Source organism: Nonomuraea sp. NPDC054003, from assembly GCF_055585125.1.
On sequence record NZ_JBVJKR010000001.1, the window covers coordinates 386,776 to 444,446 of the forward strand.

Consider the following 57,671-nt stretch of genomic DNA (forward strand, 5'->3'; position numbering starts at 1 on the left):
TGCCGGCCCGCGGGTGACGCGGCGGGTGACGCGGTGGACATCTCGCCGAGCAGGAACGCGTCGCGTACGTGCACCCCCTGCACGTCGCCGTTCGCCCCGTCGTTCCCCGGGCGGTTCAGCCGGGCGGGGTCGTTCGGGTCGACCGAGCTGGAACAGCCGGTCGCCGCCAGGACCAGTGCGGCGGCGCAGGCGAGCAGCCGCGCTGACATGCCAGTGGACATGATTGGCCGCTACCCGGGCCCTCCTCGGTGAACCGCGCCCCGGCACGATCATGACGGAAACCGGGGACAACCGGGAGCCGCCGCCTACCGCGCCGCCGCCGCCCCGCCGCGAGGTTTCGCGTCACGCCGGGACGGGCACGCGTCGTCTACGCTCGGCTCACGAGCCGGACCGAGGTTGAGGGGGAATCTCCGTGACTGGCGAACTCGCGGGAGTGGCGGGGCTGCTGTACGAGTTCGGGCTGCTCAAACGCTACAAACGCACCGGCTGGCTGGTGGCCGGGGTGCGCGATCCGGAGAGCATCGCCGACCACTCCTTCCGCACCGCCGTCATCGCCGGGATGATCGCCAAGCTGGAGGGCGGCAACCCGGAACGGGCCGCGTTCATGAGTCTCTTCCACGACACGCAGGAGACCCGCATCACCGACATCCCGTACATCGGCAAGCGCTACCTCAAGCCCGCCTCCAACGAGGAGGTCACGGCCGACCAGACGCGCGGCCTGCCCGGCGAGGTGGCGGAGATGGTGAGCGGCGCGGTCCGTGAGTACGAGGAGAAGGACAGCCTGGAGGCGGTGTGCGCGCGTGACGCCGACAAGCTGGAGTGCCTGATCCAGGCGGTCGAGTATCGCGAGCAGGGCAACCAGAACGTGCAGCCGTGGATCGACAGCTCGCTGGCCGCGCTCAGGACCGTCACCGGCAAGCGCCTGGCGGAAGAGGCGCTGCGCACCGGCACGCTGAAGTGGATCACACCGGTGCTCAACGGCGACTGATCACGGCACGCGAAAGGCCCCGGTCCTTGCTCACTGACCGGGGCCCTGTCGCGCTTGATCTCCCAGGATCTCCATGACACTTCATATCACGAAATTTCTCCGTACGAGTCAGAATGCGGGATATGAGGTGAAACTCCCGAAATTAAATCGGTTGTGATCGCGCGCGCCGGTCTGCTGAGCTGTGCGGCGGAACGGCATCCCGTGAGCGAGGAGCAGAAATGCGAGCGACTTTCATGTCCACCCAGCTGAAGACTTCCTTCTACGCACAGGACATGACGCTCCGTGAAAACACTCAACCTCGGGATCCTCGCGCATGTCGACGCCGGTAAGACGAGCCTGACCGAGCGGCTGCTGCACGCCGCCGGGGTCATCGACGAGCTCGGCAGCGTCGACCAGGGCAGCACCCGCACCGACACCCTCGCGCTCGAACGCCGGCGCGGCATCACGATCAGATCCGCCGTCGTCTCCTTCCCCATCGGCGACGTGACGGTCAACCTCATCGACACGCCGGGCCACCCCGACTTCATCGCCGAGGTCGAGCGCGTGCTGGACGTGCTCGACGGCGCCGTTCTGGTGGTCTCCGCCGTCGAGGGGGTGCAGGCCCAGACGCGCGTGCTCATGCGTACGCTGCGGCGGCTCGGCATCCCCGCGCTGATCTTCGTCAACAAGATCGACCGGCGCGGCGCCGCGTACGGTGAGGTGCTGGACGCCGTCAGGGCCCGGCTGGCCCCGTCGGGCGTCGCCATGTCGGCCGTCACCGGCCTCGGCACCCGCGCCGCCGCCGTCACCCCCGCCGCCGACCCGCGCCTGGCCGAGCTGCTCGCCGACCACGACGAGACCCTGCTCGCCGCGTACGTGGACGACCGGCCCATCACGGACCGGCGGCTGCGCCAGGCGCTCACCCGGCAGGCGCGCGACGGTCTGGCGCATCCGGTGTTCTTCGGCTCGGCCATCACCGGGGCGGGCGTGCCCGCGCTCATGGACGGCATCCGCGACCTGCTGCCCGCCGCCGAAGGCGACGCGTCGGGGCCGCCGTCCGGCGCCGTGTTCAAGGTCGAGCGCGGGCCCGCGGGGGAGCGCCTCGCCTACGTCCGCATGTTCTCGGGCACGCTCCGGGTCCGCGACACCGTTCCCGGCCACGGCAAGGTGACGGCGATCGGGGTGTTCGACCGCGGCACCGCCGTCCGCGCGGACGCGGTCGGCGCCGGTCGGATCGGCCTGCTGTCGGGGCTCGGCGGCATCCGCGTCGGCGACTACATCGGCGACTACATCGGCGACCAGTTCGCCGACCAGTTCGCCGATCAGCACGCCGATCAGCACGCCGATCAGCACGCCGACCACGCCGCCGACCACGTCATCGATCACCACGCCGATCGTGTCGCCGATCGTGTCGCCGATCGCGTCGGCATTCGCGTCGGACCGGCTCGCGGCCGTGCGCGCCGCCACTTCGCGCCGCCGTCGCTGGAGACCGTCGTCACGCCCGTCCGGGCCGCCGACCGGGGCGCCCTGCACGCCGCGCTCACCCAGCTCGCCGAGCAGGACCCGCTGATCGGCCTGCGGCAGGACGACGTCCGGCAGGAGACCTACGTCTCCCTGTACGGGGAGGTGCAGAAGGAGGTCATCCAGCAGACGCTGGCCGAGGAGTTCGGGCTGGAGGTGACGTTCGAGGAGACCACCACGATCTGCGTCGAACGCCCGGCCGGCACCGGCGCGGCGGCCGAGTTCATCGCCCAGGGCGGCAACCCGTTCCTCGGCACGGTCGGGCTGCGCGTCGAACCCGGGCCGATCGGGTCGGGGGTGACGTTCCGGCTGGCGGTCGAGCTGGGGTCGATGCCGTACACGTTCATGCGCGCCGTCGAGGAGACGGCGCGGCAGACGCTCCAGCAGGGACTGCACGGCTGGGAGGTGATCGACTGCGCTGTCACCCTCACCCACACCGGCTACTGGGCGCGGCAGAGCCACTCCCACGGCGTGTTCGACAAGAGCATGTCCAGCACCGCCGGCGACTTCCGCAACCTGACGCCGCTGGTGCTGATGGACGCGCTGAAGCAGGCCGGCACCCGCGTGCACGAGCCGCTGCACCGCTTCCACCTGGAGATCCCCGCCGACCTGCTGGGCGGAGTGCTGCCGGTGCTGTCGCGGCTGCGCGCCGTCCCGACGGGCTCGCGGCCGCACGGCGACACGTACCGGATCGAGGGGACGGTGCCGGCGGCGCTGGTGCACGGGCTGGAGCGGGCGCTGCCGTCGCTGACCCGCGGCGAAGGCGTCCTGGAGACCGCCTTCGACCGCTACCAGCGGGTGCCGGGGCCGCCGCCGGCCCGTCGCCGCATCGGCCACGACCCGCGCAACCGGAAGGAGTACCTGCTGCACGTGGTGCGCATGGTCTAGGCGGACCCGGAGCGCGCGGGGGCCGGCGCCGACCGCCACGGCAGCTGGTACGCCCACTGCCACGCGGCCTCGATCGGCCCCCGGCTGAACCGCCGCAGCCAGAGCGTGGACAGGGCCATGAACAGCGCGCAGACGGCCAGCCACGCCACCGGCACCCACCAGGGCCGCAGCCAGTCGAGCCGGGCGGCCAGCCCGAGCCCCCAGCCGTAGCAGAGGGCCGAGGCGACCACGTTCTGGAAGACGTAGCAGCTCAGCGCGGTCCTGCCCACGTTGGACAGGCCGCGGCGCAGCGGCCCCGGCGCGGCGTCCCGGCGCACCAGCGAGGTGATCAGGGCGAGCAGGCCCAGCGCCACCAGGGGCGGCAGCAGGTACCGGTCCACCAGGAACCAGCCGGGGCCGGCGAACGTGGTGACCAGGTTGAGCGGCAGCCCTGCGCCCAGGCCGATCGCCATGAGCCTGCGCCGCAGCGCCGCGCCGCGCTCGGTGCCGTCGAACACGCCCGCCCGCAGCAGCCGGGCCCCCAGCAGGAACAGCACGACGCCCAGCGGCACGATGAACACCGCCTCCGCCCGGTACACCCCGGCCAGCTCGATCCGGGACGCCACCTGGTCCAGGTAGGACCCCTCGGTGAACAGCGAACCCGGCGAGGATCCGGCCAGGGAGGCTCCGCTGTAGAGGAGCGCGGCCGTGGCCAGCCCCACGAACAGCACGAACAGCGACCCGACGGCCGCCATCCAGGCGGTCACCACCCGGTCGCTCCGCCCGATCAGGTACGCGACCACGATCGCGGTCACCCCGTACCCCATGAGCACGTCGTACTCGAAGACCAGCACGTAGTGCAGCAGCCCCTCGGCGAACAGCAGCGCCGCCCGCCACAGGTAGCGCCCCGGCCAGCGCAGCCCGCGCCGCCGGGCCGAGCGGTACTGCAGCTCCAGCCCGACGCCGAACAGCAGGGTCAGCAGCGCCAGGAACTTGCCGTTGGCGAGGAAGCGCAGGAACGACTCCAGCGCCCCCGCCTGCCCCAGCGCCCCCGCCAGATCGGCGGGCCCGCCCGGGCTGGTGAAGATCCAGATGTTCGTGCCCAGCGTGCCCGCGATCGCCGCGCCCCTGAGCACGTCCAGTGCTTCGATCCTGTTGCCTGTCACCTTTCCACGATGCCGTCGCCCAGCGGGGAGAAGGTCCTCACATGGGCTGATCTCGGATACATCGATGGATGTATCCGGGGCAGCCGTCAGGCATGAGACTCGGGAACTGGGACATCCGGCCGGCCGGCGGCGGGCTGGGCTGCCTGATCATGATCATCGTGTCGGTCGTCCTGTCGGTGCTGCTGACGCTGATCCTGAATCTGCTGCTCTAGTGGATATGTCCTAATCTGTGTGCGTGATTCGCTCTGCCACCCCTGCCGACGTGCCCGCCATCCACCAGCTGATCCGTGAGCTGGCCGCATACGAGAAGTCGCTCGACGAGGTCGAGGCCACCGAGGAGCAGCTGCGCCAGGCGCTGTTCGGCCCCGAGCCCAAGGTGTTCGCCCACATGGCCGAGAACGACGACGGCGAGGTGGTCGGCTTCGCCATGTGGTTCCTCAGCTTCTCCACCTGGACCGGCACCCACGGCCTCTACCTGGAGGACATCTTCGTGCGCCCCCAGCATCGGGGCGGCGGCCACGGCAAGGCTCTCATGACCGAGCTGGCCCGGATCTGCCTCGAGCGCGGGTACGGGCGCTTCGAATGGTCCGTGCTCGACTGGAACGAACCAACGATCAACTTCTACAAGTCCATCGGCGCCATCCCCTGCGACGAGTGGATCCGCTACCGGCTCAGCGGCGACGCCCTGGAGCGGTTCGGCAAGTAGCTACCGGCCCTTGGACGGCGAGGCGTACAGGCTGTCGAGGCCGAGCGGGGGCGGGGGCGGCAGCGGCCCGGCGTGGTCGGCCTGGAAGGCCTGGAGCTGGTAGGCGACGAAGCGGCGGGAGGCGGCCGCCGCGGCCCCGGACGACTCGGTGACGATGCCGTTGTTGGCCAGGAGCAGCAGCACGAGGTCGGCCAGGTCGAAGTCGGGACGCAGCCGTCCGGCGGCCTTGGCGCGACGGGTGAGCTCGACGAAGCCCCGCTCGGCGCGGGCGCGTTTGTCCTCGTAGTCCAGGGCCTCGGGGAACGCGGTCAGGAAGGCGGCGGTGAACCCCCGGTCGGCGGCCTGCATGGCGCAGAGCGTCTCGATGACCGTGCGGAAGGCGCGCCACGGGTCGGGGTCCTCCAGGGCGTCGTCGACGGTCGAGGCGCAGGCGGAGAGCTGGTCGGCGAACACCTCCGCGACCAGCGACTCGCGGGTGGGGAAGCGCCGGTAGAGGGTCGCGACGCCGACCCCTGCGCGGCGCGCGATCGCGGCCGTCGGCACGTCGAGACCGCGGGCGGCGAACGCCTCGCGGGCCGCCTGGAGGATGCGGTCGCGGTTGTGCCGCGCGTCGGCGCGCAGCGTTATCCGAGAGGAACGGGCAGGCACTCTTCTCACATTAGCGCCAAGTGGAGCACCCCCTCCGGTTGCGGCCTAGGGTCGGGCCTGACACCCGAGGAGGACCAGTGAGCGAGATGCGCGCCGCCCGTTACGACAGGTACGGGCCCCCGGAAGTGCTGTACGAGGCCACGGTGCCGAAACCGGTCGCCGGGCCGGGCGAGGTGCTGGTGCGGGCGCACGCCAGCAGCGTCAACGGGGGCGAACTTGCGGCCCGCGCCGGGCGGCTCCGCCCGCTGACCGGCCTGATGAGCCGGGGCTTCCCGAAGACCCTCGGCATGGACTTCGCCGGAGAGGTCGCCGCCCTGGGCTCGCCCATGCGCGGCCTCGCGGTGGGCGACCGGGTGTGGGGCGGAGGCCGGGCGATCAGCTCCGCGGCGGCCGAGTACGTCGTCGTCCGCCCGCGCCACCTGGCCCTCGCGCCCGCCGGGACGGACCTGGTCGAGGCCGCCTCCCTGCCCGGCGTGGGCACGACCGCGATCACCGCGCTGCGCGACCGGGCCGGGCTCAGGGCGGGGGAGCGGCTGCTGGTGCGCGGCGCGAGCGGCGGCGTCGGCAGCGTCGCCGTCCAGCTCGGCCGGGCGTACGGCGCGCACGTCACGGGGCTGGCCAGGAAGGGCAACCTCGACTTCGTACGGGACCTCGGCGCCGACGAAGCCGTCGACTACGCGACCACGAGCCCCGGCGACCTCGGCCGGTTCGACGTGATCCTCGACACCGCAGGCACCGCCCTGAGCGCCTACCGCCGGCTCCTCACGCCCGGCGGACGCATGGTGACGATCAGCTTCGACCTCGGCCGCCTCGTCCCGTCCCTGGCCTCCATCCTGGTCTCCACCGTGTACGGCTCGCGACGCGTACGGTTCTTCAGCGGGAACCCCACCCACGAGCTCTTCGCCGACCTGACGCGGCTCGTGGAGAGCGGGGCGATCCGGCCGGTGGTGGACACCGTCCATCCGCTGGCGGACATCGCCGGGGCGCACCGCGCGCTGGAAGCCGGCGGCGTCCGCGGGAAAGTGGTCGTCCGGACCGTGGGCGCGGCCGGCTCCCAGACCTGAACCACGAGCCGGGGATCCAGGGCGGGACGCGAGAAGGCCCGCAGACCTGGCGGGCTGCGGGCCTTCTCGGAAGTCACATGCCGGTGCCCGCGTGCACCCGTTCCGGCTGGCGGCCGGTCTGGCCGTACATCTCCTCCGGCCCCTCACCCAGCTCGCGGTGCGTCTCCTCGATGCGGAGCGCCACGCCCATGGCGAAGAACGTGGGCGCCCACTCGCCGATGAAGATCCCCCAGCGGTCGGCGCGATCCAGATCCGCGCCTTCGTAGTTCTTCGACATCATCCAGCTGGCCAGGGCCAGGCCGACGGAGCCGATTCCTGCCAGATACATGTGATTTGACTTGATGCCCATCTTGTGGAGCATTTTGATCATGATGTCCCCCCTTGCTGTGAATGCTGTTCCCCTGTCCCGAGCGCCGTAACCTCGGCCCGCGCCGAGAGGGTGCGCAGGGCTTCCAGCAGCTCAGGGGGGTCGTCGACGGTGAAATCGGCGTCGAGGGCGAGGATGTGCAGCGCCAGCCGCATCGGGGTCTCGCCGCCCGCGTGCACCACGCACGTACGGTCTCCGGCGCTCTCGACGAGCACCGATTCCGGCAGGTGCGGGGCGATGACGGAGGCCGGGGCATGCACCGTGACCCGCGCCCGGTGCCGCATCAGCGCCGTGTCGACCCCCTTCGGCACCATCGACGCGGGCGGCGCCTCCCGGGGGGTGAAGCGCGGGCCGCCGGGTGTCCGGAGCGCGATCCGGTCGACCCTGAAGGTGCGCCAGTCGTCCCGCTCCACGTCCCAGCCGATCAGGTACCACCGCCGCCCGGTGTGCACCAGCCGGTACGGTTCGACGTCCCGCGTCCGTGCGGACCCGTCGTGCGTCCGGTAGTCGAACCGCAGCCGGTGCCGGTCGCGGCAGGCGGTGGCGACGGCGGTCAGCGTCTCGGCGGGGACGGCCGGCCCGCCTGGCGCCAGGGACACGGTGGCCGCGTGCAGCGCCCGGACCCGGCGGCGCAGCCGGTCGGGCAGCACCTGCTCCAGCTTGGCCAGGGCGCGCAGGGACGTCTCCTCGATGCCCTCCACCGCACCGGCGGTGCGCAGCCCCACCGCGACCGCCACCGCCTCCTCGTCGTCCAGCAGCAGCGGCGGCAGCTCGGCCCCGGCGCCCAGCCGGTAACCCCCGGCCACCCCGGGCGTGGCGTGGACCGGATAGCCGAGGCCGCGCAGCTTGCCGATGTCGTAGCGGACGGTCCGGGGGCTGACCTGGAGGCGTTCGGCCAGCTCGGCGCCGGTCCAGGCGGGCCGGGTCTGCAGGAGCGACAGCAGGCGCAGCAGCCGCGCGGAGGTTTCCAGCATTTACCGATTTTCCCGGAAAAAGCGGCAAAAAGCTTGCCACAATCCCTGGGACGGTACATCTATGACCATCAGGGAGTTCCACCTCGACATCCCCCAGGCCGACCTCGACGACCTGCGCGAGCGGCTGAGCCGGACCCGTTACCCCGTACAGACCCCGGGCGCAGGCAGCGAGCGCGGCGTCACCGTGGCGGAGCTGCGCGAGCTGGCCGGCTACTGGGCCACCGGCTACGACTGGCGGGCGCACGAGGCCGAGCTCAACGCCCACCCGCAGTACGTCACCGAGATCGACGGCCAGGACATCCACTTCCTGCACGTGCGCTCGCCCGAGCCGGACGCCACCCCGCTGATCCTCACCCACGGCTGGCCGGGCTCGGTCGTCGAGTTCCTCGACGTGATCGGGCCGCTGACCGACCCGGAGGCGCACGGCGGCGACCCGGCCGACGCCTTCCACCTGGTCATCCCGTCCGTCCCCGGCTTCGGACTCTCCGCCCCGCTGACCGGCACCGGCTGGACGCTCGGCCGGATCGCCCGCGCCTGGGCCACGCTGATGGCCAGGCTCGGGTACGAGCGGTACGGGGCGCAGGGCGGCGACTGGGGGTCAGGGATCTCCCGCGAGCTGGGGCTGACCGACGCCGAGCACGTGATCGGCGTGCACGTGAACTACCACATGACCTTCCCGTCGGGCGACCTGGGCGAGCTGAGCGAGTCCGACAAGGCGCGGCTCGCCAAGCTGGAGGAGTTCACCGGGGACATGGGCGGCTACATGGCGATCCAGTCGAGCCGGCCGCACACGCTCGGGTTCGGGCTGGCCGACTCGCCGGCGGGGCAGCTCGCCTGGATCGCGGAGAAGTTCCGCGAGTGGACCGACCGGCCGGTGGACCGCGACCGGCTGCTCACCAACGTCAGCCTCTACTGGCTGACGAACACGGCCGACTCGGCGGCGCAGATCTACTGGGAGTTCTCCCACGCCTGGTCCATGCCGCAGCCGTCGCCCACCCCGCTCGGCGTCGCGGTGTTCCCGCACGACATCGTGCTGCCGATCAGGAGCCTGGCCGAGCGGACGGACAAGGTGGTGCACTGGACCGAGTTCGAGACCGGCGGCCACTTCGCCGCGATGGAGGAGCCGGAGCTGCTGGTCCGCGACATCCGGGCCTTCTTCAGGAGCGTTCGTTAACGGCGTGTTTCCGGCGTGACGCTTGTGTATCGCCTGTTGCCCGGGTGAGTCACCCGTAACGAACGCACAGCGCCGATCCGCCTCTGTGCGTAACCCCGGGTTCCTACGTTCGAGTCAGCTCAGAACGTAGGAGGAATGATGGCGCGCTGGATCGCCGAGTGGCATCCCGACGACGCGGCCTTCTGGCGGACCACCGGCCGGAAGGTCGCCCGGCGCAACCTGGTCTTCTCGATCCTGGCCGAGCATCTCGGTTTCACCGTCTGGACGCTGTGGAGCATCGTGGCCGCCCGGATGGGCGCCTACGAGTTCACCACCGACCAGCTGTTCTGGCTGGTCGCGCTGCCGAACCTGATCGGCTCCGTGCTGCGGGTGCCGTACACGTTCGGGCCGGCCAGGTTCGGCGGACGCAACTTCACCGTCGTCAGCGCGCTGCTGCTGGTCGTGCCCGCCGTGCTGCTCGGGGTCGCGGTGAGCAGCCCGGACACCCCGTACTGGATGTTCCTGCTGATCGCGGCCACGGCCGGGGTGGGCGGCGGCAACTTCGCCTCCAGCATGGCCAACATCACCTACTTCTACCCGCGGAGCAAGCAGGGCGTCGCGCTCGGCCTGAACGCCGCCGGCGGCAACATCGGCGTCAGCTCGGTGCAGCTCGTCATGCCGCTGGTGATCGGCGCGTTCGGGCTGGCCGCCGCCGGGTGGTTCTGGCTGCCGTTCGTCGTGGTCGCCGCCGTCTGCGCCTGGTTCTTCATGGACAACCTCACCAGCGCCAAGGCCAGCCCGCGCGAGCAGCTCGCGGTGGCCGGCAAGGCCCAGACGTGGGTGATGTCGTTCCTGTACGTGGGCACGTTCGGCTCGTTCATCGGCTATTCGACCGCCTTCCCGCTGCTCAGCACGAGCCTGTTCCCGGACGCGCCGTGGGCCGCGGTGGCGTTCGCCGGGCCGCTGATCGGGTCGCTGATCCGGCCGGTGGGCGGGTGGCTGGCCGACCGGCTCGGCGGGGCCCCGGTCACGTTGTGGAACTTCGCGGCCATGGGCGGCGGCGTCCTGCTCGTCTGGGCGGCGTCCGGATCGGGCAGCTTCTGGCTGTTCTTCCTCGCCTTCCAGACGCTGTTCCTGACCGCCGGCATCGGCAACGGCTCCACCTACCGGATGATCCCCGCGATCTTCCAGGCCAAGGCGGTGGCCGAGAAGGGCGACGACGAGGCGGCGCTGCTGCACGGCAAGCGGCAGGCGTCCGCGGCCATCGGCATCATCTCCGCCGTCGGCGCGCTCGGCGGTTTCCTCATCAACCGGGCGTTCGGCATGTCGTTCGCGGCCACCGGCAGCCCGGCGGGCGCGTTCCTCGCCTTCGGCCTCTTCTACGCGAGCTGCGCCGCCCTGACCTGGTGGTGCTACCTGCGCACCGTCGGCGTCTCGCGGGTGGCCAGTCTCGCCCACGCGAGGGTCTGACCGGATGGCCGAGCCGGTGAAGACCCACTGCCCGTACTGCGCGCTGCAGTGCGGGATGGCGATCAGCGCCACCGCGTCCGGGATCACGATCACGCCGCGGACCGACGTCCCGGCCAACGCGGCCGGAGCCCTGTGCCAGAAGGGCTGGACCGCCGCCGACCTGCTCACCAACGGCGCCCGCCTGACCAGCCCGCTCCTGCACGGGCGGCCGGTGGAGTGGGACGTGGCGCTCGGCCACGTCGCCGACCGGCTGTCCGCCATCAGGCTCGAACACGGCCCCGACGGCGTGGCCGTGTTCGGTGGGGGCGGGCTCACCAACGAGAAGGCGTACCTGCTGGGCAAGCTCGCCAGGGTCGCACTCGGCACCAGCCAGATCGACTACAACGGCCGCTTCTGCATGTCGTCGGCCGCCGCCGCCTCGATCAGGGCGTTCGGCATGGACCGCGGCATGCCCTTCCCCGTCACCGACCTGGCCGGGGCCGACGTGGTGCTGCTGGCGGGCGCCAACCCGGCCGAGACCATGCCGCCGTTCGTCCGCCACCTGGACGGGCCGCGGCTCATCGTCATCGACCCGCGCCGCACCGCCACGGCCAGGCTCGCCTGGCTGCACCTGCGGCCCGCGCCCGGCACCGACCTGGCGCTCGCGCTCGGCCTGCTGCACCTGGCCGTCGCCGAGGACCTGGTCGACGCCGCGTACGTCGAGGAGCGCACCAGCGGGTTCGACGCCGTACGGACCTCGCTCGCCGCCTGGTGGCCGGAGCGCGTCGAGCGGATCACCGGCGTGCCCGTGCCGCGGATGCGCGAGGCCGTGCGCGCGCTCGCGTACGCGAAGAACGCGTACGTGCTCACCGGGCGCGGCGCCGAGCAGCACGCCCAGGGCACCGACACCGTCACCGCGTTCGTCAACCTGGCGCTCGCGCTCGGCCTGCCCGGACGGCTCGGCTCCGGGTACGGGTGCCTCACCGGGCAGGGCAACGGCCAGGGCGGCAGGGAGCACGGGCAGAAGGCCGACCAGCTCCCCGGCTACCGCAGGATCGACGACCCGGCGGCCCGCGAGCACGTCGCCGGCGTGTGGGGCGTCGATCCCGGCGACCTGCCGGGTCCCGGCCGGTCGGCGTTCGAGCTGCTGGAGGCGCTCGGCACGCCGGCGGGGCCGAAGGCGATGCTGCTGTTCGGCTCCAACCCGGTCGTGTCCGCGCCCGACTCCGCCCGGGTCGCCGAGCGGATCAGGTCGCTGGACCTGCTCGTCGTCTGCGACGTGGTCATGTCGGAGACGGCGGCGCTGGCCGACGTGGTGTTCCCCGTCACCCAGTGGGCCGAGGAGACCGGCACCATGACCAACCTGGAGGGCCGCGTGCTGCTGCGCCGGCAGGCGGTCCGGCCGCCGCCCGGCGTGCGGAGCGACCTGGAGGTCATCGCCGGGCTGGCCCGCAGGCTCGGCCACGACTTCGCCGACGAGCCGGGCAAGGTGTTCGAGGAACTGCGCCGCGCCAGCGCGGGCGGCCCCGCCGACTACTCGGGCATCACGTACGACCGCATCACGGGAGAAGCGGAAGAGCCCCGGGAAACCCACGATGAGGGAGACGTCCCGTACGGAGGAGAGGTCCGGGACCGCGCGGATGATCGGGGCGGCGCGGAAGTCGGGGTTTTCTGGCCGTGTCCCGAGCCGGGGCACCCGGGGACGCCGCGGCCGTTTCTGGAAGCCTTCGCCACCCCGGGCGGGCGGGCCAGGTTCGTGCCGGTCGAGCACCGGGGCCCGGCCGAGGAGATCGACGACGACTACCCCGTCTACCTCACGACGGGCCGCGTGCTCGCGCACTACCAGAGCGGCGCGCAGACCCGCAGGATCGCCGCCCTCGCCGCCGCCGTGCCCGAACCGTACGTGGAGCTCCACCCCGATCTGGCCGGGCGGCTGGACATCGGGGCGGGGGACCTGGTGCGGGTCACCAGCAGGCGCGGCCAGGGACAGGGCGTGGCCAGGATCAGCGACGCGATCAGGAGCGACACCGTGTTCATGCCGTTTCACTGGGAGGGGGCGAACCGGCTGACCAATCCGGCGCTCGACCCCACGTCCCGGATGCCGGAGTTCAAGGTCTGCGCCGTACGGGTGGAGCGGGTCACATGAGGCTCGTCGTCGTCGGCAACGGGATGGCGGGCGCGCGCCTGGTCAGCGAGGTACGGGCGCGCGACCCGCGGATGCCGGTCACCGTGTTCGGGGCCGAGCAGGGCAGGCCCTACAACCGGGTGCTGCTGTCGAACGTGCTCGCCGGGCAGGCCAGGCCCGAGCAGCTCGGCCTGCACGACCTGTCCTGGTACGACACGCACCGGGTGGAGGCGGTGCTCGGGAGCGCCGTGGCCTGGATCGACCGCGAGTCGCGCGCCGTGCACACCGCCGACGGCCGGCGCGCGCCGTACGACCTGCTCGTGCTGGCCACCGGCAGCGAGGCGATCGTGCCGCCCATCCCCGGCGTGGGGCGCGCCATCCCGTTCCGGACGCTCGACGACTGCGACCGCATCGTCAAGGCCGCCGCCGACAGCCGCCGCGCGGTGGTGATCGGCGGCGGGCTGCTCGGCGTCGAGGCCGCCCGCGGGCTGGCCGGGCGCGGGCTGCCCGTGACGCTGCTGCACCTGGCCGGCCACCTGATGGAACGGCAGCTCGACCCCGAGGCAGGCCTGGTGCTGGGCGAGACGCTGGCCGGGCTCGGCGTCGAGATCAGGACCGGCGCCAGCGCCGTCGCCGTCGAGGACGGCGGCGTCCGGCTGGCCGGCGGCGAACTGGTCGAGGGCGACCTGGTGGTGCTCGCCTGCGGCGTCCGCCCGCTCACCGCGCTGGCCGCCGAGGCCGGGCTGGAAGTGCGGCGCGGCATCGTGGTCGACGACGAGCTGCGCACCGACGACCCGTCCATCCTGGCCATCGGCGAGTGCGCCGAGCACGACGGCACCGTGTACGGGCTGGTCGCGCCCGCCTGGGAACAGGCCGCCGTGGCCGCCGACGTGATCACCGGCGGCGCGTCGCGCTATCGCGGCTCCCGGCTGGTCACCCGGCTCAAGGCGAGCAGCGTCGAGCTGGCCGCGATGGGCGAGACGCACCTCACCGACGAGCAGGCCGAGGTGGTGCGCTTCAGCCACCGGGCCCGGGGCACCTACCGCAAGCTCGTCATCCGCGACGACCGGCTCGTCGGCGCGATCCTGCTGGGCGACACCGACGCCGTCGGCACCCTCACCCAGCTCTACGACCGCGGCGGGCCGCTGCCGGGAGACCGGGCCGGGCTGCTGTTCCCCGGGCCGGCGCCGGCGGCGAGGGCCGACAGCCCGACGCTGATGCCCGACGCGGCCAAGGTGTGCCACTGCAACGACGTGACCAAGGGACAGATCAGGGCGTGCTGGGAGGCGGGCGCCAGGGACATGGCCGGCGTGGCCGCCGCCACCAGGGCCACGACCGGCTGCGGCACCTGCCGTGACGCCGTGGCGGGCATCGTCGGCTGGCTGTGCGAACAGGAAGGGGTTCCCGCATGAGGAAGATCGTCGTGGCCGGGTACGGGCCGGCCGCCCACCGGCTCGTGGAGGCCCTGCTGGAGCGGGGCTTCGACGGGACGATCACGGTCATCGGCGAGGAGCCCAGGCCCGCCTACGACCGGGTGGCGCTCACCTCGTACCTGGACGGCGTCTCGGCCGAGGAGCTTTCCTACCCGGTGCCGCCCGGCGTGGTGACCAGGCTGAACAGCCGCGTCACCGGCATCGACCGGCGGGCCCGCCGGGTGACCGTCGAGGGCGGCGAGCCGGAGCCGTACGACGTGCTGGTGCTCGCCACCGGCTCCAGGCCGTTCGTGCCGCCGGTGCCGGGGGCCGGGCACGCGCACGTCTACCGGACCATCGACGACCTGGACGCGATCAGGACGGCGGCCGAGGGGGCCACCGACGGCGTCGTGGTCGGTGGCGGGCTGCTCGGCCTGGAGGCCGCCGACGCGCTGCGCGGGCTCGGGCTGCGCACCCACATCGTGGAGATGAGCCCGTGGCTGATGCCCCGCCAGGTGGACGAGGGCGGCGGCGCGGTGCTCAAGGGCCACATCGAGGCGCTCGGGCTGAGCGTGCACGCGGGCTCCGGCGTACAGGAGATCGTCACCGACGGCCGGGGGAAGGTCACCGGTCTCCGCACGCCGGACGGCACCCTCGTCGAGGCCCAGATCGTGGTCTTCTCCGCCGGGGTCAGGCCGCGCGACGAGCTGGCCAGGGAGTGCGGCCTGGCGGTGGGGGAACGCGGCGGCGTCGTCGTCGACTCCGCCATGCGGACCTCCGACCCGCACATCTACGCCGTCGGCGAGTGCGCCCTGCACGACGGCATGGTGTACGGGCTCGCCGGGCCGTGCTTCACCATGGCCGAGGTCGCCGCCGAGCGGATCACGGGCGGCGGGGCGGCGTTCGGCGGCGCCGACCTGTCCACCAAGCTGAAGCTGCTCGGCGTCGAGGTGGCCCAGTTCGGAGCCATGGAAGGGGCGCTCGACGTCACCTACATGGACCCGGTGGGCGGCGTCTACAAGAAGCTGTTCATCAGCGACGACGCCACCACCCTGCTCGGCGGCATCTGCGTCGGCGACGCCTCCCCGTACGGCACGCTGCGCTCCTACGTCGGCAAGCCGCTGCCCGCACCCCCCGCGGACCTGCTGTTCGCCGGCGGCGGGGTCCAGCTCGACCTGCCCGACGACGCGCAGGTGTGCTCCTGCAACAACGTCAGCGCCGGCGCCGTCCGCGCCGCCATCCACGACCAGGGCTGCGCCGACGTGCCCGGCGTCAAGGCGTGCACCCGCGCCGGCACCACCTGCGGCAGCTGCGTGCCGATGCTCAAGCAGCTGCTGGAGAAGGCCGGCGTGGACACCGGCAAGGGGCTGTGCGAGCACTTCGCCCACTCCAGGGCGGAGCTGTTCGACATCGTACGGGTGCGCGGCATCCGCACGTTCTCCCAGCTCATCGCCGAGCACGGGGAAGGCCGCGGCTGCGACGTGTGCAAGCCCGCCGTGGCCTCCATCCTCGCCTCGCTGCACAACGGGCACGTGCTGGAGGGCGAGAACGCCGCCCTGCAGGACACCAACGACCACTTCCTCGCCAACATCCAGAAGAACGGGACGTACTCGGTCGTGCCGCGCATCCCCGGCGGCGAGATCACCCCCGGCAAGCTCATCGTCATCGGCGAGGTGGCCCGCGACTTCGGCCTCTACACGAAGATCACCGGCGGGCAGCGGATCGACCTGTTCGGCGCCCGCGTCGACCAGCTCCCGGAGATCTGGCGCAGGCTCGTCGACGCCGGGTTCGAGTCCGGCCACGCCTACGGCAAGGCGCTGCGCACGGTGAAGTCGTGCGTCGGCTCGGCCTGGTGCCGGTACGGGGTGCAGGACTCGGTGGGCATGGCCATCGCGCTGGAGCTGCGCTACCGGGGGCTGCGCTCGCCGCACAAGCTCAAGTCGGCCGTCTCCGGCTGCGCCCGCGAGTGCGCCGAGGCCAGGTCCAAGGACTTCGGCGTCATCGCCACCGAGCAGGGCTGGAACCTGTACGTGGGCGGCAACGGCGGCTTCAAGCCCCGCCACGCCGACCTGCTCGCCGCCGACCTGACCGGCGAGGAGCTGATCAGGACCATCGACCGGTTCCTGATGTTCTACATCCGCACCGCCGACCGGCTGCAGCGCACCTCCGCGTGGCTGGAGTCGCTCGACGGCGGGCTCGGCTACCTCCGCTCGGTCATCATGGACGACTCGCTCGGCATCTGCGCCGACCTCGACGCGCACATGGAGCGGCACGTCGCCACCTACGCCGACGAGTGGCGGGCCACGCTGGAGGACCCGGACAAGCTCGGCCGGTTCGTCAGCTTCGTCAACGCACCAGGGGTCCCCGACCCGTCCATCGTCTTCGCGACAGAGCGAGACCAGATCAAACCGGTGGTGATGTCATGAACTGGATCGGCATCTGCGGCTACGACCTCCTGCTGCCCGAGCGCGGCGTGTGCGCGCTGGTGGACGGCGAGCAGGTGGCGCTCTTCCGCACCTACGACGGCACGGTGCACGCGCTGGGCAACCGCGACCCGTTCAGCGGGGCGTACGTGCTCTCACGCGGGATCGTCGGCACCAGGAAGGGCGAGGCGACCGTCGCCTCGCCGCTGCACAAGCAGGTGTTCTCGCTGGTCACGGGGCGCTGCCTGGACGAGCCCGCGGTCGCGGTCCCCGTCTACCGGGCGCGCGTCCGCGACGGCGCGGTGCAGGTGTCCGTCAGTGTTCCGCCGTCCGGCGCCCGCGCTCAGGATCGCGGGCTCGTGTCGGTGGGCGGGTAGACGTGGGCGCCCGGGTGAGTCGCCGGGAGCACGCAGCGTCGGCCGACGTCGACCGCGGCACAGCGCTCGGCCTCCTCACGCAGGGGCAGGGGCTCGGGCTCCGTGCTTAGGTTCGCCTTAATTTGCGGCACTGAAGGGACGCTATAGGCGACGCCTCGCCAAATTGGTATCGAGGTGGCAACGATCGCACCTCTGAACGATCTCGACAAATCGGGTGAACCATTCGTGTGAGTAATCCGCAGCCGGTAAAGGACTCGTCCGGACTGGATCAAGCGCGCATTCCCGGACGACCGGGGCGGGCATCACTGCGGCCATGAGCATGAAATTCCTGCGCAGGGGCGTCCTGCTGGCCATGGTCGTTCCTGCCCTCCTCACCGCCGGCTGCGCCGCGGGCGGCACCGGACAAGCGATGAAGGGCGCGGCGAGCCCCGCCTCGCCGACGGGCACCGAGCCCGGCATGACCGAAAGCCCGATGCCCGGCGAAACGGGCACGGCGACACCGACCGAGACCGGCAAGGGCTCGCCCCGGTCGGTGGTGGAGAAGTTCTACCAGGCGCTCGCCTCGGGCAACGGCGAGCAGGCCGCCAAGATGTTCACCTCGGACGGCGTGGCGGCGGTGCAGGGACACGAGACGGCGGAGGGCACGCAGGCGCTGACCGAGCTCTTCAAGGGTCAGCAGGGCGCCGGCGGCACGCCGAGCATCGAGGAGTCGGAGACCATGGGCAAGAGCGCCTTCGTCTTCGCGTCCTCCGGCCAGGGCGCCGAGGCGACCCGCGGGTTCTTCCTGCTGATGAAGGACAACGACTCCTGGAAGATCGACCGCTACATGAGCAACAGCGCGTCCTGAACGAGGCGTCGGCGCCCGGTACGCCGGGCGCCGTCGCCCGGCTTGTCCGCATACGGTGGGAGCCATGCAGGATCTCTCGCGGTTCCAGCATCCCCGGTTCGCCCGCGCGTACGACCGGATGAGCCGGCGGGCCGAGCCCGTCACGGGCGAGCTGCGCACCCGCCTGCTGGACGGGCTGAGCGGCCGCGTCCTGGAGGTCGGCGCCGGCAACGGGCTCAGCTTCCCCCACTACCCGCGGGGCGTGCGCGAGGTCGTCGCGGTCGAGCCCGACGACGTGCTCCGCGCCGCCGCCGAGCGGGCCGCGGCCACCGCCCCCGTGCCGGTACGCGTCGTGCCCGGCCACGCCGGGGCGCTGCCGTCCGGGCCGGCCGAGTTCGACGCGGTGGTGGTCTCGCTCGTGCTCTGCTCGGTCCCCGACCCGGCAGGCGCGCTCGCCGAGCTGCGCAGGGTGCTCAAGCCCGGCGGCGAGCTGCGCTTCTTCGAGCACGTGCGCTCCGACCGGCCCGTCCGCGGGCTGCTGCAGGACCTGGTCACCCCGGTGTGGTCGCGGGTGGCCGGCGGCTGCCATCCCAACCGCGACACGGCGGCGGCCATCGGCGCCGCGGGCCTGGTCATCGAGGAGCACGACCGGTTCACCCACCGGATCCCCGGCGCGCCCCCGCTCGCCCACATCCTCGGCCGGGCACGCAACCCCTGATCACGTGCCGCCCGGCAGCCGCGGGCTGATGCGGCCCTGGTCGACCAGGGCCAGATAGGCGGCGAACGCGCCGTGCGTCCACATCGCGGCCTGCGACGACGTCAGCGTGACCTCCTCGCCCTCATGCGTGCGGAGCACGTAGCCGTCGGGCGACTCACGCCGCCACTCGGCCAGCATCCCCTCGTGCACGAGCACGTCGAGCATCCCCGTCAGGTATTCGCGTCCGGTGGCGAACACGGCGCGGGCCTCCTCGCATCTCGCCGGATCCCCCGCATGGCCCCTCAATTCTGCGTCGCGCGGGCGGGAAACGCACCGCCCTCGGGAACCTGGGACCGCCGGGCGGTGTATCACGGCCGGAGGTGTGACATGAGAAGGTTGATGGTCATCCTGGCCGCCGCTGCCGCGCTGATCGCGGGCGCGCCCCCGGCCTCGGCGTCCGGCGGGTGGGCGCTCACGTATCTCGATCCGGTGCCGTCCTCGCTGGCTCCCGGCACGTCGTACACGATCGGGTTCTGGGTCCTGCAGCACGGCACCCACCCGTTCGAGGGCGAGCTGGGCCCGACCGCGCTGCGGCTGACCGGCGCCGACGGCCTCGTCCGCGAGTTCCCCGGCAGCCCCTTGCCCGAGCCCGGCCACTACGCGGCCGCCGTCAACGTGCCCGAAGGCGTCCACAAGCTGACCGGCGTGCAGGGGATGTTCCAGCCGTACGAGATCGGGACCCTCACCGTGCCGGGCCGGATCGAGATCAACCCCCTCGACCCGGACCTGGTCAAGGCCCTTCGTGAGCCGACCGTGGACTACTGGGGCGTGATCCGTCCCCCGGGCATCCCCGACCTCGAAGGCGTACCGGACGCCTCCCCAGCCCTTCCCACCGCGGCATCCGCGCCCGCCGCCACAGTTCCCGATTCCGCGCCCACCGCGGAAACGCCCACCGTCGGCGTCCCCCCGTACACACTCCTGCTCGCCGCAGCAGGCGGCGCGCTGCTGGCGGTGGCGGCGCTGCGGTTGCCGCGCCGAGGACGCGAACCGGACCCGCCAGTCGACGACAAGGCGGACACGATCGTCATCTCGGGGTAGGCGCACGCCGCGCTTCAGGGGTGATCACGGGCGTTCCCCGTTCGGACTGCTGGCGGCTGCGGCGGGTGGCGGGTTGCTGGCGGTGGTGGCGCTGCGGTTGCCGCGCCGGGGGACGCGAGCCGGACCCGCGGGTCGGTGACAAGGCGGACACGATCGGGGTAGCGCCCGCCCGCTCTGGAGGTGATGTTCCGCGCACGTCGTCGCTGTCGGCGGCGGGCTGCTCGTGTCGGCCCGCGGTGGCCATGGCCGCGCGCGGGCCGTGCGGGTGTGTGGCGTGGTGCGGGCGGTGTTTCGGCTCGTGGGGTTCGTAACGGGTGTGGCAAAGGGCTCGGACAGGGGGCTGGACGGCGGTGGGTAGATCTTGTCAGGGCGTCGGGGGTCTGAGAGATTGCTCGTACTTTGTCAGCCCCCCGGAGGTCACGCGTGCCACCCTTACGCCCGGCCCTCATCGCCGCCGCCCTCATCGTGGGGACGGCCACCCCCGTCCAGGCGGCAACCGCTCCAGAGATCACCGTCGAGAACGGCCGCACGCAGCCGGTCTTCTCCTACGCCGACGCCATCCGCGAACACGTGTACGTCGAGTCGACCGTCGACAGCGACGCCGACGGCAGGCTCGACCGGGTGCGTGTCGACATCATCAGGCCCAAGGAGTCCGGCCCCGGCCTCCGGGTGCCCGTCATCATCGACGAGAGCCCGTACTACGACAACTCCGGTCGAGGCAACGAAGGCGAGCGGAAGGTCTACGACGACGCCGGCAACGTCGTGAAGTTCCCGCTCTTCTACGACAACTACTTCGTGCCGCGCGGCTACGGCGTGCTCAACGTCGACATGCTCGGCACCACCCGGTCCGACGGCTGCCCCGACATCGGGGGCAAGGCCGACGTGCTGGGCGGCAAGGCCGTCATCGACTGGCTCAACGGCCGCGCCAAGGCCTACCGCGCCGACGGCAGCCCCGCCGTCGCCGACTGGACCACCGGCAAGTCGGCCATGATCGGCAAGTCGTACGACGGCACGCTCGCCAACGCCGTCGCCGCCACCGGCGTGCGCGGCCTGGAGACGATCGTGCCCATCTCCGCGATCAGCTCCTGGTACAAGTACCAGCGCTCCAACGGCGTCATCTACAACTACGACTACGCCTCCTGGCTGGCCAACTACATCGACACCGACCCCGAGCCCAAGTGTCAGGCCGTGCGCGACCGGATGGACGCCGAGGACGGCGACGACACCGGCGACCACAACGCCTTCTGGGCCGAGCGCGACTACATCAACGGCCTGCTCGGCGACGTCTCCAAGGTACGGGCGAGCGTGTTCGTCGCGCACACCGTCAACGACCTCAACGTCAAGCCCGACAACTTCTCCAAGTGGTGGGAGGCGCTGGCCAAGCGCGGCGTGCCCCGCAAGATATGGCTCGGCCAGACCGCCCACGTGGACCCGTTCGACTTCGAGGGCCGCAGAGGGCTCTGGGTCGACACGCTGCACCGGTGGTTCGACCACTGGCTGCACGGCGTGCGCAACGACATCATGCGCGAGCCCCGCGCCGACATCGAGGTCGCTCCCGCCCAGTGGATCACCGAGCGCGACTGGCCGGCGCCCCGCGGCCACAAGCTGACCCTGCGCCCGGCCGCCGACGGCTCGCTCCGCCTCCTGCCCGGCAAGAAGGCGACCGCGAGCTTCACCGACGTACGCATGACCGAGTCCGACATGGTGTCCGACGTCGGCACCGCCAAGCCGGGCCGGATCGCGTACACCACCGGTGAGCTGCCCCTCGACCTGCGCCTGTCCGGCACCCCCGTCGCCGACCTGCGGGTCAAGCTCGACAAGCCGACCGCCAACCTGACCGCGCTGCTCGTCGACTTCGGCGACGACACCCGCGTCGACTGGCGGCGCGGCGGGGGCATCACCACCCTGACCGAGGAGGACTGCTGGGGCGACAGCACCGCCGGGGACGACGCCTGCTACCGCAAGGTCGTCACCAACACCGTCAACCGGCCGGTCGAGATCGTCGCGCGCGGCTGGATCGACGTGCAGAACCGCCTCTCGCTCAGCCGCTCCGCACCGCTGCCCGTGGGCACGTACGGGAGCGTCAAGTGGGAGACCCTGCCGCAGGACTACATCTTCAAGAAGGGACACCGGATCGGTCTGGTGATCGCCGGCACCGACTCGAACTACAGCAACGAGACGGGCACCGGGGCGAACGTCACCGTCGACCTGTCCAAGAGCTCGATCGCGTTCCCGGTGGTGCTCGGGACGCCGCTGGAGAGCGTGCCGCAGGACAGGGCGAGGTTCATCGGACCGCGGGAGGTGACCCTGCCGGAGCCGGAGCGGGAGTTCTCGTTCTTCTGACCTGACCTGCCGCAGTGACCGGGCCTCGGGCGGATCTCCGCCCGAGGCCCTCTTGCTCGTGTGTGCATCTTCGCCTTGGTCATTCACGTGTTCGTGGGCAGTTGCTCCAATAGCCGCCTCCGTTCGCGTCGGGGATGAGGGCGCCTCTGTCATGGGTGACGGTCCACGACACCATGAGCGTGAGGGTTCCGTCCGCCGTGGTCGTGCCTTCGGTGGTCTCGCCGTCACCCTTGGCGGTGCTGGTCCAGTGGACGGTGACGACGCCGGACTCGGTGACGGGCGGGCCCAGGCAGCCGGGGCGGGCGGCCGGGGCGGCGACGGTGAAGGCGTTGCCGGAGACGGCGATGCCGTTCGTGCCGGAGAACGAGGTGACGCGGCAGTCCCCGGTGCACGTCAGCTTGAACGTCCCGGACCGCTTTTCGCCCAGCTTCACGGACGTGGGCGAGATCGCCGCCACGGGCGCCGGGGGAGAGGCATTTCCCTGCCCTTCCGCGTCCACCGGGGCTGCGGTGTCCGCGGGGTCGGCGGGTGAGCCGGTGTCCGCTGGTACCTGGGTACTTCTGGGGTCGGCGGGTGCTTGATCCTGGTCTGTCGTGGCCTGGGGGTCGGCCGGTGCCTGTTCCGTTCCCGTCGTGGCTCCTGGATCCGCCGAGGACTGGCCGGTCGCCGGGTCCAGTGTGGCCGGGGCCTGGCGCTGGCGGCTCTGGATCCCGGCCCAGACCAGGCCCGCCACCAGCATCACCACACCGACGATCAGCGCCGCCCGTACGAGCCACTGCAGCGAGATCCTGGCCTCCGGGTCGTCCTCGTCCGGCCGCTCCCGCCAGAACTCGTCCCACGTCTCCCCGTGGCTCCCGGCAGGACTCTCCACGGGCGGGTTCGCGAACACCAGTTTGTCCCCGTACTGGGTCACCGGCGTCCTGCCGCTCCGCCACCCGGGATCCAGCGTCCGCATCGGCGCGTGCTGCCGCGGCGGGTCATCACTCCGCCTCGGCAACGGCACACTGATCCACCCGTCCACCCCGCCCTCACCCAACCGAGGCGGCGTCTCATCCCCGAACCCGCCAGAACTCCAGGAGCGCGGCTTTTCGGGGCCGAGCCCGTCGGGAGGTGGTGTCTCGTCCCCGAGCTCGCCTGAACCCCAGTTCTTGGTCCCGAGTCCGTCAGGGCTCAAGCGAGGTGGTGTCTCATCCCCGAGTCGGCCAGAACTCCAGGGAGGTGGCTTGTTGGTCCCGAGCCCGTCGGGGCTCAAGCGGAGTGGTGCCTCGTCCCCGAACCCGCCAGAACTCCAGGAGTGCGGCTTCTTGGGGCCGAGCCCGCCAGAGCTCAAATGCCTTTTGTCCCCGGCCCCGTCAGGGCTCAAGCGCGGCGGTGTCTTGCCACCTAGTCCGGGGAGGCTCCGGCGGGGGACTGTGTCGCCTCCGTGCTCGCCATCGCCCGAGCGGGCCCGCGTGCCGGGTTCGGTCGCGTCCCACCGAGGTGGTGTCTCGTTCCCGCGTCGGAGGGCCGTGGGGTCGATTCCGCGTTCGCCCCGGGGAGGCGCGGGGGCGTTCGGCGGAGCTTTCTCGTCACCCGCATTCGGCGCGCTCCCGTCGTCGCGTGTCCCGTCCGTGTCACCGCTCACCTCGGCGGCTTCCGCGTTCTCGTCCGTACCGTCTCGCGGTTCGTCCGGCGGGGCGGCGGAGTCGGCCCGGTCCGGTGACGCGCCGGTGTCGAAGGGGTCTTCCCCGAAGGGCGCCTCGGCGGGACGTTCCTCCTGTGCCGTGCCCCAGTGCGGCGGGGCGGTCTTCTTCTCCGTGGGGACGCGCATCGGGGGGAAGTCGCCGCGTTTGCGGTACGGGATGGTGTCGCCCGAGGAGGAGTCGTGGCCCGCGGGCGGCGTGGGAAGCCCCGTGGTGCCGGTGGGCACCAGGCGCTCGCCCGTCTGGTGGGCCGCCCGCAGCAGAGCCTCGGCCGTGCCCGGCGAAGCGGACGGTCCCCGGCGCGCCCGGGAGCCGGGCTCGTCGGGCTCCGGCGGGCCGCCGCCGGAGGGTTCCTGGCCGGTGGCGGCCGCGCCCGCCACCGGCCAGGAGTTTTCCCTGGTGCCCGTCGTGGGGCCGGGGACCAGGGAGATCAGCGCGGGCGGCGGCTCCATCAGACCGCGCGCCTGCGCCGGGAACCCGTCGGAGCGCCACGCCGCCGGATCGCCGGGCAGCGGGTCACCCCAAGCGGGCTGGTCGCGTAACGTGTCAGGGATCGCGGCCAGCGGCAGGCCGAGCAGCAGCACACCGGCCCGCACCCCCTCGCGGGGCGCCGCCTGGCAGGCCTGGCAGGAGCGGACGTGCCGGGCGATCCGGGTGCGGTTGCGCCGGCCGGGCGCCCTCGCCCAGTCCGTCACCCGCACCGCCAGCCGCGCGCACCCGTCGCGGGTCCGCGCCGCGCGCACCGCCGCGACCCACTCCTCCAGCCGGTCGGCGGCCTCCGCGATCATGGTGTTCACCTCGATCGCGGAGACGTCGAAGATCACGGCGATGTCCGCGCTCGCCAGCTCGTGCCGTACCGAGAGGTCCAGCAGCTCCCGGTGCGGCGGGTCGAGCGCCCGCAGCGCGTCGGCCACCTCGCCCGGCGCGCCCGGCCGGGTCCACGAGCCGGGGCTGGCCGGCCTGGACGCCGCGACGGCCGCGCGATGGCACCGCGCGAGCGCGTACAGCCACGGACGCAGCCGCTTCCGGTCGCGCAGCCGCTCCCCGTGCACATGCGCCGACAGCAGCGCCCCGGCGACGGCCAGCTCCGCGTCGGAGGCCGACAGGCCCGTGCGGCAGTAGTCGTAGAGGTGCCTTCCATGCTGCTCGCACAGCCTGCCGATGGCCTCGCGCGCCTCGTTGGACAGCGTCCGCCACATGATCGACTACTCCTCCAGCTAGCACGGCGTCCCTCGCCCGGCCCCTGGCTACGTCAGGGGGCCCGCTAGACGGCCTCCGGCAGGGTGGGTTCGGGGTCGCCGGCGCCGGATCGGGCACCGTCCACGCCGGCCGCGGGCGTGGTGCCGGCGACCCCCGTCCAAGGAGCGGGGAAGGCGGTCATGACGCCCTCCCGTGCGCGGCCGCCCGCGAGGGCGGCCGGTTCAGCGTGACCGGGCGGCCCGTCGCCCGCGACAGCGCCCACCACGCGCTGCACAGGTTCGAGGTGAGCAGCGTCCGGTCGTTGCCCGCGCCGAGCGTGCCCAGCACCGGCAGCGTCGCCATTCCGCTGCAGGCGAACAGCAGCACCGCGTCGACGGGCAGGTCCGCCTGCTTCACCTGGTCGACCAGTTCCGAAGGGGTGATGTCGTACGGGGAGAAACCGCCCTGCGCCCGCACCGGCACGACCCCGGCGATCCGCATGCCCGCGGCCTTCCAGAACCGCTCGGCCAGCTCCGTCAGCCACGGCTGGTACGGCGAGACGATGTGCACCTCCTCCACCCCGAGGTGCCCGATCGCCTCCATGATGGCCACCGTCGCGGTCGCGAACGGCACCCCGAACCGCTCGCTCATCCGCTCGCACTCGTCCTGGTCCTCGTCCGGGTCGAGCAGGTAGCGGGGGCCGTCGCAGGCCATGACGAGCGCGTCGAGCGCCAGGTCGCCGAACGAGCACGCCATCGCGGGCAGCGCCGCGTTGTAGCTCTCCAGCCGCTCGGCCATCGCCAGCCCCGGGCGTACCGGGAACCGGCTGACGTGCATGTCGGCGCGGGAGCCGAGCAGGCGGGTCAGCTCGGGCTCCGCCGACGGGTTGGCGGGCGGCACCAGCACGCCCACCCTGCCGCGGTTCATGCCGCCCTCCCGCCGGGTTCCTCGGGGGGCACGTCAGGCGTTCTGTCCGGGAAGCCGTCGGCCGGGGCCACCGTCCGTCCGGACACGTGCCGGATGCCGTGCAGCCGGTGTGCCGTCCTCGCGGAGCGCTGATCGGCCGGCCGGGTCCCGCGTACGGGAACGCCGTGGTGCCGCGGGCCGCGGACCTCGTCGGTGAGCATGATCACTCCTGTCCATGGGGGTTGCCCCAAGGGGCTGGAACGTCCTGGAGGCCGAGGCGGACCAGCTCTCGATCGGCCTGGCCACGTACTTCCGTGAAGGTGGCGCGGAGCTCCAGCAGGAGCCCGCGCAGTGACTCGGCCTCCTGCCGCGCCGCGCGCAGAGAGGCCTGTACGGCGCGGCGCCGTCGTGCCGTCACCATCCGCCACGACGCGGCGGCGGCCGTCAGGACCGCCACCGCCACGCAGGCGAGCAGGACGGCGTCCGGCCCGGCGCCGGTGATCCCTGGGACGCCGCTCGTCGTCAGGACCGCCGCACCCGCCAGCCCGGCCGCCGCGCCCACCACGCGGGCGGTTTCGACCGCGCCCACACCGGCCGAGAGGTTCCCCCGCCCGGCCGCGGCCGTGCCCGTCGTCAGCGCGCCGGTGGCCAGCGCGCCCAGCCCCGCCCCCGCCAGCAGGGCGCCGGCGAGGACCAGGAGCGGGTACGGACCAGCCAGCAGCGATCCGCACCCGGAGGCCAGCGCCACCGCGCCGCCGAGCACGACCCCGTCCATCCCGTGACGCCGGCCCACCCGGGCCGCGAGCAAAGCCGCCGCGGCCATCCCCACCAGAACGGGCACCAGCCAGAGCCACCCGGGCACGGCACCGGAACTCCCGTCCAGCACGGGAACTCCCGCCACGTAGGCCGGCCCGGTCGCCAGCAGAGCGAAGAACACAGCACCGGACGCCCCGGACACGCCCGCCGCCCACCCGAGCCCAGCCTGCGTGTCCGGAGAGTTAGCCGCCCGTCCGAGATCTGCCCGCGCCTCTGCGGAGTCTGTGGCCCAGCCGAGGTCAGACCAAGGGTCCGCTGAAGCTGCGGCCCGTCCGCGCCCAGCCTGCCCTGTCGCCCGCGTAAGCACGGTGTCCGGAGAGTCTGCCGTCCGTCCGAGCCCTGCCCGTGCCTCTGCGGAGCTTGCGGTCCAGCCGAGGTCGGTTCGTGTGGTCGCGGAGTCTCTGGCTTCGGGGTCGGGTGTGTGTCTCAGGGTCAGCGTCGCCGTCAGGAGGAGCAGCGTCGCCGCGCCCGCGCAGCCGAGTGTCAGTGCGGAGGTCCAGCCCCACACGCCGCCCCTGGCCAGGGTCAGTACCGCTGCCGCGATCCCCGTGACGACCAGGACCGCGCCCGCCAGGGCACGCGGGGCCGAGGCGTGGCCCGGAGCACCGAGAGACCGGGGCAGCGCGGGGGCGAACAGCAACAGCGCCGCCGCCAGCACCGCCCCCGGCAGGAAGAGCCCGCGCCATCCGAACGTGGCCAGCAGCCATCCGCCGCCCGCCTGCATCCCCAGCACCCCGGCCGCGCAGGCCGCGGTCCACAGCGCCACCCCGCCGGGCCGCCGCCGCTCCGGCAGCGCGGCGAGCAGCATCGCCAGCGCGGCGGGGACCATGAGCGCGATACCCGCCCCCTGCCCCAGCCGGGCCCCGACGAGCACCGGCCACGACGGTGCGACGATCACCGCCGAGGCTCCCAGCACGTACAGGGCCAGTCCGACGGCCAGCACGCCCCGCCGTCCCGCCAGGTCGGCCATCCGCCCGGCGACGGCCGGCAGCGCCGCCATCGCGACCAGGTTCACGGTGACCGCCCACGCGACCCCGGCCGCCGGAAGCGCCACCGCCAGCGGATCGAGGTCCAGCATCGGCGCGGCCAGCATCCCGGCCACCCAATCCCCCATGACGACACCGGCCACCCCTGCGGCCACCACCCGCAACCCCACGAACCCCCGCCGGCGCGGAGCGGACACCCGCCGCACGCCCACCCGCACGTCAGAACGCCGCTGCCCGGGTGCGGAGGTCCGCCGGGGAACACCTCTCCTCCCTGGTTCGCTCCGGCGGGCCCGCCCGGAGACGGGGGAGCCGGGGCTTCCCGCCTGGATGCGCTTCCCGGCCGAGACGGGGGAGGGCACACGGGGCACGCCGCCGGGCTGTGCGGCGTCCGGGTGACGGTGTGCGGGTTCCGGCTCGTACGGGGTCGTGGGGGCGTACGTGGGCCGGTGAGGTTCGCCTGGCGGCCGTGCGGGCGCGGGGCGACGGTCCGGGCCGGGGGCCGGGCCGGGGGCCGGGCCGGGAAAGTGGTGCGCCGGGGGGCGGGTCATCGCGACGGCGCGCAGGCGTCCGGGAGTGGAGGGACGGAGAGGCCGGGCGGCCGGTTGGGCACGCTGGCCGCGACCACGCGCTCGGACAGGCAGGTCGTCAGCCGGGCCGGGCGGACGCGCGGCGGCACCCGGCCACCGGCCACCGTCGTCGCCACTCGGACGGCCAGCGACAGGTGCTCGGCGCAGCGCCGCCGCACCTTCGCCTCCAGGCCCACGACCTGGGCCAGCCGGAGCCGCAGCGGCTCCAGGGTGGCGGTCCGCTGCAGGCCGTCGAGGTCCTCCAGGCGGTCCGGCCAGCGCAGGTCCTCGCGGAGCCGCGCCTCCACCTCGGCGACGATGCTCCCGGCCCGCCGCCCTTCCTGGCGCAGCCGGGTGGCGATGGTGACCGCCGTGAAGATGGTGAGGTCGTAGTCGGCGAGCCGGCCCGCGAGCGCGGCGGCGAGCACCTGGACGCGGTGCGTCAGGCCGTCGGCGCTCCAGCCGAGCACCAGCAGCCGGTCGGCGGCCGGCTCGACATGCCAGCCCGCGAGCCGCAGTTCGCGGGCCATCCGGTGGTACAGGCTCCACCTGTCACCGTCGCCGTCGATCCAGATCTGGACGCCGCCGAAGGGCAGGTCTGACACGTTGACCGGCTCGCCGTCGGGGGATGACCGCGCGCAGATGCGCTGGATCACCCGCTCCTGCACTGGCGAGACCGGGGTTCTGGTGAACCAGGGACTGACCTGGTGATCGATGGTCACGTCCGGCCACCTCCCTGCCGAGCGGCTCCGTTGAGCGTCCGGCTGTCAGGTAACAGTTTCCACGTGTCGTACGATACTGGCTAGATGCGGGATAGTGTGTCAACTCTCAGTTTTCGCCGAAAGAAGATGCCCCGGGTGCGGGAAGGGTGACCTGTCCGGTCAGGACGTCCCGCCGAGGGGTCAGGTCTACGCTTGATTGCGTATTACGGGTAGCAGGAGGCATGCGTGGCGAAGTTCGCCGAGCGACTCGACCTGGCGCTGGCCAAGCGCGGTTTCACGGGTGCTCAGGTCGCCGCAGCGCTCACCGAGGCCGGAATCCCCATCACCCGCGCCTACGTCAGCCAGTTGCGCACGGGAAAGCAGACCAACCCCACCCTCCAGGTGCTGCGGGCGCTGGCCGCGTGCCTCCAGGTGAGCGTGGGCTGGCTGGTGGGCGAAGATCACGTCGAGGCCGGCACGGTCGAGGACCTGCAGCTCCGGGCGGCCGGCATCGGCCTGTCCGCGTCCGGGCTCTCCGAGAGCTCGCTGTCCGTCCTGCGGGGGGTGATCGAGCTGGCCCGCAAGGCGGAGGACCTGCCCGCGGACCCGGAGCCCGCCATGGAGATCCCCGACGCGGCCGCGCCGCTGGAGGAGTCCGTGCGCCGCGCGCTCGGCGAGCGGCTCCACTCGCTGCGCCTGGCCGCGCAGCTGTCGCCGGAGAAGGTGGAGGCCGTGCTCGGCAAGGGCGCCATCGCGGTAGAGGCGGTCGAGCAGGGCCGCATCGCCCCGGCCCCCGCCACGGTCGAGCGCCTGCTCACCCTGTACGGCGTCACCGCCATGCCCGCCCGCGAGTACGTCCTGTCGATCGCGCGCGGCGAGCGCGAGCTCGAATGGTACGACTCGAGTAACTTCCCCGTATGGCTGGCCACGACCTGCTCCATCGACAGCAGGGCGTCGGTGATCCGCACCTATCACACCCACTTCGTGCCGCCGCTGCTGCAGACCGAGGACTACGCGCTCGCGGCGATCGCGGCGGCCGACATGGGATCTTTCCGGCACACCACGGCCGACTCGGCGGTGGACATCCTGGCCGCCCGCCAGCGGCTCATCCTGGGGCCGAACGGACCGGTCGTGTGGGCGGTCATGGACGAGGGCGTGCTGCTCCGCTCGATCACCGAAACCCCCGTGCTGCTCGATCAGCTCAACCGGCTGATCGAGTTCGCCAAACGCCCCAATATCTCTCTGCATATCGTGCCGATGGAGGATCCCGCTTACGTCCCGCGTACCGGCCCGTTCACGCTCTGGCGTTTCGACGAGGCGTTCGAGCCCGACATCGCGTGCGCGCACGCGCTGGAGGCGGACGAACTGATCACGGACGCCGTTCAGGTGGAGGCCTATCACCAGGCCTTCACCAAGCTGTCGGTGACCACGACCACCCGCGACGAGACCCTTGAGACGCTGTGCGCCCACCGCGACAGGCTCGCCCGCGCCGTGGGGAATTGATCATTCCACCACACCCGATAGAACGAAAGAGCATAAATCCCAAAAAATCTAGGGCTGGGTGCTTGGATAAAGGGATTTTTCCACCATTATGAATTTGGGCAACCGAGTGGGGTCAGTAACCGGAACTTTCCCAACAGAAAGTGGGCGAGGGGAAAGGGGCGACACCCAATGCGCCAGCGGGCTATCCGAAACCTGGCCAATCTCGACACTACCCATGCACGGGTTACCCGCATACTCGACGCGGCGACGGGAGGAAAGAACAACTTCAGAGCCGACAGGGAGGCGGTCAACCGCTACGACGTGGCCGCCGAGATCACCACCGCTGCCGCACAAGCCATTCTCGGGTATTTATCACGGGTCGTACGCCACCTGGCGCTGGAGGGCGTCGACCAGTTCCTGATCGTGGGCAGCGGGGTGCCGAGCGGCCTGCCACCGGGCCGCAGACTGCACGACATCGCACGCGAGACGCCGCGCACGGCGTCCGCCCGGGTCGTGTACATCGAGAACGACCCGATGGTGCTGGCCAACGCGCAAGCCACCATCGAGCCGATCACCGATCTCGTGCGGGTGGTCGAGGGTGACATCCCGCAGATCGACGAGATCCTGGACGACCGTGTCGTGCGCACGTTCGTGGACTGGAACCGGCCCATGGCCTGGGTCGTGGTCTCGGGCCACAACGTGAGCGACGACGAGCAGGCCCGTCACGTCATCAAGCGGCTGCGGGAGAACGCGCCGCGGGGCAGCTACCTGGCCCTGCTGCAGACCACGTTCGACGGCATCCCGCGGGAGTTGCTGCCGGCGATCAACGATCTGCTGGCGATGACGCTGCCGGGACACGCGGTCCGTACCCGCAAGGAGCTCGAAGCCCTGCTGGAAGGGCTGGAACTGCTGGAACCGGGGCTGGTGTGGGTCCCGGAGTGGCGGCCGGACGGCGACGACGACGCCTGCGCCGACCAGCCCGGCAGTTCGGGCAACTACGGGGCGGTGGCGCTGCTGCCATGATCCGCGGAACACCGCCGTCCGGGCCGAGGGCACCGCCCCGGCCCGGGGCGCCCGCGCGTCAGTCCCTCCAGCCCGCACGTCAGTCCCACCAGAAGGACCAGGCGTGCGAGCCGATCAGCTGCCCGGCGTACCCGTGCAGGTCGCCGGGACCCTGAAGCACGTTGTCAGGGCAGAACGTCCAGTGTTCGGCCGCCACGTGCAGCGCGTGCTCCTGATCGGCCGGAGGCGCGGCCACGCTGATCTCCAGCGTGTTGAACCCGACGCCGACCACCCGCGCCCCGAAGCGGTCCTCCCAGCTGCGCACCACGGCGGCCAGCGGCACCATCCACTCGTTGTGGTGCAGCGCGCCCTGCCACCCCATCGCGGCCAGCGCGTCGGCCCCTCTCTCCGCGGCCACGAGCCCCAGCGGCATGCCCTTGACCGCCAGCTCGTCCGCGTACCAGGCGGCCACCACGTCGGGATCGGCGACCGGCCGGCCCGCGGGCGCGAGCCCCGGGCAGATCGCCCCGTACGGCTCCAGCTCGGCCAGCGCGTCGGCCGGCATCTGCGCCACCCATTCCTCCCAGACCTCCGCCATGAAGCCCTCGGCGGTGAAGTGGTCGATCTGCACCGGATCGTCCGGCACCACCTGCCCCACCGACCACGGCTGGGCCGACTCGTCCAGCAGGACCGGCCACAGCCCGCTGCGCGGATGCTCCTCGCGGAAGCGCCGCCAGTCGTCGCCCGTCGCGGGCTCGTCGCTCATCCAGAACGCGGGCCTGACGGGCTCACCCTGGCCGGTGTAGCCCGGATCGGGCCAGATCACCTCGCCCTCGGGCAGCCCGGCCGACAGGCCGCGCCCCCTGCCGCCGTCGGCGAAGAGCCGGCACAGCTCGCCCGGCAGCCGATGATCGTTCATGCCCTACCATTCCGAGACGGAATCCTGCCTCCGAGATGGTAGTGCCGCCACTCGCTTCAGGACTTTTGTCCTGGGCGATCCCGTATCAACGAATCCCGCGCACCGTCATCGGCCGGGCTTCCGGCGTTCGGCCACAATGGGGGTCGTGACGACCTTCGACGCCATCCTGTGCGACCTCGACGGCGTGCTGCGCCAGTTCGACCATGCCGTCCAAGCCGACATCGAGGCCCGCTACGGCCTGCCGCTGGCGTCCACCGCCTTCGACCCGGCGCTCATCATGCCCGCGACGCTCGGCCACATCACCGAGGCGCAGTGGGCCGAGTCGATCGTCGTCGCGCTAGGCGGAGGAGAGCAGGCCGAGAAGGCGGTCGAGGAGTTCATGGCGGTGCCGTTCCGGGTGGACGAGGAGGTGCGGGCGCTGCTGGCGGCGGCGCGGGCGCGGATGCCCCTGGTGCTCGTCACCAACGCCATGGACACCCTGGAGGATCATCTCGAACGGCTGGAGCTGACGGCCTTCGCCGACGCCGTGGTCAGCAGCGCGCGGGTCGGCCTGGCCAAGCCCGACCGGCGCATCTACGAGCTCGCCGCCGACCTGGCCGGGGTCGCGCCCGGACGCTGCCTGTTCGTGGACGACCGGCTGGAGAACGTGGTGGCCGCCAGGGCGCTCGGCATGACCGGCGTGCACTTCCGGAGCGTCGCGGACCTCGCGGCCGTGCTGCCGCCGTCGTGACCCCCTTCCCGGCACGGCCCGGGCCCGCCGTGCCGGAAAGGCCGGGGTCAGTAGCCGCGGTACGGCGACTTCGACTGGTTGCCGCTGTCGGTGGTCGGCGTCGCCGCCGGCGTCGGGGCCTTCGTCCCGGCGGGCCTGATCATGCCGAGGAGCCCGTGCTTGCCGCCGTCCGAGCCGGCCGAGAACCAGAGCGTGTTCTCGCCGCCGATGGCGGCCGTGCCGGGCTCCAGGTCCCACAGTCCCGGCAGCGTGATCGGGCGGTTGTCCGCCGCGCGCAGGGCGCCCAGGTGGCGGTTGCCGCGGTAGGCGTGGATGGTGCCGTCGCCGAAGTTGCCGACCAGCAGCGCGCCCGCGTACCTGCCCATGCCGCGCGGCGCCTTGGTGATCGCCCACGGCGCGTTCAGGCCGACCCGGGCGATGCGGCCGGTCAGGCGGCCGTTCAGGTCGAAGCGGCTGACGAAGCCCTTGCCGCTGCCGGCCACGGACTTGCCGGTCTCCGAGTCGCGCAGGGCGTAGGCGACCCAGACGTTCCCGTTCACGACCTCCACGTTGAACGGGTGGTAGTTGGCCGGGACCGTGCGGTCCCTGAACTGCGAGCGCGACAGCCTGATGCGACGGAAGTCCTCGTCGAAGGCGTGCAGACGGCCGCCCGCGAAGTCCGCGGCGAGCAGGAACGCGCCGTCGTCGGTCTCGGCCATGGCCAGGCCCTTGTAGTCGGCGCCGCGGGTGAAGGCGCCGATGATCGCGTTCTTCGGGTCCACCTCGGCGTTCCAGCCGGTGATCGCGCCGCTGGGGCTGGAGAAGATGAAGGTGGCGGGCTTGCCCTTGACGGTGAAGCCCTCACCGCCGTTGAACACCTGCCCCGTCGGGGCGCCGCCGGGGATGGCGACCTCGGTCCGCTCCTTCTTGCCCTGGCCGGAGTAGACGGTGGCGGTTCCCGTCCCGGCGTTGGAGACCCACAGGGTCTTGCCCATGGCCAGCCCCCACGGGTTGACCAGTTTGGGATCGGTGACGGCCGCCTTCCCGCGGACATCGGACACCAGGCCGACGACGTCGAACCGGTTCTGCTTCGGTGTGGTGGCCTGCGCGGGAATGGTGAGGGTGGCTGCCGTCGAGACGGCGACAGCGCAGGCCGTGATGATGCGTAACCGCATCCGTGCCTCCTTGTTAGCGCTTGTGACGCGAGATACGCGAGATCCGGGATTCCGGTTCAGTACGGTCTCGAAGCAGGTTTTCGCGCTGTCTGAAGGGGAGTGAAGGGGAATGGACGCGTTGGGCATCGACATCGGCGGCTCCGGGATCAAGGGCGCGCCCGTCGACGTGCGGGCCGGCGAGCTGACCGCGGAGCGGCTGCGCATCCCCACCCCGCACCCCGCCGAGCCGGGTGCCGTCGCGGACGCGGTGGCGCGGATCGTCCGGCACTTCGACTGGACGGGCCCGGTCGGCGTGACGTTCCCCGGGGTGGTCGTGGACGGCGTGGTGAGGACCGCGGTCAACCTGAAAGGCTCGTGGGCGGGCGTGCACGCGGGCGACCTGTTCGGGGGCGCGACCGTGCTCAACGACGCCGACGCCGCCGGCATGGCCGAGATGACGTACGGCAAGGGGCAGGGGCAGCCCGGCGTCGTGCTCATGCTGACGTTCGGCACCGGGATCGGCAGCGCGTTGTTCGCGGACGGCGTGCTCGTGCCCAACACCGAGCTGGGTCACCTGCAGTTGCACGGCACGGACGCCGAGCACCGGGCCTCCGACCGGGCGCGCGAGGAGCACGGCCTGGGCTGGCACAAGTGGGCCGAGCGGGTGGAGGAGTACCTCAGGCACGTCGAGATGCTGTTCACCCCCTCCCTGATCGTCATCGGCGGCGGCGTGAGCAAGAAGGCCGGCAAGTTCCTGCCGCACATCAGCCTCGACACGCCCGTCGTCCCGGCCGCCCTGCTGAACCAGGCGGGCATCATCGGCGCCGCCCGGGCGGCGGCCCAGGCCGGCGCGCACGCTGGGTGACGGACCGCCCACACCACGGGCCAAAACGTGACCATGACTCATGGCAACCGATCTCCGCTTAGGGGAGTCTCATCTATGACCGTGGTCGCCCACGATGCAACTCTGGGGAGAGTGGGCCGGTCGCGGGCGATCACGGTCAACGGAATTCGAGATGCGCGCGACGCGCCCGTCGGGCACGATGGGCCGTTGGCTCCCGGCACGCGGGGCCCGAATATCCTGAAAGCAGTATGGGAACTCCTGCGTTGTCCTCTCCGTCCTCCTCTCTCACAGAGCTTCAGGCCCGCCTGCCCGACCTGATGCCGCGCGACCAGCGGCGGCTGCGGCGCAGGCTCGACGGCGTGCGCAGGGTGCGCTCCCGCGAAGCGCGGGAGAAGATCGCCGCGGAGATCCTCGCCGACGTGGAACGTGCCGAGCGTCGCCTTCAGCGCCGCCGCGAGAGCGTGCCGGAGATCGGCTATCCGGAGGCGCTGCCCGTCTCCCAGCGCAGGGACGACATCCTCGAAGCCATCCGCGACAACCAGGTCGTCATCATCGCCGGTGAGACCGGGTCCGGCAAGACCACCCAGATCCCCAAGATCTGCCTGGAGCTGGGCCGGGGCGTGCGCGGCCTCATCGGCCACACCCAGCCGCGCCGCATCGCCGCCCGCACCGTCGCCGAGCGCGTCGCCGAGGAGCTCCACACCGAGCTGGGCGAGGTCGTCGGCTACAAGGTCCGCTTCACCGACCAGGCGAGCGACCGCACCCTCGTCAAGCTGATGACCGACGGCATCCTCCTCGCCGAGCTCCAGCACGACCGCATGCTGGAGCAGTACGACACGCTCATCATCGACGAGGCCCACGAGCGCAGCCTCAACATCGACTTCATCCTCGGCTACCTGAAGCAGCTGCTGCCCAAACGCCCCGACCTCAAGGTCATCATCACCAGCGCGACCATCGACCCCGAGCGGTTCTCGCGCCACTTCGGCGACGCGCCGATCATCGAGGTGTCCGGCCGCACCTACCCCGTCGAGGTCCGCTACCGCCCGCTCGGCGAGGACGACGACCAGACCCAGGGCATCGTCGAGGCCTGCCGCGAGCTGACCGGCGAGGGGCCCGGCGACATCCTCGTCTTCCTCAGCGGCGAGCGCGAGATCCGCGACGCCGCCGACGCCCTGGCCAAGGCCGACTTCCGCAACACCGAGATCCTGCCGCTCTACTCCCGGCTCAGCGCCGCCGAGCAGCACCGCGTCTTCCAGCGCCACACCGGCCGCCGCGTCGTCCTGGCCACCAACGTGGCCGAGACGTCGCTGACCGTGCCCGGCATCAAGTACGTCGTCGACCCCGGCTACGCCCGCCTCTCCCGCTACAGCCACCGCACCAAGGTGCAGCGCCTGCCCATCGAGGCGATCTCGCAGGCCAGCGCCAACCAGCGCAAGGGCCGCTGCGGCCGGACCTCCGACGGCGTCTGCGTCCGCCTCTACGAGGAGGACGACTTCCTCGCCAGGCCGGAGTTCACCGACCCGGAGATCCTGCGCACCAACCTGGCCTCGGTCATCCTCCAGATGACCTCGATCGGGCTGGGCGACATCGAGGCGTTCCCGTTCGTCGAGCCGCCCGACCGCCGCCAGGTCAAGGACGGCGTCAACCTGCTCCACGAGCTCGGCGCGTTCGACGCCCACGGCAAGCTCACCCCGATCGGCCGCAAGCTCGCCACCCTGCCCGTCGACCCCCGGCTCGGCCGCATGGTGCTGGAGGCGGAGAAGAACGGCTGCGTGCGCGAGGTCATGGTGATCGCCGCCGCGCTGTCCATCCAGGACCCGCGCGAGCGCCCCGCCGACAAGCAGCAGCAGGCCGACGAGAAGCACCGCCGCTTCGCCGACCCCGAGTCCGACTTCCTCACCTACCTCAACCTGTGGAACCACCTGCGCGACAAGCAGCAGGAGCTCTCCTCCAGCGCCTTCCGCCGCCTGTGCAAGTCCGAGTTCCTCAACTACCTGCGCGTACGCGAGTGGCAGGACATCTACAGCCAGATCCGCCAGTCGCTCGGCGCGCACCCCAACAGCAACCCGGCCGACCCCGAGCTGGTCCACAAGTCGCTCCTGGTCGGCCTGCTGTCGCACGTCGGCGTCAAGGACGTGATGGACCGCCAGCGCGCCTCCGACGGCCGCCGCCCCATCCAGGAGTACCTCGGCGCCCGCAACGCCCGCTTCGCCGTCTTCCCCGGCTCCGCGCTGGCCAAGAAGCAGCCCCAGTGGGTGATGTCCGCCGAGCTCGTGGAGACCTCCCGGCTGTGGGCCAGGGTCAACGCCAAGATCGAGCCCGACTGGGTGGAGCCGCTCGCGCAGCACCTCGTCAAGCGCACTTACTCGGAGCCCCACTGGGAGAAGAACCAGGGGGCGGTGATCGCGTACGAGAAGGTCACGCTGTACGGGGTGCCGCTCGTCGTCGGGCGCAAGGTCAACTACGGGCGCATCGATCCCGAGCTGTCGCGCGAGCTGTTCATCCGCCACGCGCTCGTCGAGGGCGACTGGGACAGCCACCACAAGTTCCTCAAGGACAACCGGCGGCTGCTCGGCGAGGTCGAGGAGCTGGAGAACCGCGCCCGCCGCCGCGACATCCTCGTCGGCGACGAAGCCCTGTTCGACTTCTACGACCAGCGCCTGCCCGCCGACGTGGTCTCCGCCCGCCACTTCGACTCCTGGTGGAAGAAAGCCCGCGCCGACCAGCCCGACCTGCTCACCTTCTCGCCGGAGATGCTGGTCAACGAGGGCGCCGACGTCAGCGCCCGCGACTATCCCGACACCTGGCGGCAGCTCGGCCAGCGGATGAAGCTGACCTACCGGTTCGCGCCCGACCCGGACGATCAGCAGGGCGCCGACGGCGTCACCGTCCACGTGCCGCTGCACCTGCTCAACCAGGTGACCTCCGACGGCTTCGACTGGCAGATCCCCGGCCTGCGCGAGGAGCTCGTCACCGCGCTGATCAGGTCGCTGCCCAAGCAGCTGCGCCGCAACTTCGTGCCCGCCCCCGACTACGCCAGGCAGGTGCTGGCCAACGCCGAGCCGGGCGCCGAGCCGATGCTGGAGGCCGTCGAGCGCGAGCTGATGAGGCTGACCGGCGTGCGGGTGCCGCGCGACGCCTGGCAGCTCGACCAGGTTCCCGACCACCTGCGCATCACGTACCGGGTGATCGACGAGCGCAGGCGCGCCATCGCCGAGGACAAGGACCTCGCGGCGCTCAAGCGCCGCCTCGCCCCGCGCCTGCGCAAGACCCTCTCGGAGGCCGGCGACGGCCTCGAACGCACCGGGCTGCGCACGTGGAGCTTCGGCACCCTGCCCAAGGTGTTCGAGCAGGGCCGGATGAAGGGCTACCCGGCGCTCGCCGACGCCGGCGACTCGGTCTCGATCAAGATCTTCGAGACGGAGGCGGAGCAGCGCCGCTCCCACTGGACCGGCACCCGCCGCCTGCTCCTGCTGAACGTCGCCAACCCCGCCAAGCCGCTGCTGTCGGGGCTGTCCAACCAGGCCAAGCTGGCCCTGTCACGCAGCCCGCACGGCGGCGCCGTGGCCCTCTTCGAGGACGTGGTCGACGCCGCGGCCGACAAGCTCATGCGCGACCTCGGCGGCCCCGTCTGGGACCCCGCCGCCTACGACCGCCTCTACCAGCACGTCCGCGCCGAGCTGTACGACACGGCGGCCGGCATCCTGGGCCGGGTGGAGCAGATCCTGACGGTGTGGCACGCCGCCGGGATCCAGCTCGACGCCATGCGCTCCAGCGCCTCCGCCGACGACGTCCGCGACCAGCTCGGCAGGCTCGTCTACCCGGGCTTCGTCACCGCCACCGGCCACGCCCGCCTGCCCGACGTGCTGCGCTACCTGCGCGCCGTCGACCGCCGGCTCACCAAGCTGCCGGAGGACCCGTGGCGTGACGAGGAGTGGATGGACCGCGTCCACAAGGTCGAGGACGACTACCACGACCTGCTGGAACGCCTGCCCCCTGGCCGGCGCGCGGACCCGGACGTGGCGGAGATCCGCTGGATGATCGAGGAACTGCGGGTCAGCTTCTTCGCCCAGACACTCGGCACCCCGACCCCGGTGTCGGAGAAGCGCATCGCCAAGGCGATGGACCGCCTCAGGCCTTGAAGATCGACGTGTCGAGCTCGAAGTCGATCGGCGCGGGCAGTCGCAAGGGCGTGCCGATGGGGACGGTGGCGCGGGCGAGATACCCGCTGTCGCCGATCTCGCTGTAGACGGTGACGGAGGGAGTCTTGGCGACGAGGTCGATCAGCAGGTAGATCGGGATGCCGCCGGTGGCGTAGAGGGGCGGCTTCTCCTCACGGTCCCTGATCGTGCTACCGGTCGAGACGACCTCGGCGACCATGATCAGCCCGGACGACCGCAGCTCGCGCTCGCCCCAGAGCGGGCAGTTGAGCGGTGCCAGCACGAAGTCCGGCTCCACAGGCTCACGCGGGCCTTCGACGCACACATCGACGTTTCCGACCCACGACTCCCATCCCCGCTCATCCATGAGAGGGGCCAGAGCCCGGTTGAGGCGCATGGCGGAGCGGCCATGGGCGGGGGTTCCGACAGGGCTCACGATGAGGTTTCCTTCGATGACGTCGGCCCGGAAACCGGGGAGTTCGGGGAGTGCGTCGAACAGCTCTCGCGCGGTCTCCGGCATCCGCTTCTCGCTGGTGGGGGCGAGCTTCGCGTACTCGTCGTGCCGGATCGCCATGGCAACCATCAGATCTGTCCCTCCGTACTCGAACGGGCACGCTCAGTATTCCACGAATCCGAGCTCTGGGCGCGACTCGTACAGTGGAGGGAAAATTCCAGATGACGGATGGGTTTTGATGATCAAGGCTGTGGTGCTGGACGTCGGCGAGACCGTGATCGACGAGACGCGGATCTGGTCGCGGTGGGCCGACCGGCTCGGGGTGCCGAGGTTCGTGCTGATGGGCGTGCTCGGCGGGATGGCCGCGCTGGACCAGTCCTTCAGCGAGGGGTTCGAGCTGGTGCGGCCCGGGTTCGACGTCGAGGCCGAGATCGCGGCCTGGGAGCGCGACGAGCCTGACAGCCTGCGCAACCACTTCGACGCCGACGACCTCTACCCCGACGTGCGCGAGGCGCTCGGCGGGCTGAGGGAGGCGGGCTACCAGGTGATCCTGGCGGGCAACCAGCCGGTGCGGGCCTATGACGCGCTGGTCGCGATGGAGCTGCCCGTCGACTCGGTGCACACCTCCGACGGGTGGGGGGTGTCCAAGCCGGCGCCCGGGTTCTTCGCCAAGGTGGCCGCGGTCGCCGGGCGCGAGCCGGGGGAGATCCTCTACGTGGGGGACCGGCTCGACAACGACGTGCGCCCCGCCGCCGCGGCCGGGATGCGGACCGCCCTGCTGCGCCGCGGCCCGTGGGGCTACCTGCACGCGGCGCGGCCGGAGGCGCGCGAGGCCGCCGACGTGATCGCCGACGACCTGCACGCGCTGCTCCCGGCGCTGCGCCGCCTGGCCTGACCCGCCCCGCCGGTCGGGCTCAGGACGTGGTCCGCCTGTCCTGACCTGCCCCGCCGGCCAAGCTCGGGACGTGGTCCGCCTGACCCGCCCCGCCGGGTCGGCTAGGTGGTCTTGCGTACGGCTTCCTGCAGTTCTTCCTTGTCCATCTGGGAACGGCCGGGGATGTCCGCCTTCTGGGCCTGCTCGTACAGTTCGGCCTTGGTGGCGCCGCCGGCCGTCAGGGCCCGCAGCTCCTCGTCCCGGCGCTCCTCGAAGGCCTTGCCGAGCTCCCGCAGCCGCTTCTCGCCGGCCTGCTCGGCCAGTTGCGGGAGCAGTTCGCCCTCTTCCTCCTCGACGTGGTGGTTGACGGACTCGACGAGCTTGTCCAGCGTCCGGCGGAACTCGGGGGTGCCGGGCCGGGACCGCACCAGCTCGTCGAGGAGCACCTCGGCCTCCTTGTGCTCCTCCAGGCCGTGGTGCGCGTCGAGGTCCGGGTAGACCCGGTCCTCCTCGGCGCGGGCGTGCGCGATGAGCAGGGCGTGCAACTCGGTCACGGCCGCCTTGGGGTCGCCCTCCTCCTTCTTGAGCCGCTCGAAGAGCGCCTCGACCTTGCGGTGGTCATTCGTGATCAGGGTGATGACGTCGGTTGCCATGACGTCCGTGGCTACCCCTTCCCTCACCGCCCAATCGCCGCGCCGGTCAGCGCGCGCGGGTCCGTCGCACCGGCCAGCATCCCGTCCGGCAGGACGTCGATGAGGTGCGCGTGGCCGAACGCGCCGCCGGGCACCGGGGACACCCGATGGCCGAGCGCGGCCAGCCCGTCGCGCCAGCCGGTGCCGTCCTCCAGCTCCACCACCGCCCCCTCGGCGCGGCGCCAGGTGTCGAAGCCGGTGCCGCTGCCGAACCGCCAGCGCGGCGCCGCTATCGCCTCTCCCGGGCTCTGCCCGTACCGCAGCAGCCTGGTGATGATCTGGAGCAGGATCTGCGGCTGCGCGTCGCCGCCCATCGTGCCCGCGACCGAGCGGAGCGAGCCGTCGGGGCGGGTGATGAGCGCGGGCGTGAGCGTGTGCGGCGGCCGCCGCCCGGGGCCGTACTCGGCGGGGTGGCCCGGCTCCAGCGAGAAGCCGATGCCGCGGTTGTGCAGGTTGATGCCGGTACGGGGTTCGAACAGGAAGCTGCCGAAACCGGAGGCGTTCGACTGGATGAGGGAGACGGCGAGCCCGTCGCCGTCCACCGCGCAGAGGTACGTGGTGTCGCCGTCGGCGGCGGGCACCTTGAGGTCCCCGCGACCGGTCAGCGCCCGGCGGCGCTCGATCTCGGCGGGGGAGAGCAGGCCGGTGGCGTGCTCGTGCAGCAGCGCGTCGCGGTCGTGCGCGGCGGCGCGGGCGGACCGGGCCAGCGCGTGCGCCCAGGCGGCGTGCGCGGTCGAGGGCGGCAGCTCCAGCCCGTCCAGGATGCCCAGCGAGAGCAGCAGCAGGTAACCCTGGGAGTTGGGCGGGGCGGACCACACGTCGTGGCCGAACGCGCGCACCCGCAGGGGTTCCACCCAGTCGGCGTTGTCCCGCTCCAGGTCGGCCCGCGTGTACTCGCCTGACCCCAGCTCCAGCAGTCCCTCGCCGAACTCGCCCAGATAGAACCCGGCGCGCCCGCCTTCGGCCACCGCCTCCAGCGCGCGGGCCACGCCCGGCCTGCGGACCCGGTCCCCGGCGGCCCGGATCTCGGCGAGGTCGCCGGCGTCCGGCCGGTCCGCGATCTCCCGCGCCATCGGCGCCAGCAGAGGCGAGGCAGGGAAGCCGCCGCGGGCCAGCCGTACGGCGGGCTCGAACACGTCGGCCAGCGGGAGCCGGCCGTACCGGGCGTGCAGCGCGAGCCAGCCGTCCACGCAGCCGGGCACCGGCACGGACCTGACGTCCAGCCGGTGCGGCATCCGCCGGCGCCCCTCCGCACGCAACCGCCCGGCGTCCGCACCGCTCCCGGCCCTGCCGGACGCGTTGAGCGCGTGAACCGGCCCGCGGTCCGCACCGCCCCCGGACCTGCCGGACAGGTTGAGCGCGTGGACCGGCCCGGCGTCCGCACCGCCCCCGGCCCTGCCGGACGCGTTGGGCGCGTGGACCGGCCCGCCGTCCGTCGGGTGGCCGTCTCGTACGGGACCGGGGCGCGGGCCGGATGGCGCGGGGCCGTCGTGGACGAGGGCGAAGAGGTCGCCGCCGAGCCCGCACATGTGCGGGGAGGTGACGGCGAGCACGGCGTTGGCGGCGATGGCGGCGTCGGCCGCGGAACCGCCGCGGTCGAGCGCCGCCACCCCGGCGGCGGACGCGAGATGGTCGATGCTGCATACCATCCCAGAGGGGGCGTATCGGGTGTTTCGCACCCGTCGAGACTAGGCGTTCTCCATCGCCACACGCGCCGGCGCCGGGCCGGTGGCGGTCTTCCTGAACCGCGCCAGCGCGGCCGCCGCCAGCAGCGTCGCGACGACGCAGGAGACGCCGCCCACCTGCAGCGCCAGCCGGGGGCCGAAGGAGTCGCTCAGCCAGCCCAGCACCGGCCCGCCCAGCGCGCCCGACGCGGCGCCGGCCATGCCCAGCGCGGCCAGCACCCGCCCGCGCATGGCGTCCGGGCTGTCGAGTTGCGCCCGCGCCGAGACCGTGGTGTCGACCAGGATGGCGCCGGCCGCGATGGGCAGCATGAAGGCGGCGAAGGCGGCCAGCGACGGCATCAGGCCGCTCAGCGCCTGCAGCACGCTGATGGCGAACGCGGAGATCAGCAGCAGCCGGATCGTCAGCCGAGGCCGCGAGGCGGCGAGGAACCCGCCCACGACGGTCCCGGCGGCGAACACCGTGGACAGCAGCCCGTACCCGCCCGCGCCCGCCGCCAGCGGGCCCGCGCTCATCGCCGCCATGGTCACCTGGTAGTTGCGGCCAAGGCTGCCCAGCACGATCGACAGCGCGAGCAGGACGAGCAGCCACGGGGTACGCGCCACGTACCGCAGCCCCGCGAGCACCGCCCCTGGCCGGTGCTCCTCGGCGGCCAGCTCGTGGAACTCCGACGACCGCATGCGCATCACCGCGACGATCACCGCGAAGAACGTGAGCGCGTTCGCCCCGAACAGCACGGCGTTCCCGGTGAGGGGCAGCATCATCCCGGCCACCGACATGCCGAGGATGCGCCCGGCCGAGTTGATGATCGAGCCGAGCGCCATCGCGTTCGGCAGGTCCTCCCGGGGCACCACCTCCGCCCCGAACCGGCCGAGCGCCGGCCCGCCCAGGGCCGACACCACCCCGCCGGCCAGCGCCACCGCGTAGATCGGCAGCGGCGACCGCACCCCGGTCAGCGCGATCACGGCAAGCACGGCGGCGAGCGCGGCCTGCGCGAGCTGGGCGGCGACCACGACGGGGCGGGTCGGCAGCCGGTCCGCCAGCGCCCCTCCCCACATGCCGAGCAGCAGCGTGGGCAGCGCCTGCATGACCAGGCTGAGCCCCACGCTGGTGGCCGAGCCGGTGATCGTGAGGACGAGCCAGTTCACGCCCAGCACCTGCATCCAGGTGCCGGTGATGGAGACGAGGTCCGCCCCTGCCCACAACCTGTAGTTGTGATGACGCAGGGCACGGAAAGTAGAGGCGGTGAGCGACAAGACTTGTCCCGGATTTGACGGTGCGGCCGAGGGGGGAACACGCCGCTCCGAAAGCTGGATTCCGGAATGACTGAAATGTGCGCTATTTCACCCCGTGGGAAGGTTTAGCCCTGCCGCATCAGGACCTGCCCGGCGGGGAACCGCTTCTCGGCGCCGAGCCCGAGCAGCGCCTGCGCTCCGGGTAGGGCAGGTAGGCATAGTGGTAATCCGTGGCCTGGCTGGTCAGGCGGGGTGCACGCGGCCGCTGATGATCGTGGCCAGGCAGGCGGGGCCGTGCATCAGGGCGGAGTACGGATAGCGCCCGCGGGCCTCGAACACCGCGAAGCTGGCCCGGCCGCCGTGATGCAGGGTGCCGAGGCCGCCGGGCCCGCCCGCCATGCCGAGGGCCCTGGCGCCGCCGAGCGTGGCGGCCTCCACCAGCGCGCGGTCCAGCCCGCGCGGGCGCAGCCCCAGCTCCCGCACCCGCGCCCGGACGGCCGCCGCGCACGCCAGCACATCTCCGTGCGCCGGCGCGGTGCCGATGGCGAGCGGGGTGCCCTCCTCGACCAGCGCCGGCCACTCGTCGACGCCCGGCCCGGGGCGCAGTGCCACCGTCGTGCCCCGCAGCTTGAGCAGCTTGCGCTCGCCCGGGTCCAGAGGCCGGGCGCACGCCGCGTGGCAGTGCGGCCCGAGCACGCCCGCCTCGTCCAGCCCGGCGAGGGATTGGCGGTCCAGGTCGACCAGCAGCCGCAGGCCGAACGTCCTGGCCAGCAGGGCCACGTCCTCCAGCACGTGCGGGTCGCGCGTGTGCGGGGCGATGCCGACGGGCCGGTCCATCTCGCGGATGGCCGTGATGAGCGCGTCGCGCCGGCTCTCCTCCCACTCCCGCTCCGACTCGCAGGTCACGGGCACGTACGCGACGCCCACGGCCGGTCCCGGCGCGGCGGCGGGGTCGCCCAGCTCGGCCGCGCGGGCCACCACCCCCGGCCCGGGGGCGCCGCCCGACGCGTACGCGTCCACCAGCCCGGCGACGATCGTCCCGCGCCAGTGGTGCTCCTCGGTGACGCGGTAGCGGCCCAGCAGCTCGTCGCGCGGCCCGACGCGCAGCACCCGCTCGCCACGCACGGCGACGGCGCCGTTCCTGATCGGCTCGGTGGCGATGGGCAGCACCAGCGTCGCGGAATGGAGGACCACGGGTCTGGACACACGGGGGTTCAGAGCCGGACGCGCGCGCTTCACGACCCCCATCGATACTCCCGTGGCGAATATCCCTTTTATGCATTAAACGTGAGCGCGCGTGCACACCGCAATCATCCGATCCCGTCACGCGGCCGGTAGCGGCCTGACAGGCGGGCCAGCTTGAGGCTCAGGTGCAGCGCCAGCCGCTCCCCGCCGTCCTTCAGGTCGGTACGGGCCAGCTCCTCGACGCGCCGCAGCCGGTAGTACAGCGAGGTCCGGTGCAGCCGCAGCGCACGCGAGGTGGCGACGGCGCTGCCCGCCAGGTCCAGATAGGTCTCCAGCGTCTCCAGCAGCGGCAGGTGCTGCGTGTCGCCCAGCAGGGGCTCCAGCCCGGGATGCAGCTCGGAGTCGGGCAGCCGGGTGAGCATCCGGTAGACGCCCAGCCGCTCCCACACCGCTGAACGGCCGAGGCCCGGCACCCGCGCGGCCACGTCCGCCGCGTGCCGCGCCTCGGCGTAGGACCCGGCCGCCTCGGCCAGCGCCGGCCTCGGGCGGCCGATGCCGACCACGACCGGCACCGACATGGCCGCGTGCACCTCGTCGGCGGCGATCGGCGGGCCGGCCACGAGCAGCGCCGCGTGGTCGTAGCGGACCAGATGCAGCGGGTGGTGCCCGCTCAGCCGCCGCCGCAGCGCCAGCAGCCCCTGCTCCAGCGCCAGGCGCAGCGCGTCGTCCGGCTCGCCCGCCGGCGGCCTGGCCACCAGCACGGTCACCGGCTGCGCCTGCGGGAACGCGCCCGCCTCGATGAGCTGGAGCGCCGCCTCCCGCTCGCCCATGAGCAGCCCGCTGACCGCCTCCAGCTCCCGGTGGGAGGCCAGGCCGGTGGCCAGGCTCTCGTGGAACAGCGCCAGGGCCAGCGCCGGAGCGGCCGCGGCGGCCTCGGCCACCTGGGGGCCCGACATGGCCGGCGCCGTGTCGATGAACCACAGGAATCCCAGCAGCGCCGTCTCGTGCCGTACCGGGACGCACCACCGCGGCAGCAGCCCGAGCTGCGGCGCGCCCGGCGTGCGCAGCGGGTCCTGCGCGTCGTGCACCCCCGCGGCGCGCAGGAACTGGCGGACCTCCGGCGTGGTGCGGCGGCGCAGGATGGAGTCGCGGCGGATGTCGTCCATGGCGCCGTTCTGCTCGCTGTAGGCGATGACCCGCTGCAGCCGGTCCTCCAGCAGGAGCGGGCGGCCGAGCCGGGCCGCGAGGTCGTCGACGATCCGCTGAAGATCCGCCACGGGCGCCCCTTGATCAGGACTTTTCATCATTTGTTGGAAGCGCTGCTACAGGTCTTCCCTACAACTGAACGGTGATCTCGGTCAATATGCTCTATACCGTCGAGCCGTGATTGTCCCGAAGAAACTGCTGGGAGCCGTGCTGTCAGCCATCGTGCTGATCCCGGTGAGCCTGATGGCGACTCCCGCTTCCGCAGCACCCCCCGCAGACGACCCCGAGCATCCCTGGCGGCTCGACCACTGGCCCCAGACCCAGCCCTGGCAGCGTGACGCGCCCGCGGAGAACCCCAGCGCCCTGCGCGGCCGGCCTTCGGCGGGCTTCGAGCCGATCGACCCGCAGAACTGGGAGAACCCGGACCACATGACGTGGGCCGACTACAAGAAGATCCCCGGCACCACCTGGAACGACCCCTCCGCCGAGGGTTCCGTGCGCACCTTCAAGGGCGCGCTGGTGCTGCTGGACTACCCCAACCAGCCGTTCGTGGTCACCCAGCCCCAGGGCTCGACCATCTTCGGCAACCCCAGCGCCCAGGCCCACGACGTGCCCCGCGACCAGGTCGCCAAGTTCTACCAGGACTTCCTCAACACCCCGAACGACCTCAACAAGGGCCACACCATCCACGAATACTGGATGGAGGACTCCGGCGGGCGTTACGGCGTCGATCTGACCGGGTTCGGCCCGTACACGATGCCCGGCAAGGACCACGAGTACGCGCTGGAGTACCAGCGGGACGCCTGCCCCGCCGGCGACACCTGCAACCGCAACCTGCGCGCCGACGGCAACGCCGCCTGGCTCGCCGACGTCGGCCAGGAGGTGGCCGACCAGTTCGACTTCGTCTTCTACGTGAGCGCCGGCCAGGACGAGTCGTCCACCTGGCAGGAGTTCGGCATGATGAAGTTCCCCACGAAGGAGGACGTGCCCGACGCGTGGGGCCCCGAGAACGACCCCGCCCTGCCCAACTGGTCCAGGACCCGCTACGTCGAGTGGACCTCCTGGCAGGCGGGCTCCACGTTCTGGCCCAACGCCCGCTTCGGCATCGACTCGGTGCAGGCCGAGAGCTCGGGCATGGCGGTCTACGCCCACGAGCTGAGCCACATCATGGGCATCGCCGACAACTACAACAACCCGTACGGGGTGCCGCCGCGGCGCGCGTACACCGGCATCTGGGAGATGCTCAGCCGGGGCAGCTTCAACGGGCCGGGTGGCCCGCACTCCCGCTGGCTGATCCCGCCCACCGCGGGCGCGTCCATGGGCGCGCAGCACATGCTCCGCAACAAGATCAAGCTGGAGATGGTGGACGAGCGGAACGTGCTGCGCCTGTCCCGTGAGGCGCTGGACGAGTCCGGCCTCGTCACGGCCAAGGTGACCGCCCGCGCCGTGCAGCCGGGCGACAAGGGCCTGTCCGGGATCAACATCGCCTTCGACACCGGTGACAAGAGCCCCGCCTGCGACCCCGGCACCGACCCGATGTGCGACGGCGGCGGCTACGACAACTACACGGTCGAGGTCGTCGACCGGATGGGCAGCGACTCGTTCACCCCCGACTCCGGCGTGCTCCTGGCCAAGACCAAGAACGCCGACCGGGCACCGTTCGAGTGGGTGATCGACGCCAACCCGCAGGACATCGGCATGACCGACTACGTGATGCCCGACGGCACCGAGGTGCCGATCACGATCGGCGACTACCGTCAGCTGTCCGACGCGCTCTTCCACGCCGGCACCGACTCCGGCAGCGAGTACGAGTACGTCGACGAGGCCAACCGGCTGCACTTCTACATCACCGACGTGCACCGCGACCGCAAGGGCATCCTGTCCTACACCGTGGCGATCCGCTCCCTCGACGGCGCGGGCCCGCAGCGGCGCGGCGTGCGGCTGCTGCCCGGCGCCGGCGTCCCGTCCGGCAAGAACCTGTCCACCTGCAGATTCCCGCTGTTCAACACCGGCAGGTCGGCCCCCGCCCAGGGGCAGCACCCCGAGGACGTCAGCGCCTACCTGAAGTCCGACGTCTACCGCCTCACCGCGGAGGTCTCGGGCAAGGGGTGGACCGCTCAGACGCCCAACGCGCTGGCCACCGTCGAGTTCGGCGGGCACGACACCGTGACCGTCAACGCCGTCCGCGGCTCCGGCGGCGACCGGCTGGCCCGGGTCAAGCTCACCGCCACCTCGGAGAGCGACCCGGCCAAGTCCGCGACCGCCACGTGTCTCGTGGTGGGCGTCTGAATGAACGATGGGGTACGGCTGGCGCGAGCCGTGCCCCATCGGTTTGAATCCGATCATGACAGGTGACCTGCCTGACAAACCGCGACCGCGGCGGTTAAGAAAGATCGGGGTGGCCGCGCCGGTCGCCGCGGGCTTCGCCGCCGCCGCGGCCAGCATCTTCGCGGCCGCCCTGGAGTGGGAGATCCCGCCGGTGGCCAAGGTGGGCGTCACGGCGGCGGCCGCCCTCCTGGTGGGCGTGGCCACCTGGGCCACCACCGAGGTGCGGCCCCGCCGCGTGACCCCGGCCGAGCCCGCCTCCAGGGCGCCCGAGCAGTGGCCGCCCGTGCCGGAGCACTTCACCGGCCGCGCCGACGCGCTGGCCGAGCTGCGCGAGGTGTACGCCGCCCGCAGGAAGGCCGCGGCCCCCGCACCGGCGCTGGTGGTCTCCGTGTACGGCAGGGGCGGCGTCGGCAAGTCATCCCTGATCACCCGGTTCGGCCAGGAGGTCGCCGGATCGTTCCCCGACGGCCGCCTCTACGCCGACCTGCGCGGCGGCGTCGACTCCCCGGTACGGCCCGAGGAGGTGCTGATCGGATTCCTGCGCGCGCTCGGGGTCCGGCTGGCCATCGACCCCGGCGGGCTGGAGGAGCTGCGCAAACTCTGGCTGACCTGGACCAAGGACCGCAGGATCCTCATCGGCCTGGACAACGCGCACAGCGCCGATCAGGTCAAGGCGCTGATCCCGGCCGAACGCGGCTGCGCCGTGCTGGTCACCTCCCGCCAGCCGCTGTTCCTCGGCGGCACCCACGACACCCGGCTCGGCCCGTTCAGCGAGGCGCACGGCGTCGAACTGCTGGCCAGGCTGGCCGGCGGCGAGCGGGTCTTCGAGGACCTGGAGTCCGCCAAGGAGATCGTGCGGCTCTGCGACTACCTGCCGCTGGCCATCGGTATCTGCGGCGGACGCCTGGCCACCCGCGAGCAGTGGACGCTGCGGCAGATGGCCGACCGGCTGGCCGACGAGCGCCGCCGCCTGGACCAGCTGGAGCTGGCGCCCACCGTGGACAAGAGCGTGCGGGCCTCGGTGCAGCTCAGCTACGACGACTGCACCGGCATGCAGCGGCGGCTGCTGCGGCTGCTCAGCGCCCTCAGCTCGGCGCCCGACGTGCCCGGCTGGGTGGCGGGCGAGCTGCTCGACATCTCCACCCTGGACGGCGCCGACCAGCTGGAGGCGCTGATCGACGCCCAGCTCGCCGAGTGCTCCGGCACCGACCTGACCGGCTCGATGCGCTACCGGCTGCACGACCTGGTCGCCCTGTTCGCCGCCGAGCCGGCGGGCGACGACGACCCGGCCAGGCGCGGCGACGCCGTCGAGCGCGTCCTGCACGGCTACCGCCGCCGCGCCGAGGAGGCGGCGCAGAACCGCTGGCCGCAGGACTGGAGCAAGGGCGGCCGCCGCTCCACCGCCGAAGGCCAGATCCACGCGGGCGACTGGCTGAACGCCGAGCGGCTCACGTTCATGGCGATGATCGGCATCGCCAGGCGGCTGGAGCTGTGGGAGCTGACGTGGGGGCTGTCGCGGGCGTTCTGCTCGCTGTGCCACTCGCTGCGCGCCTACTGGGCCGACTGGGCGGAGGCCGCCGACATCGGCTGCGAGGCCGCCGAACGGGCCGGCGACCGGCGCGCGCGGGCCATCGCCGCGCTGGACCGCGCCGCCGTCTGGGGCGGGCAGGGCGGCCAGGAGCGCGGCCGGGCGGACGCCGAGCAGGCGCTGGAGGCGTTCACCGAACTCGGCGAGACGTGGTGGGCGGCCAGGGCGCTGCGCACCATCGGCATGACGCTGTTCAGCGACGGCCACCTCGACCGGGCCCAGGAGTTCCTGGTCGCCGCCATCACCGCGTTCAAGGGCGTCGAGGACTTCTGGTGGATGGCGCGTACGCAACGCAACCTCGCCGAGATGCGGCTGGCGGAACGGCGCCCCGAGGAGGCCAGGGAGCTGCTGGAGGACGCGCTGGAGGTGTTCGAGCGCGAGGGCAACCGCTACTCCGAGGCGCAGACGCTGCGCGTGTACGGCGAGGTGCTCGCCGCCCAGGCCCGCGGCCTGCACCGGGCGGGGGACCAGCGGGCGGCCGTCGAGACCTTCACCAAGGCCGGCTACAGCCTGGACCGGGCGGCCGAGATGTTCCGGCGGCGCGGCGAGCTGTGGGAGGAGGCCCGCTGCCTGCGCGCCGCCGGTGAGGTCGGAGACCCGTCCAGCGGCCTGCGCGAGCTGGAGGTGGCCCGCCGGGCGGGGGAGATCCTGGAGGCGCTCGGCGACTCCTGGGGCGTCGCCCGCTCGGCCCTGTCGGTCGGCCGGGTGCTCGGCAGGCTGCGCCGCGTGGCGGAGGCCGAGCGCGAGCTGCGCCGCGCCGTCGACGCCTTCGAAGGGCTGGGCGACCGCTGGTGGATGGCGCGCGGCCTGCAGTACATCGGCGAGGCGCACCTGGACGCGGGCGCCGGGAGCGCCGCCGGGCCGCCGCTGCGCCAGGCCAGGGACATCTACCGCAGCCTGGGCAACGAGGCCGGCGTGCGCCGCACGCTGGAGCTGCTCAAGGCCGCGGAGGCCTGAGCAGCTCGCCCGCCGCCTGCCTGGCCTGGTGGATGCTCTCCTCGAACAGCTTGCGCGCGTGCGCGGCCTGGTCGGTCAGCTCCCGCAGGTGCGCGCGCGCCATGTCGTCGCGCACCGTGTCGGCGATCAGCTCCTGGTAGTCGGGCGTGCGCGCGGCCAGCGCCTCCAGCCGCCGGTGCGCGTGGAACACCCGGTCGGCCTTCACCACCTGCTTGGCGTACTGCTCCAGGTTGCGCACCCGCTTCGACAACGACGTCCAGGCCGCGTCCAGCGCGGTGCTGTACGGCTTGAACGCGTCCTTCAGCCCTGTGGGCAGCTCGCGGGGGACCAGCTTGCCGTGCTCGGCGTGCATGGCCGACAGCTTGCGCAGCCGTTGCGCGATCTGCCAGACCTCCTCCGGCAGCGTCACCCGGTTGTCGATGGTGTCGATCAGCCCTTCCCTGTGCACCTGCGACCCGAGGATCGCCTCGGCCGCCCGCTGGGCGCGCCGCAGCAGCACCTGGCAGGGGTAGTCGAGGTCCTCGGGGAGGATGTAGTAGTTGGCGTACTCGTAGGCCAGGGCGAGCCTGCGGCGGGTCGCCCTGTTGTACGACCCGACGGAGAGCCAGCGGATCAGTCCGAAGAGGCCAGCGCCGACGGCCGCCGTGATGACCGCGCCGGTCCCCGTCACCATCCACAGCAGCAACAGGAAACCGGGCAGGACGAACAGCCAGGTGAGGTTGCGAGGTGCCATCCGCCAGCCGGACCTGGCCAGTCTGAGCACGTGCGGGCTCGACCGGAGCTCGACGGAGACGTCCGGGGGCAGCGATGGATCGATCACCAGCCGAGGGGGCAGAGCACGTGGATCCATACGTTCATGCTGCGTTATGAACCGCGAATCCGCTCAAGTTTGCGGGACATATAGGGTCGGCGGGGTGAACGTGATGAGCAGATGGATCGATCTCGACGGCGCCGTCAACGTCCGTGACCTGGGCGGGATTCCGACGCGTGACGGCGGCGTCACACAGTTCGGCCGCATCCTGCGGTCGGACAACCTCCAGGGCCTGACCCCCGCCGACGTCTCCCGGCTGGTCGGCGAACTCAAGCTGCGGCACGTGGTCGACCTGCGCTCGACCCCTGAGGTGACGCTGGAGGGCCCGGGGCCGCTGGCCGAGGTGCCCGAGGTGACCCATCACCACCTGACGCTCTTCCCCGAGGGCGGGCGGCGCACCGACGTCGAGGCCGACACCATCGAGGCCGACCGGGTGCTGCCCTGGCACGAGCGCCAGGGTGACGTGGAGCTGCGCGTCACCGGCTTCTACTACGGCTACCTGCGCGACCGGCCCGACGCGGTGGTGCGGGCGCTGCGCACGATGGCGCGCGACGACGGCGCGGCCGTGGTGCACTGCGCCGCGGGCAAGGACCGCACCGGCGTGCTGTGCGCGCTCGCGCTGGAGGTGGCCGGCGCCACCCGCGAGGCCATCGTGGCCGACTACGCGGCCACGGGGGAGCGGCTGGAGCTGATCCTGCGCCGCCTGCGCGGCAGCTCCACCTACCGCGACGACCTCGACTCGCGCCCGGCCGACGACCACATGCCGCGCCCGCGCTACATCGAGCAGTTCCTGGGCGTGCTGGACGAGAGGTTCGGCGGCCCGCTCGGCTGGCTGGCGCGGCAGGGCTGGACCGACGACGACAGCCAGGCGATGTACGACCGCCTGCGCGGCTAGCCCACCCGCACCACGGTCCGCTCGCCGGCCGACCGGCGGGCCGCCTCGATCACGGCCAGCGCCTCCACGGCGCTCTCGGGAGTCACCGGAGGCGGCCCGCCGGTGCGCAGCGCGGACTCCACCTCGCGGTAGAAGTCGAGGTAGGCGCCCGGTTCGGTGGGCACCTCGCGCAGGTCGTCGCCGGCTCCCGCCACGCCCCAGCGGTCCGCGTCCTCCTCGCCGAACCCCGCCGCGGCCGGCGACCGTCCTTCGCGCAGCCGTTCCTCCTGCACGTCGAGCCCGTACTTCAGGTAGGCGCCCGACGAGCCGAGCACGCGGAAGCGCGGCCCGAGGCTCGGGGTCACCGCGCTGACCCACAGGTGGGAGCGCGCCCCGCCCGCGTGCGTCAGCGCGACGAACGTGTCGTCGTCGGCCGCCACCCCGGCGCGCCGCACGTCGCTCTCGCAGTAGACGTGGGTGACCGGGCCGAGCAGCTGGAGCGCCTGGTCGACCAGGTGGCTGCCCAGGTCGTAGAGGAGCCCGGCGGCGTCGCCGGGGCCTCCGGTCTCGCGCCAGCCGCCCTTGGGCGCCGGCCGCCAGCGCTCGAAGCGCGACTCCAGCCGCCGCACCTCGCCCAGCGCGCCCTCCGCGACCAGCCGGCGTACGGTGCGGAAGTCGCCGTCCCAGCGCCGGTTCTGGAAGACGGTCAGCATCAGGCCCTTCGCGGCGGCCAGCCGGGTGACGGCGCGGGCCTCCTCCGCGGTGCGCGCGAACGGCTTGTCGACCACCACCGCCCTGCCATGGTCGAGGGCCTCGGCCGCCAGGCTCGCGTGCGTCCGGTTGGGCGAGGCGACCACCACCAGGTCGCACCGGCCCCACAGCGCCGCGGCCTCGGAGACGGGCTCGGCGCCGTAGCGGGCGGACACCTCGTCGCGGCGGGCCGGATCGCGCGTCACCACGGCCGTCAGCCGCAGCCCGGGCGTGGCCTCGATCAGCGGCGCGTGGAAGACCGCCCCCGCCGTGCCGTAACCGATCAGCCCGACCTGGATCTCGTCCATCGCCCCAGGCTACCCGGGGTGATCAATCGTCGTCGCGCTCCGCCAGGAACCGCTCGAACTGCGCCGCCAGCTCGTCGCCGGTCGGCATCGGGATGGACTCGGCGATCAGGTTCTCGCGCTCCTCGCCGGCCGCGAACGCGTCGTACTGCTGCTCCAGCCCGCTGATCGCGCTGGACAGCTCCGCCGAGGAGCTGATCTGCTCCTCGATCTCCACGGTCGTGCGCTCCGCGGCCTCGCGCAGCGCGTCGAGCGGGAACATCAGCCCCGTGTTCCTGGTGACCGCCTCCAGCGCGGCGACCGCGGCCGTCGGGTATTCGGCCTGCGACAGGTAGTGGGGCACGTGCACGGCGAAGCCGATCGCGTCCCGCCCCTCCGCGCCGAGCCGGAACTCCATCAGGGCCGCCACGCTGCCCGGCACCTGCACCCGGCCGAACGTGCTCGGCTTGCCGCTCATCAGCTCCGGCCGGCTGGCGTGCATGGTGAGGCCCAGCGGGCGGGTGTGCGGCACGGCCATCGGGATGCCGTGCATGGTCACCATCTTGCTCACCCCGAACCGGCCGGCGAGCGTGCCGACGGCCCGGATGAACAGCTCCCACGCGCGGTCCGGCTCGGGGCCGGTCATCAGCAGGAAGGGGGTGCCCGTCGCGTCCTTCACGCTGTAGACGACCAGCTCCGGCGTCTCGACCTCCACCCACCTGTCGGTGTCGAACACCATGATCGGCCGCCTGGACCGGTAGTCGAGCAGCCGGTCCACGTCGAACGTCGCGACGACCCGGTGCTCCAGCTCGTCCAGCACGTGGCGCAGCGCGAGCCGTCCGGCGGCCCCGGCGTCGACGAAGCCGTCGAAGTGATACAGCAACACCGGATCGGTCAGCTCGGGGAGGTCCTCGGCGAGCCTGTATAGATCCGTCGGGTCGAACACGTTGGACAGCCTTTCCCTAGGTACTCACATCCAGAACCCACGGCGAGCCGGAACGATTCCGTGCAGGGCACCCTATCGAGACACAACGGGATACAGGGACGGGGACCCGGAGCCCGAAGAGTCCGCCACCAGGCTGTTCGACCCCGCCAGTTCCGGTGGCATGGAGGGCCTGAGCAACGGAGGGGGCGAATGGTTCACAGTATGAAATAACCTGCAAATGCATGATGGTAGCCGAGTGTGGCCTTTCGGACACTCTCTCGTCATGCTGGGTGGGTGGCTACTTCTGCGCACTCCTTTGGTAGGCGACCACTCCGCATCCCTCCGCTCCCGTGCCCCTTCCCCAACGAGATCAACGAGCACGCGGCCGAGGTCGACGCCGAGAGCCATCTGTGGCTGGCCGCCTCGTCCATGCTCGACGGAACCGGCGCGATCGAGCACTTCCGCCGCTCCAAGATCGGCATGCTCGCGGCGCGGACGAACCCGCCCGTGCCCCGCGAGAGCCTCAGACTGATCAACGATTGGTACAACTGGCTGTTCGCCTTCGACGACGCGTTCTGCGAAGGGGAGCTGATGGGCCACCGGCCCTCCGCCTTGGCCCGCGCCCTGCCGCCCCTGTTCGACGTCCTCGACAGACGCAGGGAACCGGCCCCCGGCGACCCCTTCGGCGTCACCCTGCGCGAGCTGCTCGACCGCATCGCCGAGCTGGGCACCCCCGCCCAGGTCGACCGGTGGCGGACGACCGTGAAGGAGTATCTCTTCGCCCAGATCTGGGAGGCCGCCAACCGCGAGGCCGACCTCATCCCCACCCCCGAGGACTACGTCCTCATGCGGCGCATCACCGGCGCCACGTTCACCTGCTTCGCCCTCATCGACGTCGGCGGCGGCTACCGCCTCGAAGCCGAGGAGTGGCACCACCCCGACGTGCGCGCCCTGTCCGACCTCGCCTGCGACCTCATCGGCTGGGACAACGACCTGCTCTCGTACGCCAAGGAACGCGGCAACGACAAGGCCCGGCACAACCTGGTCACCGTGCTGGCCACCCACCGGGCGCTGACCCTCCAGGAGGCGCTGCACGAGGTCTCCAGGATGCACAACGCCGCCATCGACGCCTTCGTCGAGCGGCGCGCCCGCCTCGACACCTGGGCGCCGCTGCCGGTCCGCAAGTACGTGCTGGGCCTCGAACACTGGGTACGCGGCCACATCGAGTTCTCGCTGGGCAGCGCGCGCTACGTGCACGCCTGGCCGACCGGCACCCGCTGGCCGCAGGCCGTCTGATCCGGTCCCCCCACGCCGTGCCGGTCCCGGGCACGGCGTTCACCGTCTCAGCCGGTGGAGTCCTCCGGGGCGTCCAGGTCGCCGAGCGCGAGCGCGGACGCCTCGTCGAGGTCCAGCCTGCCGCCCTCCTCGAACGCCGCCCAGTAGGCCTTCTCGCCCAGCGACTTCTGGCACTCCTTGACGCACTGGTCGTGGTCGGTGGTGAGGAACGGGGCGCCCAGCATGGGCAGCCCGGCCGTCTTCCAGTTCTGATGGAGCGCGCCGAGCAGCACCGCGGCCACCCGGTCCTGGTCGCGCGCCACGCAGATGCGCGCCGTGGTCTCCAGCGCCAGGAGGGTGCCGAGCGTGTCGTGGAAGTGGCGCTTGACCCGCAGCCCTTCCCGGGCGCTGTGCAGCGCCTCGTCGGGACGGCCGGTGGCCAGCTTGGTCAGCGACATCGCCCACTGCGCGTACGAGCCGACCCACAGCTCGCCCCGCTCACGGCACACCTGCAGGCAGTCCTGCAGCAGCGACTCGGCCTCGTAGACCTCGCCCTGGGCCGACAGCACCAGCGACAGCTCGACGATGGCGGGCAGCAGGCCCGGGTTCAGCTCCTTGTTGTCGGTGTTGAACTCGATCGCCACGCCCAGCAGCGCGCTCGCCTTCTGCAGGTCGCCCTGGAGCAGCGCGGCCGTGCCCTGCATCTTGGAGGCCAGGATCACCGCCCGCGAGTCGCCCACCCGGACCGCCTCGGTGCTGCACGCCTCGGCCGCCTCCAGCGCGCCCACGCTGTCGCCCTGGGCGCTGCGCACGTACGACAGCACCCACAGCGCCTTGCAGCGCTCCTTGCTCACGCCGGGGTTGGCCTCCAGCGCCCGCTCCAGGTAGAGCCGGCCCTCACGGACGAAGCCGCAGCACACCCACATGAACCAGAGCGACGACAGCAGGGTCAGCGCCATGAGCGTCTCGCCGGGGGTGCGCAGCGCGTGCTCCAGCGCGAGCCGTACGTTGTCGTGCTCCTGCCGCATCCGGATGAACCAGTAGATCTGCCGCGGCCCCGACCAGGCGTCCTCGCTGCGGGTGGCCAGCGACAGGTAGTACTGCAGATGCTTGTGGCGCATGACCTGGGTCTGGCCGAGCTTGTCCAGCCACTCCTCGCCGTACTCCGCCAGCGTGTCGATCAGCTTGTAGCGGACCCCGGCGTGGTTGCTGCGGATGAGCAGGATCGACTTCTCCACCAGCCCGGTCACCAGGTCGGTGA

Annotated in this window: 47 protein-coding genes (2 of these 47 only partly in view); 24 read left to right on the plus strand and 23 right to left on the minus strand. The window is 72.3% G+C overall.

What is annotated here, in order from left to right; genetic code table 11:
- Positions 1-209: the 5' portion of a hypothetical protein gene (locus ACZ6YG_RS01620; RefSeq protein ID WP_271277865.1), read on the minus strand. 376 nt of this gene lie to the left of the window's left edge; only the first 209 of its 585 coding nucleotides appear in the window; its start codon is at positions 207-209; its stop codon lies beyond the left edge, outside the window.
- 203 nt (positions 210-412) lie between these two features.
- Here ACZ6YG_RS01620 and ACZ6YG_RS01625 point away from each other — a divergent pair, with 203 nt between their 5' ends.
- Together ACZ6YG_RS01625 and ACZ6YG_RS01630 are read left to right on the plus strand one after the other, a co-directional pair.
- On the plus strand, positions 413-988 hold the full coding sequence (locus ACZ6YG_RS01625; RefSeq protein WP_148030226.1) for an HD domain-containing protein: 576 nt from the start codon (positions 413-415) through the stop codon (positions 986-988).
- Between the two features lie 282 nt (positions 989-1,270).
- Positions 1,271-3,376 (plus strand): GTP-binding protein, encoded by a 2,106-nt coding sequence (locus ACZ6YG_RS01630; protein WP_466016916.1) that lies wholly within the window; start codon positions 1,271-1,273, stop codon positions 3,374-3,376.
- Here the strand turns inward: ACZ6YG_RS01630 and ACZ6YG_RS01635 are convergent.
- Positions 3,373-4,521: a DUF418 domain-containing protein gene (locus tag ACZ6YG_RS01635; RefSeq protein WP_466016917.1), complete on the minus strand. Its 1,149-nt coding sequence runs from the start codon at positions 4,519-4,521 to the stop codon at positions 3,373-3,375. The two genes, ACZ6YG_RS01630 and ACZ6YG_RS01635, sit on opposite strands and share 4 nt — an antisense overlap.
- A gap of 235 nt (positions 4,522-4,756) precedes the next feature.
- Between ACZ6YG_RS01635 and ACZ6YG_RS01640 the strand changes: the two genes are divergently transcribed.
- Positions 4,757-5,227, plus strand: a complete 471-nt coding sequence (locus ACZ6YG_RS01640) for a GNAT family N-acetyltransferase (protein WP_466016918.1) — start codon at positions 4,757-4,759, stop codon at positions 5,225-5,227.
- Here ACZ6YG_RS01640 and ACZ6YG_RS01645 read toward each other — a convergent pair whose 3' ends face one another.
- Positions 5,228-5,875 (minus strand): TetR/AcrR family transcriptional regulator, encoded by a 648-nt coding sequence (locus tag ACZ6YG_RS01645; protein WP_466016919.1) that lies wholly within the window; start codon positions 5,873-5,875, stop codon positions 5,228-5,230. It abuts the gene before it with no gap.
- 86 nt (positions 5,876-5,961) lie between these two features.
- Between ACZ6YG_RS01645 and ACZ6YG_RS01650 the strand changes: the two genes are divergently transcribed.
- The gene (locus ACZ6YG_RS01650) at positions 5,962-6,939 is read left to right on the plus strand and encodes an NAD(P)-dependent alcohol dehydrogenase (RefSeq protein WP_466017167.1); all 978 of its coding nucleotides are present in this window, start codon (positions 5,962-5,964) and stop codon (positions 6,937-6,939) included.
- A 73-nt stretch (positions 6,940-7,012) separates the two neighbouring features.
- On the opposite strand, the gene ACZ6YG_RS01655 is transcribed toward ACZ6YG_RS01650, so the two are convergent.
- Both ACZ6YG_RS01655 and ACZ6YG_RS01660 read right to left on the minus strand, forming a co-directional pair.
- Positions 7,013-7,309 carry a hypothetical protein gene (locus ACZ6YG_RS01655; RefSeq protein WP_148030229.1) on the minus strand — a complete coding sequence of 99 codons (297 nt, stop codon included), beginning with the start codon at positions 7,307-7,309 and terminating at the stop codon, positions 7,013-7,015.
- A complete protein-coding gene (locus ACZ6YG_RS01660; protein ID WP_466016920.1) occupies positions 7,306-8,280 on the minus strand; it encodes a helix-turn-helix transcriptional regulator in 975 nt (324 codons plus the stop codon). The genes ACZ6YG_RS01655 and ACZ6YG_RS01660 overlap by 4 nt, the downstream gene beginning before the upstream one ends.
- A 61-nt stretch (positions 8,281-8,341) precedes the next feature.
- Here ACZ6YG_RS01660 and ACZ6YG_RS01665 point away from each other — a divergent pair, with 61 nt between their 5' ends.
- From ACZ6YG_RS01665 to ACZ6YG_RS01700, 8 genes are all read left to right on the plus strand, one after another.
- Complete coding sequence (locus tag ACZ6YG_RS01665) at positions 8,342-9,454, plus strand: epoxide hydrolase family protein (RefSeq protein ID WP_466016921.1); 1,113 nt, start codon at positions 8,342-8,344, stop codon at positions 9,452-9,454.
- Between the two features lie 135 nt (positions 9,455-9,589).
- The gene (locus tag ACZ6YG_RS01670) at positions 9,590-10,903 is read left to right on the plus strand and encodes an MFS transporter (protein ID WP_281429618.1); all 1,314 of its coding nucleotides are present in this window, start codon (positions 9,590-9,592) and stop codon (positions 10,901-10,903) included.
- Between the two features lie 4 nt (positions 10,904-10,907).
- On the plus strand, positions 10,908-13,028 hold the full coding sequence (locus tag ACZ6YG_RS01675; protein ID WP_466016922.1) for a molybdopterin oxidoreductase family protein: 2,121 nt from the start codon (positions 10,908-10,910) through the stop codon (positions 13,026-13,028).
- Entirely contained in the window at positions 13,025-14,419 is a 1,395-nt protein-coding gene (locus tag ACZ6YG_RS01680) for an FAD-dependent oxidoreductase (protein ID WP_466016923.1), read from the plus strand. Before ACZ6YG_RS01675 ends, ACZ6YG_RS01680 begins: the two co-directional genes overlap by 4 nt.
- Complete coding sequence (nirB, locus tag ACZ6YG_RS01685; RefSeq protein WP_466016924.1) at positions 14,416-16,845, plus strand: nitrite reductase large subunit NirB; 2,430 nt, start codon at positions 14,416-14,418, stop codon at positions 16,843-16,845. The genes ACZ6YG_RS01680 and nirB overlap by 4 nt, the downstream gene beginning before the upstream one ends.
- Positions 16,842-17,219: a nitrite reductase small subunit NirD gene (gene nirD, locus ACZ6YG_RS01690; protein WP_148030235.1), complete on the plus strand. Its 378-nt coding sequence runs from the start codon at positions 16,842-16,844 to the stop codon at positions 17,217-17,219. Before nirB ends, nirD begins: the two co-directional genes overlap by 4 nt.
- A 313-nt stretch (positions 17,220-17,532) precedes the next feature.
- Positions 17,533-18,066, plus strand: coding sequence for a Cif family virulence factor (locus ACZ6YG_RS01695; RefSeq protein ID WP_364230109.1), 534 nt, complete (start codon positions 17,533-17,535; stop codon positions 18,064-18,066).
- Positions 18,067-18,130: 64 nt separating this feature from the next.
- Positions 18,131-18,763 carry a class I SAM-dependent methyltransferase gene (locus ACZ6YG_RS01700; RefSeq protein WP_271277878.1) on the plus strand — a complete coding sequence of 211 codons (633 nt, stop codon included), beginning with the start codon at positions 18,131-18,133 and terminating at the stop codon, positions 18,761-18,763.
- On the opposite strand, the gene ACZ6YG_RS01705 is transcribed toward ACZ6YG_RS01700, so the two are convergent.
- Complete coding sequence (locus tag ACZ6YG_RS01705) at positions 18,764-19,000, minus strand: hypothetical protein (protein ID WP_148030238.1); 237 nt, start codon at positions 18,998-19,000, stop codon at positions 18,764-18,766. It lies immediately after the preceding gene.
- A 129-nt stretch (positions 19,001-19,129) separates the two neighbouring features.
- Here ACZ6YG_RS01705 and ACZ6YG_RS01710 point away from each other — a divergent pair, with 129 nt between their 5' ends.
- Together ACZ6YG_RS01710 and ACZ6YG_RS01715 are read left to right on the plus strand one after the other, a co-directional pair.
- Positions 19,130-19,840 carry a hypothetical protein gene (locus tag ACZ6YG_RS01710; RefSeq protein WP_466016925.1) on the plus strand — a complete coding sequence of 237 codons (711 nt, stop codon included), beginning with the start codon at positions 19,130-19,132 and terminating at the stop codon, positions 19,838-19,840.
- A gap of 423 nt (positions 19,841-20,263) precedes the next feature.
- Positions 20,264-22,183, plus strand: coding sequence for a Xaa-Pro dipeptidyl-peptidase (locus ACZ6YG_RS01715; RefSeq protein ID WP_466016926.1), 1,920 nt, complete (start codon positions 20,264-20,266; stop codon positions 22,181-22,183).
- 79 nt (positions 22,184-22,262) lie between these two features.
- On the opposite strand, the gene ACZ6YG_RS01720 is transcribed toward ACZ6YG_RS01715, so the two are convergent.
- The 5 genes from ACZ6YG_RS01720 to ACZ6YG_RS01740 all read right to left on the minus strand — a co-directional run bounded on the left by ACZ6YG_RS01720 (position 22,263) and on the right by ACZ6YG_RS01740 (position 29,040).
- Positions 22,263-25,064, minus strand: a complete 2,802-nt coding sequence (locus tag ACZ6YG_RS01720; protein ID WP_466016927.1) for a hypothetical protein — start codon at positions 25,062-25,064, stop codon at positions 22,263-22,265.
- A gap of 178 nt (positions 25,065-25,242) precedes the next feature.
- Positions 25,243-25,971, minus strand: coding sequence for a maleate cis-trans isomerase family protein (locus tag ACZ6YG_RS01725; RefSeq protein ID WP_148030242.1), 729 nt, complete (start codon positions 25,969-25,971; stop codon positions 25,243-25,245).
- A complete protein-coding gene (locus tag ACZ6YG_RS01730; RefSeq protein WP_148030243.1) occupies positions 25,968-26,171 on the minus strand; it encodes a hypothetical protein in 204 nt (67 codons plus the stop codon). The genes ACZ6YG_RS01725 and ACZ6YG_RS01730 overlap by 4 nt, the downstream gene beginning before the upstream one ends.
- 2 nt (positions 26,172-26,173) lie before the next feature.
- The gene (locus ACZ6YG_RS01735) at positions 26,174-27,970 is read right to left on the minus strand and encodes an MFS transporter (protein WP_466016928.1); all 1,797 of its coding nucleotides are present in this window, start codon (positions 27,968-27,970) and stop codon (positions 26,174-26,176) included.
- A 326-nt stretch (positions 27,971-28,296) separates the two neighbouring features.
- Positions 28,297-29,040, minus strand: coding sequence for a hypothetical protein (locus tag ACZ6YG_RS01740; RefSeq protein ID WP_148030245.1), 744 nt, complete (start codon positions 29,038-29,040; stop codon positions 28,297-28,299).
- A gap of 225 nt (positions 29,041-29,265) precedes the next feature.
- On the opposite strand from ACZ6YG_RS01740, the gene ACZ6YG_RS01745 reads away from it, so the two are divergent.
- A complete protein-coding gene (locus ACZ6YG_RS01745; RefSeq protein WP_148030246.1) occupies positions 29,266-30,522 on the plus strand; it encodes a helix-turn-helix domain-containing protein in 1,257 nt (418 codons plus the stop codon).
- A 168-nt stretch (positions 30,523-30,690) separates the two neighbouring features.
- Positions 30,691-31,524: an SAM-dependent methyltransferase gene (locus ACZ6YG_RS01750; RefSeq protein WP_148030247.1), complete on the plus strand. Its 834-nt coding sequence runs from the start codon at positions 30,691-30,693 to the stop codon at positions 31,522-31,524.
- A 79-nt stretch (positions 31,525-31,603) separates the two neighbouring features.
- Here the strand turns inward: ACZ6YG_RS01750 and ACZ6YG_RS01755 are convergent, their stop codons facing one another.
- Positions 31,604-32,422 carry a DUF4253 domain-containing protein gene (locus tag ACZ6YG_RS01755; RefSeq protein WP_148030248.1) on the minus strand — a complete coding sequence of 273 codons (819 nt, stop codon included), beginning with the start codon at positions 32,420-32,422 and terminating at the stop codon, positions 31,604-31,606.
- A gap of 145 nt (positions 32,423-32,567) precedes the next feature.
- On the opposite strand from ACZ6YG_RS01755, the gene ACZ6YG_RS01760 reads away from it, so the two are divergent.
- The gene (locus ACZ6YG_RS01760) at positions 32,568-33,152 is read left to right on the plus strand and encodes an HAD-IA family hydrolase (RefSeq protein ID WP_222708871.1); all 585 of its coding nucleotides are present in this window, start codon (positions 32,568-32,570) and stop codon (positions 33,150-33,152) included.
- Positions 33,153-33,199: 47 nt separating this feature from the next.
- Here ACZ6YG_RS01760 and ACZ6YG_RS01765 read toward each other — a convergent pair whose 3' ends face one another.
- The gene (locus ACZ6YG_RS01765) at positions 33,200-34,306 is read right to left on the minus strand and encodes a TIGR03118 family protein (protein ID WP_187281035.1); all 1,107 of its coding nucleotides are present in this window, start codon (positions 34,304-34,306) and stop codon (positions 33,200-33,202) included.
- A gap of 109 nt (positions 34,307-34,415) precedes the next feature.
- Here ACZ6YG_RS01765 and ppgK point away from each other — a divergent pair, with 109 nt between their 5' ends.
- The gene (ppgK, locus tag ACZ6YG_RS01770; protein ID WP_271275946.1) at positions 34,416-35,150 is read left to right on the plus strand and encodes a polyphosphate--glucose phosphotransferase; all 735 of its coding nucleotides are present in this window, start codon (positions 34,416-34,418) and stop codon (positions 35,148-35,150) included.
- Between the two features lie 227 nt (positions 35,151-35,377).
- A complete protein-coding gene (gene hrpA, locus ACZ6YG_RS01775; RefSeq protein WP_148030252.1) occupies positions 35,378-39,271 on the plus strand; it encodes an ATP-dependent RNA helicase HrpA in 3,894 nt (1,297 codons plus the stop codon).
- Here hrpA and ACZ6YG_RS01780 read toward each other — a convergent pair.
- Positions 39,261-39,863, minus strand: coding sequence for a Uma2 family endonuclease (locus tag ACZ6YG_RS01780; RefSeq protein ID WP_466016929.1), 603 nt, complete (start codon positions 39,861-39,863; stop codon positions 39,261-39,263). The two genes, hrpA and ACZ6YG_RS01780, sit on opposite strands and share 11 nt — an antisense overlap.
- A 118-nt stretch (positions 39,864-39,981) precedes the next feature.
- Between ACZ6YG_RS01780 and ACZ6YG_RS01785 the strand changes: the two genes are divergently transcribed.
- Entirely contained in the window at positions 39,982-40,638 is a 657-nt protein-coding gene (locus tag ACZ6YG_RS01785) for an HAD family hydrolase (RefSeq protein ID WP_271275943.1), read from the plus strand.
- A gap of 101 nt (positions 40,639-40,739) precedes the next feature.
- On the opposite strand, the gene ACZ6YG_RS01790 is transcribed toward ACZ6YG_RS01785, so the two are convergent.
- From ACZ6YG_RS01790 to ACZ6YG_RS01810, 5 genes are all read right to left on the minus strand, one after another.
- Positions 40,740-41,270, minus strand: coding sequence for a hemerythrin domain-containing protein (locus ACZ6YG_RS01790; RefSeq protein WP_148030255.1), 531 nt, complete (start codon positions 41,268-41,270; stop codon positions 40,740-40,742).
- Positions 41,271-41,293: 23 nt separating this feature from the next.
- Positions 41,294-42,988, minus strand: a complete 1,695-nt coding sequence (locus ACZ6YG_RS01795; RefSeq protein ID WP_466016930.1) for a gamma-glutamyltransferase family protein — start codon at positions 42,986-42,988, stop codon at positions 41,294-41,296.
- Positions 42,989-42,997: 9 nt separating this feature from the next.
- Positions 42,998-44,248, minus strand: a complete 1,251-nt coding sequence (locus tag ACZ6YG_RS01800) for an MFS transporter (RefSeq protein ID WP_466016931.1) — start codon at positions 44,246-44,248, stop codon at positions 42,998-43,000.
- Between the two features lie 222 nt (positions 44,249-44,470).
- A complete protein-coding gene (locus ACZ6YG_RS01805; RefSeq protein ID WP_466016932.1) occupies positions 44,471-45,433 on the minus strand; it encodes an imidazolonepropionase-like domain-containing protein in 963 nt (320 codons plus the stop codon).
- A 104-nt stretch (positions 45,434-45,537) separates the two neighbouring features.
- Complete coding sequence (locus tag ACZ6YG_RS01810) at positions 45,538-46,689, minus strand: PucR family transcriptional regulator (protein ID WP_466016933.1); 1,152 nt, start codon at positions 46,687-46,689, stop codon at positions 45,538-45,540.
- A 106-nt stretch (positions 46,690-46,795) separates the two neighbouring features.
- On the opposite strand from ACZ6YG_RS01810, the gene ACZ6YG_RS01815 reads away from it, so the two are divergent.
- A complete protein-coding gene (locus ACZ6YG_RS01815) occupies positions 46,796-48,907 on the plus strand; it encodes a M6 family metalloprotease domain-containing protein (protein ID WP_271275938.1) in 2,112 nt (703 codons plus the stop codon).
- A 55-nt stretch (positions 48,908-48,962) separates the two neighbouring features.
- Positions 48,963-51,491 (plus strand): tetratricopeptide repeat protein, encoded by a 2,529-nt coding sequence (locus tag ACZ6YG_RS01820; RefSeq protein ID WP_466016934.1) that lies wholly within the window; start codon positions 48,963-48,965, stop codon positions 51,489-51,491.
- Here ACZ6YG_RS01820 and ACZ6YG_RS01825 read toward each other — a convergent pair.
- Positions 51,472-52,341, minus strand: a complete 870-nt coding sequence (locus ACZ6YG_RS01825; protein ID WP_148030260.1) for a hypothetical protein — start codon at positions 52,339-52,341, stop codon at positions 51,472-51,474. The two genes, ACZ6YG_RS01820 and ACZ6YG_RS01825, sit on opposite strands and share 20 nt — an antisense overlap.
- Positions 52,342-52,414: 73 nt before the next feature.
- Here ACZ6YG_RS01825 and ACZ6YG_RS01830 point away from each other — a divergent pair, with 73 nt between their 5' ends.
- A complete protein-coding gene (locus tag ACZ6YG_RS01830; protein ID WP_271275935.1) occupies positions 52,415-53,197 on the plus strand; it encodes a tyrosine-protein phosphatase in 783 nt (260 codons plus the stop codon).
- Here ACZ6YG_RS01830 and ACZ6YG_RS01835 read toward each other — a convergent pair.
- Positions 53,194-54,234 carry a Gfo/Idh/MocA family protein gene (locus ACZ6YG_RS01835; protein WP_466016935.1) on the minus strand — a complete coding sequence of 347 codons (1,041 nt, stop codon included), beginning with the start codon at positions 54,232-54,234 and terminating at the stop codon, positions 53,194-53,196. The genes ACZ6YG_RS01830 and ACZ6YG_RS01835 overlap by 4 nt on opposite strands.
- Positions 54,235-54,256: 22 nt before the next feature.
- Positions 54,257-55,156, minus strand: a complete 900-nt coding sequence (locus ACZ6YG_RS01840; protein ID WP_148030263.1) for a proteasome assembly chaperone family protein — start codon at positions 55,154-55,156, stop codon at positions 54,257-54,259.
- A 273-nt stretch (positions 55,157-55,429) separates the two neighbouring features.
- Between ACZ6YG_RS01840 and ACZ6YG_RS01845 the strand changes: the two genes are divergently transcribed.
- Positions 55,430-56,431: a terpene synthase family protein gene (locus ACZ6YG_RS01845; protein WP_148030264.1), complete on the plus strand. Its 1,002-nt coding sequence runs from the start codon at positions 55,430-55,432 to the stop codon at positions 56,429-56,431.
- 47 nt (positions 56,432-56,478) lie between these two features.
- Here the strand turns inward: ACZ6YG_RS01845 and ACZ6YG_RS01850 are convergent, their stop codons facing one another.
- On the minus strand, positions 56,479-57,671 hold the 3' portion of the coding sequence (locus ACZ6YG_RS01850; protein WP_308248751.1) for an ATP-binding protein. Its footprint extends 934 nt past the window's final position; only the last 1,193 of its 2,127 coding nucleotides appear in the window; its start codon lies beyond the right edge, outside the window; it ends in the stop codon at positions 56,479-56,481.

What these genes read in the sequence shown, in the direction of transcription:
- ACZ6YG_RS01650 (WP_466017167.1), top strand. Translation starts at nt 5,962, where the DNA reads ATGCGCGCCGCCCGTTACGACAGGTACGGGCCCCCGGAAGTGCTGTAC.
- ACZ6YG_RS01655 (WP_148030229.1), bottom strand. Translation starts at nt 7,309, where the DNA reads ATGATCAAAATGCTCCACAAGATGGGCATCAAGTCAAATCACATGTAT.
- ACZ6YG_RS01660 (WP_466016920.1), bottom strand. Translation starts at nt 8,280, where the DNA reads ATGCTGGAAACCTCCGCGCGGCTGCTGCGCCTGCTGTCGCTCCTGCAG.
- ACZ6YG_RS01665 (WP_466016921.1), top strand. Translation starts at nt 8,342, where the DNA reads ATGACCATCAGGGAGTTCCACCTCGACATCCCCCAGGCCGACCTCGAC.
- ACZ6YG_RS01670 (WP_281429618.1), top strand. Translation starts at nt 9,590, where the DNA reads ATGATGGCGCGCTGGATCGCCGAGTGGCATCCCGACGACGCGGCCTTC.
- ACZ6YG_RS01675 (WP_466016922.1), top strand. Translation starts at nt 10,908, where the DNA reads ATGGCCGAGCCGGTGAAGACCCACTGCCCGTACTGCGCGCTGCAGTGC.
- ACZ6YG_RS01680 (WP_466016923.1), top strand. Translation starts at nt 13,025, where the DNA reads ATGAGGCTCGTCGTCGTCGGCAACGGGATGGCGGGCGCGCGCCTGGTC.
- nirB (WP_466016924.1), top strand. Translation starts at nt 14,416, where the DNA reads ATGAGGAAGATCGTCGTGGCCGGGTACGGGCCGGCCGCCCACCGGCTC.
- nirD (WP_148030235.1), top strand. Translation starts at nt 16,842, where the DNA reads ATGAACTGGATCGGCATCTGCGGCTACGACCTCCTGCTGCCCGAGCGC.
- ACZ6YG_RS01695 (WP_364230109.1), top strand. Translation starts at nt 17,533, where the DNA reads ATGAGCATGAAATTCCTGCGCAGGGGCGTCCTGCTGGCCATGGTCGTT.
- ACZ6YG_RS01700 (WP_271277878.1), top strand. Translation starts at nt 18,131, where the DNA reads ATGCAGGATCTCTCGCGGTTCCAGCATCCCCGGTTCGCCCGCGCGTAC.
- ACZ6YG_RS01710 (WP_466016925.1), top strand. Translation starts at nt 19,130, where the DNA reads ATGAGAAGGTTGATGGTCATCCTGGCCGCCGCTGCCGCGCTGATCGCG.
- ACZ6YG_RS01720 (WP_466016927.1), bottom strand. Translation starts at nt 25,064, where the DNA reads ATGTGGCGGACGCTGTCCAACGAGGCGCGCGAGGCCATCGGCAGGCTG.
- ACZ6YG_RS01725 (WP_148030242.1), bottom strand. Translation starts at nt 25,971, where the DNA reads ATGAACCGCGGCAGGGTGGGCGTGCTGGTGCCGCCCGCCAACCCGTCG.
- ACZ6YG_RS01730 (WP_148030243.1), bottom strand. Translation starts at nt 26,171, where the DNA reads ATGCTCACCGACGAGGTCCGCGGCCCGCGGCACCACGGCGTTCCCGTA.
- ACZ6YG_RS01750 (WP_148030247.1), top strand. Translation starts at nt 30,691, where the DNA reads ATGCGCCAGCGGGCTATCCGAAACCTGGCCAATCTCGACACTACCCAT.
- ACZ6YG_RS01755 (WP_148030248.1), bottom strand. Translation starts at nt 32,422, where the DNA reads ATGAACGATCATCGGCTGCCGGGCGAGCTGTGCCGGCTCTTCGCCGAC.
- ACZ6YG_RS01765 (WP_187281035.1), bottom strand. Translation starts at nt 34,306, where the DNA reads ATGCGGTTACGCATCATCACGGCCTGCGCTGTCGCCGTCTCGACGGCA.
- ppgK (WP_271275946.1), top strand. Translation starts at nt 34,416, where the DNA reads ATGGACGCGTTGGGCATCGACATCGGCGGCTCCGGGATCAAGGGCGCG.
- hrpA (WP_148030252.1), top strand. Translation starts at nt 35,378, where the DNA reads ATGGGAACTCCTGCGTTGTCCTCTCCGTCCTCCTCTCTCACAGAGCTT.
- ACZ6YG_RS01780 (WP_466016929.1), bottom strand. Translation starts at nt 39,863, where the DNA reads ATGGCGATCCGGCACGACGAGTACGCGAAGCTCGCCCCCACCAGCGAG.
- ACZ6YG_RS01785 (WP_271275943.1), top strand. Translation starts at nt 39,982, where the DNA reads ATGATCAAGGCTGTGGTGCTGGACGTCGGCGAGACCGTGATCGACGAG.
- ACZ6YG_RS01790 (WP_148030255.1), bottom strand. Translation starts at nt 41,270, where the DNA reads ATGGCAACCGACGTCATCACCCTGATCACGAATGACCACCGCAAGGTC.
- ACZ6YG_RS01820 (WP_466016934.1), top strand. Translation starts at nt 48,963, where the DNA reads ATGACAGGTGACCTGCCTGACAAACCGCGACCGCGGCGGTTAAGAAAG.
- ACZ6YG_RS01825 (WP_148030260.1), bottom strand. Translation starts at nt 52,341, where the DNA reads ATGGATCCACGTGCTCTGCCCCCTCGGCTGGTGATCGATCCATCGCTG.
- ACZ6YG_RS01830 (WP_271275935.1), top strand. Translation starts at nt 52,415, where the DNA reads ATGAGCAGATGGATCGATCTCGACGGCGCCGTCAACGTCCGTGACCTG.
- ACZ6YG_RS01835 (WP_466016935.1), bottom strand. Translation starts at nt 54,234, where the DNA reads ATGGACGAGATCCAGGTCGGGCTGATCGGTTACGGCACGGCGGGGGCG.